The organism is Limnohabitans sp. MMS-10A-192 (genome assembly GCF_003063335.1).
GTDB lineage: Bacteria > Pseudomonadota > Gammaproteobacteria > Burkholderiales > Burkholderiaceae_C > Limnohabitans_A.
Map to the genome: position 1 here is coordinate 899288 of NZ_NERX01000001.1, position 56370 is coordinate 955657.

At 56.0% G+C, this 56370-nt stretch carries 54 protein-coding genes, 1 pseudogene and 1 other annotated feature (1 of these 56 running past the window's edge); of the genes and pseudogenes, 16 read left to right on the plus strand and 39 right to left on the minus strand.

Going from position 1 to position 56370, the window contains the following annotated elements; translation table 11 throughout:
- The first annotated feature begins 116 nt into the window (after nt 1-116).
- On the plus strand, nt 117-755 hold the full coding sequence (locus B9Z43_RS04380; protein ID WP_108322868.1) for a response regulator transcription factor: 639 nt from the start codon (nt 117-119) through the stop codon (nt 753-755).
- Here B9Z43_RS04380 and B9Z43_RS04385 read toward each other — a convergent pair.
- The 5 genes from B9Z43_RS04385 to B9Z43_RS04405 all read right to left on the minus strand — a co-directional run bounded on the left by B9Z43_RS04385 (nt 752) and on the right by B9Z43_RS04405 (nt 5540).
- Nucleotides 752-1549: an ABC transporter substrate-binding protein gene (locus B9Z43_RS04385; RefSeq protein ID WP_158270061.1), complete on the minus strand. Its 798-nt coding sequence runs from the start codon at nt 1547-1549 to the stop codon at nt 752-754. The genes B9Z43_RS04380 and B9Z43_RS04385 overlap by 4 nt on opposite strands.
- 28 nt (nt 1550-1577) lie before the next feature.
- Nucleotides 1578-1955 (minus strand): hypothetical protein, encoded by a 378-nt coding sequence (locus B9Z43_RS04390; RefSeq protein WP_108322870.1) that lies wholly within the window; start codon nt 1953-1955, stop codon nt 1578-1580.
- Nucleotides 1952-2227, minus strand: a complete 276-nt coding sequence (locus B9Z43_RS04395) for a hypothetical protein (RefSeq protein ID WP_146183909.1) — start codon at nt 2225-2227, stop codon at nt 1952-1954. Before B9Z43_RS04395 ends, B9Z43_RS04390 begins: the two co-directional genes overlap by 4 nt.
- Before the next feature lie 75 nt (nt 2228-2302).
- Nucleotides 2303-4501, minus strand: a complete 2199-nt coding sequence (locus tag B9Z43_RS04400) for an Ig-like domain-containing protein (RefSeq protein WP_108322872.1) — start codon at nt 4499-4501, stop codon at nt 2303-2305.
- 55 nt (nt 4502-4556) lie between these two features.
- Complete coding sequence (locus B9Z43_RS04405) at nt 4557-5540, minus strand: OmpA family protein (RefSeq protein WP_233250009.1); 984 nt, start codon at nt 5538-5540, stop codon at nt 4557-4559.
- 179 nt (nt 5541-5719) lie between these two features.
- Here B9Z43_RS04405 and B9Z43_RS04410 point away from each other — a divergent pair, with 179 nt between their 5' ends.
- Entirely contained in the window at nt 5720-6931 is a 1212-nt protein-coding gene (locus B9Z43_RS04410; protein ID WP_108322874.1) for a CaiB/BaiF CoA-transferase family protein, read from the plus strand.
- On the opposite strand, the gene B9Z43_RS04415 is transcribed toward B9Z43_RS04410, so the two are convergent.
- From B9Z43_RS04415 to B9Z43_RS17250, 7 genes and pseudogenes are all read right to left on the minus strand, one after another.
- Nucleotides 6932-7945: an ABC transporter substrate-binding protein gene (locus tag B9Z43_RS04415; RefSeq protein WP_108322875.1), complete on the minus strand. Its 1014-nt coding sequence runs from the start codon at nt 7943-7945 to the stop codon at nt 6932-6934.
- Nucleotides 7946-8148: 203 nt separating this feature from the next.
- The gene (locus tag B9Z43_RS04420) at nt 8149-8865 is read right to left on the minus strand and encodes an SDR family NAD(P)-dependent oxidoreductase (protein WP_108322876.1); all 717 of its coding nucleotides are present in this window, start codon (nt 8863-8865) and stop codon (nt 8149-8151) included.
- Between the two features lie 137 nt (nt 8866-9002).
- Nucleotides 9003-9596 (minus strand): annotated as a pseudogene (cysC, locus tag B9Z43_RS04425) (adenylyl-sulfate kinase); the annotation flags it as partial.
- A gap of 49 nt (nt 9597-9645) precedes the next feature.
- Entirely contained in the window at nt 9646-10461 is an 816-nt protein-coding gene (locus B9Z43_RS04430) for a sulfotransferase (RefSeq protein ID WP_233250011.1), read from the minus strand.
- Between the two features lie 111 nt (nt 10462-10572).
- Entirely contained in the window at nt 10573-12363 is a 1791-nt protein-coding gene (locus tag B9Z43_RS04435) for a ShlB/FhaC/HecB family hemolysin secretion/activation protein (protein WP_108322879.1), read from the minus strand.
- The gene (locus tag B9Z43_RS04440; protein WP_108322880.1) at nt 12360-20663 is read right to left on the minus strand and encodes a YDG domain-containing protein; all 8304 of its coding nucleotides are present in this window, start codon (nt 20661-20663) and stop codon (nt 12360-12362) included. Before B9Z43_RS04440 ends, B9Z43_RS04435 begins: the two co-directional genes overlap by 4 nt.
- Nucleotides 20660-21085, minus strand: a complete 426-nt coding sequence (locus B9Z43_RS17250; protein ID WP_199222251.1) for a hypothetical protein — start codon at nt 21083-21085, stop codon at nt 20660-20662. The genes B9Z43_RS04440 and B9Z43_RS17250 overlap by 4 nt, the downstream gene beginning before the upstream one ends.
- Between B9Z43_RS17250 and B9Z43_RS04445 the strand changes: the two genes are divergently transcribed.
- The 7 genes from B9Z43_RS04445 to B9Z43_RS04480 all read left to right on the plus strand — a co-directional run bounded on the left by B9Z43_RS04445 (nt 21058) and on the right by B9Z43_RS04480 (nt 28603).
- Nucleotides 21058-21636 carry a response regulator transcription factor gene (locus B9Z43_RS04445; RefSeq protein ID WP_233250020.1) on the plus strand — a complete coding sequence of 193 codons (579 nt, stop codon included), beginning with the start codon at nt 21058-21060 and terminating at the stop codon, nt 21634-21636. The genes B9Z43_RS17250 and B9Z43_RS04445 overlap by 28 nt on opposite strands.
- A gap of 2 nt (nt 21637-21638) precedes the next feature.
- On the plus strand, nt 21639-23474 hold the full coding sequence (locus B9Z43_RS04450) for a sensor histidine kinase (RefSeq protein ID WP_108322882.1): 1836 nt from the start codon (nt 21639-21641) through the stop codon (nt 23472-23474).
- Between the two features lie 497 nt (nt 23475-23971).
- On the plus strand, nt 23972-24916 hold the full coding sequence (locus tag B9Z43_RS04460; protein ID WP_019428481.1) for a chromate resistance protein ChrB domain-containing protein: 945 nt from the start codon (nt 23972-23974) through the stop codon (nt 24914-24916).
- Nucleotides 24913-26292, plus strand: a complete 1380-nt coding sequence (gene chrA / locus B9Z43_RS04465; RefSeq protein ID WP_019428482.1) for a chromate efflux transporter — start codon at nt 24913-24915, stop codon at nt 26290-26292. The genes B9Z43_RS04460 and chrA overlap by 4 nt, the downstream gene beginning before the upstream one ends.
- 40 nt (nt 26293-26332) lie before the next feature.
- The gene (locus tag B9Z43_RS04470) at nt 26333-27271 is read left to right on the plus strand and encodes an MBL fold metallo-hydrolase (protein ID WP_019428483.1); all 939 of its coding nucleotides are present in this window, start codon (nt 26333-26335) and stop codon (nt 27269-27271) included.
- A 112-nt stretch (nt 27272-27383) separates the two neighbouring features.
- Entirely contained in the window at nt 27384-28235 is an 852-nt protein-coding gene (locus B9Z43_RS04475; RefSeq protein WP_019428484.1) for a hypothetical protein, read from the plus strand.
- A 146-nt stretch (nt 28236-28381) separates the two neighbouring features.
- Nucleotides 28382-28603 (plus strand): hypothetical protein, encoded by a 222-nt coding sequence (locus B9Z43_RS04480; protein ID WP_233250012.1) that lies wholly within the window; start codon nt 28382-28384, stop codon nt 28601-28603.
- A gap of 274 nt (nt 28604-28877) precedes the next feature.
- Here the strand turns inward: B9Z43_RS04480 and B9Z43_RS04485 are convergent, their stop codons facing one another.
- The 4 genes from B9Z43_RS04485 to B9Z43_RS04500 are packed head-to-tail and all read right to left on the minus strand — an operon-like array spanning nt 28878 to nt 31898.
- Entirely contained in the window at nt 28878-29570 is a 693-nt protein-coding gene (locus B9Z43_RS04485) for a haloacid dehalogenase type II (protein ID WP_108322884.1), read from the minus strand.
- A gap of 20 nt (nt 29571-29590) precedes the next feature.
- Nucleotides 29591-30289, minus strand: a complete 699-nt coding sequence (locus tag B9Z43_RS04490) for a glutathione S-transferase N-terminal domain-containing protein (protein ID WP_108322885.1) — start codon at nt 30287-30289, stop codon at nt 29591-29593.
- A gap of 3 nt (nt 30290-30292) precedes the next feature.
- A complete protein-coding gene (locus tag B9Z43_RS04495) occupies nt 30293-30988 on the minus strand; it encodes a glutathione S-transferase family protein (protein ID WP_108322886.1) in 696 nt (231 codons plus the stop codon).
- 34 nt (nt 30989-31022) lie between these two features.
- Nucleotides 31023-31898 carry an AEC family transporter gene (locus tag B9Z43_RS04500; RefSeq protein WP_108322887.1) on the minus strand — a complete coding sequence of 292 codons (876 nt, stop codon included), beginning with the start codon at nt 31896-31898 and terminating at the stop codon, nt 31023-31025.
- A 53-nt stretch (nt 31899-31951) separates the two neighbouring features.
- Here B9Z43_RS04500 and B9Z43_RS04505 point away from each other — a divergent pair, with 53 nt between their 5' ends.
- Together B9Z43_RS04505 and B9Z43_RS04510 are read left to right on the plus strand one after the other, a co-directional pair.
- Entirely contained in the window at nt 31952-32764 is an 813-nt protein-coding gene (locus B9Z43_RS04505) for a helix-turn-helix domain-containing protein (RefSeq protein WP_108322888.1), read from the plus strand.
- Nucleotides 32765-32848: 84 nt separating this feature from the next.
- Nucleotides 32849-33181: an AlpA family transcriptional regulator gene (locus tag B9Z43_RS04510; protein ID WP_233250013.1), complete on the plus strand. Its 333-nt coding sequence runs from the start codon at nt 32849-32851 to the stop codon at nt 33179-33181.
- A 175-nt stretch (nt 33182-33356) separates the two neighbouring features.
- Here the strand turns inward: B9Z43_RS04510 and B9Z43_RS04515 are convergent, their stop codons facing one another.
- The 3 genes from B9Z43_RS04515 to B9Z43_RS04525 form a co-directional block, all read right to left on the minus strand.
- Nucleotides 33357-33539 (minus strand): DUF2970 domain-containing protein, encoded by a 183-nt coding sequence (locus B9Z43_RS04515; protein WP_158270065.1) that lies wholly within the window; start codon nt 33537-33539, stop codon nt 33357-33359.
- An 11-nt stretch (nt 33540-33550) separates the two neighbouring features.
- Nucleotides 33551-34726 carry a cytochrome c gene (locus B9Z43_RS04520; RefSeq protein ID WP_158270066.1) on the minus strand — a complete coding sequence of 392 codons (1176 nt, stop codon included), beginning with the start codon at nt 34724-34726 and terminating at the stop codon, nt 33551-33553.
- A gap of 71 nt (nt 34727-34797) precedes the next feature.
- Nucleotides 34798-35927 (minus strand): IS3 family transposase gene (locus tag B9Z43_RS04525; RefSeq protein ID WP_369910052.1). Its coding sequence is split into 2 segments (ribosomal slippage): nt 34798-35666 and nt 35666-35927, totalling 1131 coding nucleotides; the frame shifts between segments, so codons are not numbered across the junction.
- A gap of 764 nt (nt 35928-36691) precedes the next feature.
- Between B9Z43_RS04525 and B9Z43_RS04540 the strand changes: the two genes are divergently transcribed.
- Complete coding sequence (locus B9Z43_RS04540) at nt 36692-37042, plus strand: hypothetical protein (protein WP_108322895.1); 351 nt, start codon at nt 36692-36694, stop codon at nt 37040-37042.
- 908 nt (nt 37043-37950) lie between these two features.
- Nucleotides 37951-38517 carry a site-specific integrase gene (locus B9Z43_RS04545; RefSeq protein ID WP_108322896.1) on the plus strand — a complete coding sequence of 189 codons (567 nt, stop codon included), beginning with the start codon at nt 37951-37953 and terminating at the stop codon, nt 38515-38517.
- A 62-nt stretch (nt 38518-38579) separates the two neighbouring features.
- Here the strand turns inward: B9Z43_RS04545 and B9Z43_RS04550 are convergent, their stop codons facing one another.
- Together B9Z43_RS04550 and B9Z43_RS04555 are read right to left on the minus strand one after the other, a co-directional pair.
- On the minus strand, nt 38580-39260 hold the full coding sequence (locus B9Z43_RS04550) for an AAA family ATPase (protein WP_108322897.1): 681 nt from the start codon (nt 39258-39260) through the stop codon (nt 38580-38582).
- Nucleotides 39261-39319: 59 nt separating this feature from the next.
- Complete coding sequence (locus B9Z43_RS04555) at nt 39320-40183, minus strand: hypothetical protein (protein ID WP_146183897.1); 864 nt, start codon at nt 40181-40183, stop codon at nt 39320-39322.
- Nucleotides 40184-40328: 145 nt separating this feature from the next.
- On the opposite strand from B9Z43_RS04555, the gene B9Z43_RS04565 reads away from it, so the two are divergent.
- Nucleotides 40329-41207, plus strand: a complete 879-nt coding sequence (locus tag B9Z43_RS04565; RefSeq protein WP_108322900.1) for a hypothetical protein — start codon at nt 40329-40331, stop codon at nt 41205-41207.
- 117 nt (nt 41208-41324) lie between these two features.
- Here the strand turns inward: B9Z43_RS04565 and B9Z43_RS04570 are convergent, their stop codons facing one another.
- Nucleotides 41325-42329, minus strand: a complete 1005-nt coding sequence (locus tag B9Z43_RS04570; RefSeq protein WP_158270067.1) for a porin — start codon at nt 42327-42329, stop codon at nt 41325-41327.
- Nucleotides 42330-42589: 260 nt separating this feature from the next.
- Between B9Z43_RS04570 and B9Z43_RS04575 the strand changes: the two genes are divergently transcribed.
- Nucleotides 42590-43939 carry a hypothetical protein gene (locus B9Z43_RS04575; protein ID WP_233253947.1) on the plus strand — a complete coding sequence of 450 codons (1350 nt, stop codon included), beginning with the start codon at nt 42590-42592 and terminating at the stop codon, nt 43937-43939.
- A gap of 5 nt (nt 43940-43944) precedes the next feature.
- Here B9Z43_RS04575 and B9Z43_RS04580 read toward each other — a convergent pair whose 3' ends face one another.
- From B9Z43_RS04580 to B9Z43_RS04595, 4 genes are all read right to left on the minus strand, one after another.
- Nucleotides 43945-44388 (minus strand): DUF6641 family protein, encoded by a 444-nt coding sequence (locus B9Z43_RS04580; protein ID WP_108322902.1) that lies wholly within the window; start codon nt 44386-44388, stop codon nt 43945-43947.
- 212 nt (nt 44389-44600) lie between these two features.
- Complete coding sequence (locus B9Z43_RS04585) at nt 44601-44780, minus strand: hypothetical protein (protein WP_108322903.1); 180 nt, start codon at nt 44778-44780, stop codon at nt 44601-44603.
- Between the two features lie 365 nt (nt 44781-45145).
- The gene (locus tag B9Z43_RS04590) at nt 45146-45325 is read right to left on the minus strand and encodes a hypothetical protein (RefSeq protein WP_108322904.1); all 180 of its coding nucleotides are present in this window, start codon (nt 45323-45325) and stop codon (nt 45146-45148) included.
- Between the two features lie 36 nt (nt 45326-45361).
- The gene (locus B9Z43_RS04595; protein ID WP_108322905.1) at nt 45362-45688 is read right to left on the minus strand and encodes a hypothetical protein; all 327 of its coding nucleotides are present in this window, start codon (nt 45686-45688) and stop codon (nt 45362-45364) included.
- On the opposite strand from B9Z43_RS04595, the gene B9Z43_RS04600 reads away from it, so the two are divergent.
- Nucleotides 45687-46924, plus strand: a protein-coding gene (locus tag B9Z43_RS04600; RefSeq protein WP_108322906.1) for an IS3 family transposase whose coding sequence is annotated in 2 segments (ribosomal slippage) — nt 45687-45978 and nt 45978-46924 — 1239 coding nt in all. Because the reading frame shifts where the segments join, the coding sequence is not laid out codon by codon here. The two genes, B9Z43_RS04595 and B9Z43_RS04600, sit on opposite strands and share 2 nt — an antisense overlap.
- Nucleotides 45968-46084, plus strand: a sequence feature (AL1L pseudoknot). Its footprint overlaps the gene before it by 117 nt.
- A gap of 183 nt (nt 46925-47107) precedes the next feature.
- On the opposite strand, the gene B9Z43_RS04605 is transcribed toward B9Z43_RS04600, so the two are convergent.
- The 13 genes from B9Z43_RS04605 to B9Z43_RS04665 form a co-directional block, all read right to left on the minus strand.
- A complete protein-coding gene (locus tag B9Z43_RS04605; protein WP_146183957.1) occupies nt 47108-47683 on the minus strand; it encodes a hypothetical protein in 576 nt (191 codons plus the stop codon).
- Nucleotides 47684-47709: 26 nt separating this feature from the next.
- Nucleotides 47710-48045, minus strand: coding sequence for a hypothetical protein (locus B9Z43_RS17010; protein WP_146183958.1), 336 nt, complete (start codon nt 48043-48045; stop codon nt 47710-47712).
- 504 nt (nt 48046-48549) lie between these two features.
- On the minus strand, nt 48550-48804 hold the full coding sequence (locus B9Z43_RS04615; RefSeq protein WP_108322909.1) for a hypothetical protein: 255 nt from the start codon (nt 48802-48804) through the stop codon (nt 48550-48552).
- A 562-nt stretch (nt 48805-49366) separates the two neighbouring features.
- Nucleotides 49367-49714: a cytochrome c gene (locus B9Z43_RS04620; RefSeq protein ID WP_008904214.1), complete on the minus strand. Its 348-nt coding sequence runs from the start codon at nt 49712-49714 to the stop codon at nt 49367-49369.
- A complete protein-coding gene (locus B9Z43_RS04625; RefSeq protein ID WP_041484972.1) occupies nt 49711-50943 on the minus strand; it encodes a sulfite oxidase in 1233 nt (410 codons plus the stop codon). Before B9Z43_RS04625 ends, B9Z43_RS04620 begins: the two co-directional genes overlap by 4 nt.
- A gap of 85 nt (nt 50944-51028) precedes the next feature.
- Nucleotides 51029-51631, minus strand: coding sequence for a hypothetical protein (locus tag B9Z43_RS04630; RefSeq protein WP_108322910.1), 603 nt, complete (start codon nt 51629-51631; stop codon nt 51029-51031).
- A complete protein-coding gene (locus B9Z43_RS04635; RefSeq protein WP_050813810.1) occupies nt 51628-52161 on the minus strand; it encodes an RNA polymerase sigma factor in 534 nt (177 codons plus the stop codon). Before B9Z43_RS04635 ends, B9Z43_RS04630 begins: the two co-directional genes overlap by 4 nt.
- Before the next feature lie 70 nt (nt 52162-52231).
- Nucleotides 52232-52591, minus strand: a complete 360-nt coding sequence (locus tag B9Z43_RS04640) for a DUF305 domain-containing protein (RefSeq protein WP_008904210.1) — start codon at nt 52589-52591, stop codon at nt 52232-52234.
- Nucleotides 52588-53982, minus strand: coding sequence for a YncE family protein (locus B9Z43_RS04645; RefSeq protein ID WP_062405660.1), 1395 nt, complete (start codon nt 53980-53982; stop codon nt 52588-52590). Before B9Z43_RS04645 ends, B9Z43_RS04640 begins: the two co-directional genes overlap by 4 nt.
- A gap of 161 nt (nt 53983-54143) precedes the next feature.
- A complete protein-coding gene (locus B9Z43_RS04650) occupies nt 54144-55043 on the minus strand; it encodes an anti-sigma factor (RefSeq protein ID WP_108322911.1) in 900 nt (299 codons plus the stop codon).
- Between the two features lie 19 nt (nt 55044-55062).
- Nucleotides 55063-55566 (minus strand): RNA polymerase sigma factor, encoded by a 504-nt coding sequence (locus B9Z43_RS04655; RefSeq protein WP_008904230.1) that lies wholly within the window; start codon nt 55564-55566, stop codon nt 55063-55065.
- A gap of 46 nt (nt 55567-55612) precedes the next feature.
- On the minus strand, nt 55613-55930 hold the full coding sequence (locus tag B9Z43_RS04660; RefSeq protein ID WP_231624607.1) for a hypothetical protein: 318 nt from the start codon (nt 55928-55930) through the stop codon (nt 55613-55615).
- Nucleotides 55931-56050: 120 nt separating this feature from the next.
- On the minus strand, nt 56051-56370 hold the 3' portion of the coding sequence (locus B9Z43_RS04665; protein ID WP_008904227.1) for a nuclear transport factor 2 family protein. 112 nt of this gene lie beyond the right edge of the window; 320 of the gene's 432 nt are visible here — the last part of the coding sequence; the start codon falls outside the window, past its right edge — the gene reads right to left on this strand; it ends in the stop codon at nt 56051-56053.

The window sequence follows — 56370 nt, forward strand, 5'->3', positions numbered from 1 at the left end:
AGCGAACGCACTTGACCATAAAAGTACTTCTTTAAGGTTAAATTAAATAAACCTGACGGCTACCGATACGCCAACTGGCGTATTCCATTGCGCAAAAAAGAAATTATTATCAATTTATGAATTTTGACGATTTCCGAGGCCACATCTATCTGATCGATGATGATCCATCGATTTGCCGCAGCCTTTCCTTCACGCTCAGCTCATCGAACTATTCGGTGCAGACGTTTGACAACCCACGCGCATTTTTAAAGGACTCCCTGCCCATCTCTCCTGCCGTGATTTTGCTGGACATGCGGATGCCCCAGATGACGGGGACAGAGTTGCAGATCATCCTGCGGAAAAACGGGCGTGAAACGCCAATCATCTTCATCAGCGGAGAGAGCCAACCCACAGAAATCATTGAGGCCATGAAACTGGGCGCCATCGACTTCTTGCTCAAACCCTTCAGCATGGAATCCTTGATGACGGCCATTGAAAACGGGCTCAACAAGGATCGTGCACGACACAATGCATTGGTGCAAGACATGGACATCCGTCAACGCTTTGGACGCCTGACCGAAAAAGAACAAGAAATATGCCGCTTGATGATCAAAGGCTACGGCAACAAGGAAATCGCAGAACTCAACGGTTCAGCACCCGCGACCGTCAAACTCCATCGCAGTCGTGTACTCGACAAAATGGGCGCTGAAACCCTGCCAGAGTTGATCGAAATGACTTTCGACGACAAACGCCGAATGTTCGAAGTCTTCAGCTAGACCTCACCGGACATTGCATGCCCCATGCGGGGGCGGCTCACATCGTAGCCAAACCACTTTTCCGAAATCGACTTGAAAGAGCCATCCTTGAGCATGGTTCTCACAGCGGTGGCCAGTTTGTCCTGCGTCTCACGATGCCCCTTGCGCACCGGCAACCCAACCGCCAAGGGAGAGGCAAAGGGCGCAGCCACCTTCAGCGGTAAATCATCACGCTCGATGTAGTACTCGGCGATCAAATTCTCTTCCAGCACCGCATCAATCTTCTTGGCGGCCAAATCCTTCAAAGCGTCCTCAATGCGCGGATAAGCCACAACCGACTTGCCCAAGGCGCCACGGGCTTGGTCTTCAATACCGGTTTGCGCCAACACGCCCAGTTTCCTACCCACCAGATCATCCAGACTCAAAAAGTCGCGCTGGTCATCCTCATGCTGAACACTGGTCAGCTGGATCGATGCATAGGATGGCCGGACAAAATCAAACTCGCGGCGATTCTCTGGTGTGGTGAGCAACTGATTGCCAATCCAGGCAATCTCGCCCGAGCGCAACTTGTTTGAAAGCGTGGCCATGCCCTCGGGCACATGAACCAAGTGCAGCCCAAGGATCGTGCACAAACGCTGCATCACATCCAGATCAAAACCCTTCAAGCTGCCATCGCGGTCACGGAAGCTGAAAGGGGGATAGTGGCTCAAGAAGCCCACCGCCACAGAATTGACTGGCTGAGCCATTGCCTGAGACAAGGATGCAGACGAAACCACAGCGGCCACGGCTTGCGCAAGCAAGGAACGCCTGGTCATCTGCAAATTCATAGGATTGGTCTCCTGATCAATCATGAAAAGCCCCATCAAAGCAATGCCTCAATTCGTGCCCCAAATAGTTGTAACCCGTCTCCACAGGCGTCACGATCGTGCACTCCTTGCGGCGAACGTTCCAGAAAGCACAAGCCATGGCCCGAGATGTGGGCGTCACCGGAATCCCCGTGATGCGCGCGCAGTACTCATAACCATCTTGCCTGACCAAGTATTTGATTTTAGGTTGATCAATCACCCTTTTCGATACCGTTAAAGGGGTAAAGCGCACCAGATCCACCGCGGGCGGCTGCATCGTCTGGCAAGCGGTCAAAACCGACAAAACAAGCAGCACAAACAAAGACCGCAGCCAACGGCCCAAAGCAGGTGAAAGTGATGCGACAGAGATCATCATTGCGCCTGCAAGCAATGCACAAACAGATGGCCCAGCTGGGAGTGCGTGGTGCTGCTCGTCGTCACGATCGTGCACGTGGACGCGCGCACCTGCCAATACACACAGCCCTCAGGCCGAATGAACATGCCGTCCTTGGGAGAAGCCTTCTCACAATACGCCTTGGGGTCCGCCTGCTGCAGCCAGGTCACGACCGGCTCAGCGATCTTGCGCTGCGCTGCGGTAGGAGGATTGAAGAGGGTGAAGTCGAGCAGGGAATCAGCACGAGTACTCATGACCACAAGCAAGCTAATGCTTGCTGCAAGTCTCATGAGAAACACATGGCTCGACATTCTTTATCCTATTTAGAATTAGGCGATGAAGTGAACATTATCAATGACAGTGGTTCCTGGAAACTTGCTGTCTTCAGTAAGCCAATTACCTGCTATGTCCCAAAGTACATAAGTATTCGATGCCGGTGCTCCTGACAAAGTTTTCTCAAAAAGTACACCAGAAATCACAGCAGTCTTGCTTGAGTATACATATGAGCTAGATGCCGCATCCCAATTTCCACTTTTAAATGTCAAATCCTCCATAGGATTAACGGAGAACTTGGTACTCCCCGCGCTATTGACTTCAGTTGCACCAACATTAAATAAAATGTGCTTATCAATAGTAAATGCTACTCCATCTTTCTCACTGGAGTTTTGAGATCCATCAGTCACTTTAATAATAGGAAAATAAACTGTACCATGCCCGTTGCTTGAATTGTCTGGCAGGATTTTTGTTACATCAATTGAATAACGACCATTTGAATCGGCCGTAGTCACATAAGACAATTTTGAACTTCCATCCATCACAAACTGTCCTGTAGCAACATCTTTCAAAAACACTTCGATTTTGGCATTACTCTCAGCTGCCCCCTCAATAGTGGGCGTGTCATCGTACGTAATTGAATCCGAATCTAAAATACCGGTATCGCTCTTTTGGGCTAACCAGCCTGTTTGTCCAGACGGGACAAGGGTATCAATCTTGGCACTGTCTGTAGCAAGTTGCTGCGGAACAGGGTTACCTGCTGCGTCCGAAAGAATCGCATTAACCTTTAATGTGGAACCTTCAGGAGGCAATGGCCAGTCTGTGGTGATCTGACCATCAGTAATAGCTTTTGATGTCAATGTCACTGGCTTCGTAGTCGAGCCATCACTGAATGTAATGATGTCGCCGGCAATCAGGTTCGTAGTGTCAAATTTTGCTGTGAGGACAGTGCTTTTACTCCCACCCATTTCAGCAGCGTTAATACTGGCATCATTGTTGGTATCCAAGTCAATGGTCAGGCTGACAATACCTTTGTTATTGAGCGGAGCGGTTAGATCCAATTTGGCTACATCAGAAGCAACCGCAGACACATTCCCAGCCAAATCTTGAGCGGTCGCCATCACAGTAAGTTGTTTGCCTTCATCAGGCAACTCCCACCCCTTCGAGACAATCTGACCGGCTTTGATATCTGCATCCGTCAAGGTCACGGTCTCAGTCTTTGTATTTGTTGCGTTGGTCAAGGCAATGACATCACCTGCGACCATTTTGGATTTATCCAAAATCACCGTCACGCTTGTGGTGATTGCAGTTCCTTTTTCAGCAGCATTGATGTAGCCATCGTTGTTCGCATCTGCATCTATTTGTACCGCCACAGACGGTGCTTGTGTATCCACCACAAAAGACGTGCCGTCTGCTGTGCTGCTGTTGCCAGCTGCATCCGTAGCTTTAATCACGGGAGTGTATTGGGTGCCTTTGGTGTCTGTCGAAGCATCGACCAAACTATTGGGCACTTGCAAGCTGTAATTGCCATTGGCATCGGCTGTGGTTTTATAGGGACCTGTCAGCTTGCCTGCCGGATCACGGAAGGACACCTCCACAGTTGAACCCGCCTCGGCTTTGCCGGTGATGACGGGCTTCGTGATCCCAGTCAAGTTGTCCCCCAACTTGCCGGAGTCGCTGGTTGAAACTTGCGATAAAGCGCCTGTTTGTCCCGTTGGCGCTGTTGTGTCTGTGGTCGCAGCAGCCCCGCCGCCGCCACCGCCGCCCGCAGCAGCCAAACCCAACGCACCAGCGCCCAGCAACCAGGGACTGAACAAGCCTGCGGCCAGCACGCCCACAGCCGCGCCGGCAGGGGCCACTTCTGCGCCGCCCAGGGCCATGCCTACCACCTGACCCGCGTCCGCCAGCATGGGCACGCTGGCCATGCCTGAGGCGTTTTCCGGGATGTATTCATAAAACTTGCCCGACTCCGCTTCACCGATCAGACCATTGAAGTTGTCAGCGGTGACCGTGTAATAGTCTTCAATCACCAGGTCGGTGGTTTTGCTGCCTTCAAAGCTGACTTTGAGGTCTTTGCCTTGGCGGCTTGCTCGGATGTTTTCAGGCCCAAAGCCGGTCTCTGGATCAATCAGTTGATAGCGGGCACCGCTGACTGCCTTGACAGTCACGGCTTGGCCCTTGGAGCCCGCTTGTGGAATGTCCAGAGCTTTGGCGTCTTTACCCTGGTTGATTTTGATTTGGTATGTCTTGGTCATTGCAGTGGCCTTTTAACAAGTGGCTTGAAAATGAAAATGCTTTGAATGTGAAATGTCAGTTGCGAACGCCGAACACGGACACCTCAACACGGCGGTTTGGGGCGTGGCATTGCTTGTTGTTGGGGGTGGGCTCGTTACCGCATTCGGTTTTCACAAGCTCAGCCGCGCCACGGCCATCGGTTTGAATTCCTTTTGTCGGGTTGATACCGCCCGCCCGAATTTGCTCCGCCACGGTGATGGCGCGGTCTTCAGACAGCTTTCGGTTGAGCTTCTTGGGGCCAATGGCATCCGTGAAACCGATGACCCGAATGCTGTCGACCGAGCGGTATTCGCTCTTGACTTTTTGGACCAGCAATTCAATGGCGTTGTAGCCTGCGGGGCGAAGTTCTGCTTTGCCAAACTCAAACAAGGCATCGGCTTGTAATGCAAATTTTTGATCGCCCAAGGGCATGGCCATGGGGGCTGCTACTTCTACGCCATCCACACATTCCCTGACGGCCTTCACACGCGAAACTGTGTGGATTTGGCGGCGGATATTTCTCAACTCGGTTTGAGCCGTCGACGCGTTGACCAGTTGCAAACTTGGCGGTGCATAAGCGCTCTCTTGCAAACGCAGATAGACAGTCTTGCCGGCGTCGAACTGGATGCGCTGCCCTGCTTCTTGTTTGCCGGTGTGCTGGCGACTGGCATCGTCAAGCACTGACTGAACGGCCATGGCACCCGGGACGATGCAGGTTTCGGCAAAGCCACCGCGCAGCAAGGAGGTGTGGTAACGGCCATCCAGGTAGATGTTGACTGGCTGCGGCGCAAGCACCGACGTAGGGCGATAAAAGAAGACTTTGCTCAGTTGGTTGCCAACGGGCCTGCTGCCGGCATACAACTCGCCATACGCCTCAATGTTCACAGAGCCGGCGGTAGCAGCGGCGCTGTCCTTGCCAACTTGCGCATGTGTTGTTGCTGTGCACGCGAGCAACAACACGGATGCGAGCGCTGCGTGCTGTACGCCGCACATGGGAAGCTTGAAAAACCTATTCATCATGACTCTATCCCTCATCCTTTGTTTGTTCACAAAGACTTAAATAGCTTTGTTAAAAATTGAATGAGGTATCTTCGTTGAATTATTTAGTTTTAAAATCAGCCAATTGGCGTATTCTTAAATGACAAAAAACACATTTTCAACCGCCTAAAGCACGATTCAGATCTTTTATAGTCATCGGCATGCAACCGAAAAACACGCCAAAACTGGGCCCCTTGCAGGGTTTGAAGGTCATTGAACTCGGGCAACTGATTGCCGGGCCCTTTGCCGCCAAAACCCTGGCGGACTTCGGCGCCGAAGTGATCAAGATTGAGCCGCCGGGTGCTGGAGATCCTTTGCGCAAGTGGCGTTTGCTCAAAGATGGCACGTCGGTTTGGTGGCAGATCCAGTCGCGCAACAAGCGCTCGGTGGCGCTCGACCTGAAAGAGCCCGAAGCCCAAGACATCGTGCGTCAGCTGGCCCAGGATGCGGATGTGTTGATTGAGAACTTCCGCCCCGGCGCCATGGAAGCCTGGGGCTTGGGCCCCGATGCACTGCAAGCGCTGAACCCGCGCCTGATCATGCTGCGCATCAGTGGCTACGGTCAGACCGGCCCTTACCGCGACAAACCCGGCTTTGGCGTGGTGGCCGAAGCCATGAGCGGTCTGCGCCACCTGACGGCAGAGCCTGGCCGCGTGCCCGTGCGTGTGGGCGTCAGCATTGGCGATACGCTGGCTTCATTGCATGGCGTGATCGGCATTTTGATGGCGCTGCATGAACGCCAGCGCAGCGGGCTGGGCCAGGTGATCGATGTGGCGCTTTACGAAGCTGTCTTCAATTGCATGGAGAGCTTGTTGCCCGAATACAGCGCTTTTGGCGCTGTGCGCCAAGCTGCGGGCAGTGCCCTGCCCGGCATTGCACCCAGCAATGCTTACCGCTGCCTGGGAGACGCCTATGTGCTGATCGCCGGCAATGGCGACAGCATCTTCAAACGCTTGATGCACACCATTGGGCGCGATGACTTAGGCCAGGATCCGGAACTCAAGGACAACAGTGGACGTGTCAAGCGCGTTGAAGAGATCGATGCAGCCATTGGCGCATGGACCGCCGAGCGCGACATTGTCGATGTGCTGCATTCACTGGATGCGGCCGGTGTCCCAGGGGGCAGGATCTACAACGTGGCGGACATCGCGGCTGATCCGCATTACCAAGCCCGCGGCATGATCGAGCAAATCCAACTGGACGATGGGTCTTCGCTGAGCTTGCCAGGCATCGTGCCCAAACTGTCACGCACCCCGGGTGGCCATGTGCGCAATGCGCCGGACATTGGCCAAGACACCGAGGCGGTATTGCAAGAAATCGGTTTGAGCGCAGAACAAATTCAAGCGCTCAAGGCCAGAGGCATCGTGGCCTGATCAACGGCCTACAAAGTGCATGGCACGCTCGAAGTAGCCGAGGTCCAAGTACCGATCAGGCGCGGGCGCCACTCCTCCCCACTGCCCCTCGATCTCTGCGCGCAGGGCCAGTGCGTTGCGAAAACCGGCCATGTCAAGCCGGCAGTCGCGTGACAGACCGTATCCAGGCTCGATCAGGCCTTCATAGCTTCGACTGGCGACATCGGCTGTCAAGTTCAAGCGTTTGCGAAGTACGGCAATCACCAGCTCGCGATTCCCAGGATCGGTGGTCAAACGGCAGCCCTCGATGTAGGCCGCAAGATAGCGCTCAAGCGCCCCGCCGTTGGCCTGTGCCCATGAGCGCGTGGCAACCATCGAAATGCCTTGGTAGGGTCCCAAAAGATCCTTGGCCTTGCCAAAACTGCGGGCACCTCGACTTTCTGCGACAAAAGTCCATGGCGGGTTGAGCATGCCTACCGCGTTGTCAGAACTTTGTGAGAACGCATTGACACGGCTCTCGGTGCCGCCGATGGGCACCAGACGGTAATCGCGACCGTCGACCAAACCTGCATTCTTCAAAATTTTGCGAGCCACCAAGGCATAAGCCGTGTTGGGCGCATCCACCACCATCGCTTTGCCGCGCACATCCGACAGGATCTTGATTTCGGGTCGAACAAAGAGCTCCAACAGCCCGCTGTCGCCGCCGCCAACGATCACGGCATCCACTTTCGCCACCTCGACCATGGCCACCGCATTGTCAGCGGCCGTGTGCGCGATGTCGCTGCGGCCTGCAGCAAGCCCAGCACGTTGCTCAGAAGAGTTCGGTGTGAACTGCAGATCAATGCGCAGGTTGCGCTTGGCGAAGGCGCCCTTCTCTTCAGCCATGTAGATTGGGATATTCGTTGCGCTGCGAAAGACATTCACGCGAAGCGTCGCAGGGTCATTCGCAGGGGGCTTCGAAGCGGTCCCGGCACAACCGGTCAGCCATGCAGAAGTCGCGAGGATCAGAAAAGATGTGTACTTGATGGGAATCATGTCGCCTCTGAGTGATGAGTTGCGCGCAATGTGTGTGGAACACACCCAAAAAATTATTGTTCAATCGCGCCTTAGATGCATTCGGAGATACCCGACTCGTCCACGAACGCAATTTGCCATCTGGGCCTGGGACCTTGAACTTGAGATCAGGCGCACCTTGAAAACCCGCGTGACAACTCACCTCACTCGGGCTTGTTAGAGCTTCAAGCAATCAAGTAACCGCCATCCACAGGCAAAACAACGCCCGTCACGAACTTGGCCTGCGGGCTGGCCAAGAACATCACCGGCCCGACCAGATCATCAGGCGTCCCCCACCGCTTCATGGGCGTTCTGGCGATGATCGGGGCTGAACGCCCTGGATCATCTTGAAGTGCCTGAGTCAACGGTGTGGCGATCCACCCCGGCGCGATCGCATTGACGCGAATGCCCTGCTCTGCATAAGCGATGGCCAGGGATTTGGTCAGCTGGGCGATACCGCCTTTGCTGGCACTGTAAGCGGGCACCAGCCCTCCTCCAAAGAAGGACAACATCGAGGCCGTATTGATGATGCAACCGCCCCTTTGGGCCAGGCTGCTGCGCGCCGCCGCGCAAAGGCGCATGGTGCCCACAAGGTTGATGTCCAGAACCTGCTCAAAGACATCCGGGTCATGCTCTTGACCTCTGCGGATGATGCCCGCGCAATTGACCAGCACGTCCAGCTCGCCAAGCGCCGAAACCAATTGCGCCACGGCTTGTCCGTCACGCACATCCAGTTGGACAAAACGCACCGTTGTGGGCTGACGTTCATGGGCCGCCTTGACCTCAGCCTCGGTTGCCCCAGTTGCCGTCACATGATCGCCTTGCTCGGCAAACGCGTGCGCGATGGCCTCACCGATGCCGCTGCTTGCACCAACCACCAACACATTGCGGGGAGTCTTCATGATGAACCTCTGTAAGTTGCGCTGATGCGTAATTTACGCGAGGCGCAACTCGGCGGGTGTCACCGACAGTAGAAAAGCAAAAAACCCGTGAGATGGGCTAAGGACGCTACCCACAGGTTTCCCTCAAAGAGACCCCACTAAGCGTCCTTAGGATTGGGCGCATTCATCACCAAATATGCAAGCCGCCCAGCCAGCTCCGCAGCATCAGTTGTGCCGGTTTGCAAGTGAACATCCGGCTGTTGTGGCGGCTCATACGGGCTGTCTATGCCGGTGAAGTTTTTCAACTCGCCACGCCTTGCCTTGGCATACAAACCCTTGGGGTCTCGCCGCTCGCACTGCTCAAGCGAGGTGTCCACGAACACCTCTACGAACTCGCCGTCTTTGAACAAGCTGCGCGCGATGCTGCGGTCAGCCCTGAATGGTGAAATAAATGACACCAACACCACAAGACCCGCATCCAGCATGAGTTTGGCGACTTCTGCCACGCGGCGGATGTTTTCTTGCCTGTCGGCCTCGGCAAAGCCCAGATCGCGATTAAGACCATGTCGAACGTTGTCACCATCCAAAATATAGGTGTGCAGACCCTGCGCATGCAGTTGCTTTTCCAGAAGATTGGCGATGGTCGTTTTGCCCGAACCCGACAAACCGGTGAACCAAATACAGCGCGGCGTTTGCTGCTTGATGGCAGCGCGTGCCGCCTGATTCACATCCAATGCCTGCCAATGAATGTTGGCCTCGCCAACTGTGTCAGCCATACTGTTCTCGCTCGCTGCAGTCTGCCTAGGGTTTTTTAGGGTAGTAGGTCTGGTAGAACCAGGCATAAACGTTTTCGATGTTCGCTTGGATGCGCGGAGAAATCTCGTGGCGCTTGGGCGGGGTAATCTTCTTTGACTGGGTATGGCGGTATTTCATCCGATAGTGGCTGTCACTCTCAGGGATACCGATCTCAAGTGCGTTGGTGTCAATTTGCAGTGCAGACACGCCCAGCCACTTGAAGATGCTGCTCATGCAAGCTGCGGGCTGGGCCATCAGGTCCTCGTAACGCACAAAGTAAAGTCGCTCCTGCACGGCTCTGGGCAGGTCGGGAACGGCATGCAAGGAAATCAACGGCGCGCCGATGGTCTTGTCCTTGGCAAACAAAATATCTGCCCTTCCGAAGCGGTCAAAGTCGCCCAGATGATCGAGAAAGTCAAGCAAGATGGTCTTTTGATGCTGCGACTCTATTGAGCCGTAGATCTGCCCCAGCTCTCGCACACACACAATCAGCTTGGCCTCCGGTGCCAGAGTCAGCAGCAGCTCGATGCAGTGCAGCCAGGCGCGGTTCTTGTCCACTGTAAAGGTCTCGCCCGATTCCCCGGCTTGTCCACACCAGCCTCGCAAAAACCCCGTCATCGCCGATTGCAGCTGCGCGTAGCTGGCATCAAATCGATTGTCCAGCTGTGAAAGAAAGAATTGGTCATCGCTGGCCATGCGCCGGATGCCGAGGAGGACATTGCACAAAGGCGAACTCTGGTTATCGCAGCGTATCTCCGGGTGCATGGCCAGCATCTGGCACAAAAGGGTCGAGCCAGAGCGTGGCAAGCCGGTCACGCCCACAAAATTTGGTGTCATCTTTATCGCCTTTGGTCCATCGTTTTGTACCGTGTTTTAAACGGTTTCATCGTCAGCTGCTCCATGATTTAAGCATGTAGGCGTTGACACTAAAAATTAAAAACCTTTGCTGACCACTGCCCAAGCACGAACCTTGGGACTGCTGGTGATCAGGGCTGGCAGGCTGCCGATTCGTTCAGCCAAGGTGAGCTGGACTGTGAGCTGCTTCGCACCTGCCCAGAGCAAGCCGATCCCCCCCCCGCTAAGCGTCGCTTGATTGATGCCGCTGACCCGAGGTATTTTGTTGATACTGACGTGTGCGCTGTCCACAAAAGCCATCACCTGCCAAAGCCCCTCAGTCCCAAATAATGCGCCATCGAGCAAGTGACGCAGCTCGACGGTCAGCAAGGTACCGTTGTCACCAGAAATGGCACCCGTGGCATAGGCACGCACCGAGTTGGGTCCACCCAATGTCATCTTCTGCGATGGATCCAAATTGGTGTTGGCGGTCTGACCTGAAAACGCAAGGTACAAGGAGTCCTTGGCCGTCAAGGGCTGCTGGTGATTGCCCCAGATGCTGTACTTGACGAAGTTGCCTTGGGTCTGGACCGTCTGTGCATCGTAGAGCTGGGCCGCCTGGTTCGAAAAACTGACATGACCTGCAGTCAAGGCGGCCTTCCAGCTGGTCAACCCTTGCGGCAAAAGATCACGAACGTCACCATTGAGGCTGATCGAGGTGTTGAGCAGCTTACGGTCTTTTTGGCTTTTGTCAGTGTCAACGAGGTCGTTAAGCCGCAAACTATCGACTTGGAGCTGTGCGTACACGTTATGACTCTGGCTGCGCACCAAAGGCTGCTTGACCCACAGGCTGGCCACATCAGCGGTGCCATGACCGATGGAATTCAGTACGTAGTGCAATCCCGAGCCTGAGCCTCCGACGCGGGTCCCACGTCCATTGAGCAGGGTTTCATAAGACAACTGGCCATAAGTCATGCCCCGACCGGAACTGAGCGCTGTGGCGCTCAGCACATCGCCGTGATGCAGTGGGTTGCTGATGTTCACGTTGGCACCAACCCGGTCTTGGCCTGTGTAGCGGCTCCCGCTGTTGTCCACGAAGGCGCTGCCTGTCACCATGGGCAGGGGTGCCACATTCAGAACCAGGTCAGAGGTGCCGACCGTCTGGCCAGGTTGTGCGATCACCTCAACGGTCATCCCAGGGATATCGGAGAGCAGCAAGAGGGCCTGGTTCAGCTTGTCCTTGGAGATCAGGTCATTGGGCTGCAGGGTCGAGAGCGTGGCGCTCAGCAGGGTGTCCCCGACCCCACTCTTGTTGTCCAGGACGACTTTGCCGTAGCGTGCTTCGATGACTTGGAAGGTGACAGCGCCCTCCTGAATGGTCTGCGCCGGGACAATGGCGCGTGCCAGCGGGTAGCCGTGGCCTTGGTAGTAATCGGTGATGCGATCTGCCAGCTCACCGACTTGCTCCAAGGTGAGTGCCTTCCCCTCAGCATCCTTGACCAGTTCGCGCAACAGATCAGCGGTAAACACCGTGTTGCCAATGAACCGGATTGACTTGACCATGAAAGGCGCGCTTGGCGGTAGCTGAGTGTTGGCCTTGCTCTGTAGCGACAGTCCGGTTTCGATGGAGGACGGCTGCGGCAAACTCGGCGGCTGCACGCTTTGCAAAATGGCCCCTGCACCGGGGATGAAAGGCGTAACAGCCAAGTCCGGCCCGGCTGCCCACGCTGCACTGCCTGTAAGCATCAGCAAGGCGGCCAACGCGTCAAGCCGAGCCATCTCAGAGCGGGATATTATTTTTTTCAAGGGCAATCTCACGGCTAAAAAATAGGAGCTAGCGATGGTGTTTGCCGAAGCAACTTGCCGCTTTGCTAAGGTGAATGTTTTCATGGCAGTTTCACGCCGCCTCCCATCACTGCCACACCAGATGACCCACCAATTGCCAACTGGTAATTGACAGGGCGAGCAGACTTTTTGCCAGCACCTGTGCCGCTGAGCTGAGCTGTCGTTGCGCCAGCATCTTCGCCAGTGTTGGCAACAACGCCTGGATTGCTTTCAGCACTGACCGCTGGGGAATCTACCGGTGATGTGATCAGCAGGATTGGGGCACCAGAAGCAATTTGCACGGGGAAAGGAACTGCAGACTGGACTGCCGTGATGTCGGCGGTCAACGCCTGCTGCACCAGCGTGTAGTTGCCAGCGTCCGCACCACTCAGGCTCACACCTGTTGTGGCAACCGTTTTAGCGGTTCCGACGTTCTTGTCAGCGAAGGTGCCCGAGGCCGTGCCGGTCAAGGACACAGCGTCAGAGCCCAGCGCCGTCACGCTGGGTGTGCCGCTCAGCGTGGCTGCTGTGCCCGCGTCGTACGCCTTGTTCGCAGCACTCAAACCCGTCACTGGCAGCGTCGCTGGCGTGATGTTGGCCGTCAACGCTTGCTGCACCAGCGTGTAGTTGCCAGCGTCCGTGCCACTCAAGCCAACACCTGTTGTGGCAACGGTTTTAGCGGTGCCGACGTTCTTGTCCGAGAAGGTGCCCGAGGCTGTGCCGGTCAATGAGACAACGTCAGAGCCCAGCGCCGTCACGCTGGGTGTGCCGCTCAGCGTGGCTGCGGTGCCCGCGTCGTACGCCTTGTTCGCAGCGCTCAGGCCCGTCACCGGCAGCGTCGCTGGCGTGATGTTGGCCGTCAACGCTTGCTGCACCAGTGTGTAGTTACCCGCGTCCGCACCACTCAGGCCCACACCTGCCGTGGCAACGGTTTTAGCGGTTCCGACGTTCTTGTCAGCGAAGGTGCCCGAGGCCGTGCCGGTCAATGAGACAACGTCAGAGCCCAGCGCGGTCACGCTGGGCGTGCCGCTCAGCGTGGCTGCTGTGCCCGCGTCGTACACCTTGTTCGCAGCGCTCAGGCCCGTCACCGGCAGCGTCGCTGGCGTGATGTTGGCGGTCAACGACTGCTGCACCAGCGTGTAGTTGCCAGCGTCCGCGCCACTCAGGCTCACACCTGTTGTGGCAACGGTTTTAGCGGTCCCGACGTTCTTGTCAGCGAAGGTGCCCGAGGCCGTGCCGGTCAATGAGACAACGTCAGAGCCCAGGGCCGTCACGCTGGGCGTGCCGCTCAGCGTGGCCGCTGTGCTCGCGTCGTAGGCCTTGTTCGCAGCGCTCAGGCCTGTCACCGGCAGCGTCGCTGGCGTGATGTTGGCCGTCAACGATTGCTGCACCAGTGTGTAGTTACCCGCGTCCGCGCCACTCAAGCCAACACCTGTTGTGGCTACCGTTTTAGCGGTTCCGACGTTCTTGTCCGAGAAGGTGCCCGAGGCTGTGCCAGTCAAGGACACAGCGTCTGAGCCCAGGGCCGTCACGCTGGGCGTGCCGCTCAGCGTGGCTGCTGTGTTCGCGTCGTACGCCTTGTTCGCAGCACTCAGGCCCGTCACCGGCAGCGTCGCTGGCGTGATGTTGGCGGTCAACGACTGCTGCACCAGCGTGTAGTTGCCCGCGTCTGCGCCGCTCAAGCCAACACCTGTTGTGGCTACCGTTTTAGCGGTTCCGACGTTCTTGTCAGCGAAGGTGCCCGATGCCGTGCCGGTCAAGGACACAGCATCTGAGCCCAGTGCCGTCACGCTGGGCGTGCCGCTCAGCGTGGCCGCGGTGCCCGCGTCGTAGGCCTTGTTCGCAGCACTCAAACCCGCCACCGGCAGCGTCGCTGGCGTGATGTTGGCGGTCAACGCTTGCTGCACCAGCGTGTAGTTGCCAGCGTCCGCACCACTCAAGCCAACACCTGTTGTGGCTACCGTTTTAGCGGTCCCGACGTTCTTGTCAGCGAAGGTGCCCGAGGCCGTACCGATCAAGGACACAGCGTCTGAGCCCAGTGCCGTCACGCTGGGCGTGCCGCTCAGCGTGGCCGCTGTGCTCGCGTCGTAGGCCTTGTTCGCAGCGCTCAGGCCTGTCACTGGCAGCGTCGCTGGCGTGATGTTGGCGGTCAACGATTGCTGCACCAGTGTGTAGTTGCCCGCGTCCGCACCACCCAGGCTCACACCTGTTGTGGCCACGGGTTTAGCGGTTCCGACATTCTTGTCCGAGAAGCTCCCCGAAGCCGTGCCGGTCAAGGACACCACGTCAGAGCCCAGGGCCGTCACGCTGGGCGTGCCGCTCAGCGTGGCCGCTGTGCCCGCGTCGTAGGCCTTGTTCGCAGCACTCAGGCCCGTCACCGGCAGCGTCGCTGGCGTGATGTTGGCGGTCAACGACTGCTGCACCAGCGTGTAGTTACCAGCGTCCGCACCGCTCAAGCCCACACCTGTTGTGGCTACCGTTTTAGCGGTTCCGACGTTCTTGTCCGAGAAGGTGCCCGTTGCCGTGCCGGTCAAGGACACAGCATCTGAGCCCAGGGCCGTCACGCTGGGCGTGCCGCTCAGCGTGGCCGCTGTGCCCGCGTCGTAGGCCTTGTTCGCAGCGCTCAGGCCCGTCACCGGCAGCGTCGCTGGCGTGATGTTGGCGGTCAACGCTTGCTGCACCAGCTTGTAGTTGCCCGCGTCTGCACCACTCAGGCTCACACCTGCCGTGGCAACGGTTTTAGCGGTGCCGACGTTCTTGTCCGAGAAGGTGCCCGAGGCTGTGCCAGTCAAGGACACCACGTCAGAGCCCAAGGCCGTCACGCTGGGCGTGCCGCTCAGCGTGGCCGCGGTGCTCGCGTCGTAGGCCTTGTTCGCAGCACTCAAACCCGTCACTGGCAACGTCGCTGGCGTGATGTTGGCGGTCAACGACTGCTGCACCAGCGTGTAGTTGCCAGCGTCCGCACCGCTCAGGCTCACCCCTGCCGTGGCTACCGTTTTAGCGGTCCCGACGTTCTTGTCTGAGAAGGTGCCCGAGGCTGTGCCGGTCAAGGACACTACGTCAGAGCCCAGGGCCGCCACGCTGGGCGTGCCGCTCAGCGTGGCTGCTGTGTTCGCGTCGTAGGCCTTGTTCGCAGCGCTCAGGCCCGTCACTGGCAGCGTCGCTGGCGTGATGATGAGATTGCCGCCGGTGATGTCATAACCTTGCTGGGTCGAATAGTAACCGTTGTAAAAACCCGCATTTTTACCCGTGGCTGCCGCACCCAAAACCAGAGGGTTGACAGTCGTGAGTCCGCTCTGGGCAAGGCCGTTGTAGCTCACGCTGACATCAGGCGCATCTGCCAGCGTCAGTGGGGTGAGGAAACTGGTGAGCAAAGGTGACGTATGACCTTCATAGATGCGCCAAATGGCGCCGCTACCGCCTGTGTTGGCAATGTTCCATCCTGCAAAGCTGGATGCTTGCATCATCTGGGAGGTGGTCAGGCCAGCCGCGCCAATCGTATCGCCAACATTGTCATTGCTGCCGATACCTACCAAATGAATATCGCTGTTCCAGTAGCTGTTGTTGATAGCGCCAAAAGAGTGATGACCGACCAAACCGCCGACAGAACCGATGCCGTTGACGATTCCCGTCGCATAGCTGTTGCCGATCGTGGCACCGTAGTTGTACCCGACCAAACCGCCAACAGAATCGTTGCCTGTGACGCTACCCGTTGCATAGCTGTTACTGATCACTAGAGAGTTGTAACCTACCAAGCCACCGACACTGTTGCCAGTGCCAGTGACGTTGCCCGTTGCATAGCTGTTGTTGATCGTGCCGGATGGGGCATAACCTACCAAGCCGCCGACACTACTGCCAGTGCCAGTGACGTTGCCCGTTGCATAGACGTTACTGATCGTGGTGGAACTGCTGTTACCGACCAAGCCGCCGACACTGCCGCCGCCGGTGACGTTGCCCGTTGCATGGCTGTTGTTGATCTCGCTGAATGGGCTGTAACCGACCAAGCCGCCGACATTGTTGCCGCCGGTGACGTTGCCTGTTGCATAGCTGTTGCTGATCGCGCCGTTTTCGGCGTAACCCACCAAGCCGCCCACATAATTGCCGCTGGAGACGCTGCCGACGACGCTGCCGGTGGCATAGCTGCTGCTGATCTCACCAGACAGGGCATAGCCCACCAAGCCGCCGACATCATTGCTGCCGGAGACGCTGCCCGTCGCATAGCTGTTGCCGATCGTGGCACCGTAGTTGTACCCGACCAAGCCACCCACATAACTGTCGCTACCACTGACGCTGCCCGTTGCATAGCTGTCATTGACCGCGCCGTAATAGTAATAACCTACCAATCCGCCGACGTTGTTGTTGCCGTTGACGCTTCCGGTCGCATAGCTGCTGCTGATCGTGCCGCCGTTGTTAATCCCTGCCAGCCCGCCGACATTATTGACGCCTGTGACGCTACCCGTTGCATAGCTGTTAGTGATCGTGGCATAGCTGTTGGTCCCGACCAAGCCACCGACATAGTAAGAGCTGCCTGTGACGCTACCCGTTGCATGGCTGTCACTGATCGCTCCAGAGTTGTAACCTGCCAAGCCGCCGACACTGTTGCCGCCGGTGACGTTGCCTGTTGCATAGCTGTCACTGAGCGCTCCAGAGTTATAACCCACCAAGCCGCCGACACTGCTGCCGCCGGTGACGTTGCCTGTTGCATAGCTGTCACTGAGCGCTCCAGAGTTATAACCCACCAAGCCGCCGACACTGCTGCCGCCGGTGACGTTGCCTGTTGCATAGCTGTTGCTGATCGTTGAGGATATGTTGTTACCGGCCAAACCGCCTACATCATTCTGGCCACTGACGCTCCCGGTCGCATAGCTGTGACTGATATACCCGGAGTTGAAGCCCACCAAGCCTCCAACCAATTGGGTGCCGCTGATGCTGCCGGTTGCATAGCTGTTGGTGATCGTGCCGTAATTGCTTCCTACCAAGCCACCGACATTTGTACCAATACCAGTGCCAGTCACGCTGCCCGTCGCATAGCTGTTGCTGATCGTGCCGCCGTAGTTGAAGCCCACCAAACTACCAACATCATTGCTGCCGGTGACGCTACCACCCACCAGACCAACGTTTTGAATCAGCTTACCACTGGTTATCCCAAACAGCCCAACACTGGGTTGATCGGGAAGGTTGATCATCAGGTTGGAAATTGTGTGCCCCAAGCCGTCGAAAGTTCCAGTGAAGCGGTTTAGCCAGTTTTTACCCACAGGAACAAAACCTGCGCTACCCCACACATCACCGCCTGCTGTGGCTGCTGCATTGATGTTTTTGCTGAGGGTGTAGCTGGCCGAGGTGTCCATGGCCATCAATTGCAATTGGTGAGCATTGTTGATGCGGGTCGAGTATTCGGACGCGAGCATGGGGGTCGTTGCGCCGAGCACACCGCCCGCATTGTTCAACGAGCCATCGGCATTGACCATGACCCAGTTGTTGCCAGTTGCCCCGGGGGTGCTGGTGAAGTTAAAGCCCCCGAAATTTGCTGAGTTCTGCATCTGCGCATTGCTCAGGCCGGTCGCGCCGATCGGATCTCCAAAGCCAATACCTATCGGATGGGTATCGCTGTTCCAGTAGCTGTTGTTGATCGTGGTGCCGTAGTTGTGCCCGACCAAACCGCCGACATGGTCGCTGCCAGTGACGACACCCGTCGCATAGCTGTTGTAGATGGCGCCGTATTGGGCGTAACCCACCAAGCCACCGGTGCTATTGATGCCGGTGACGCTGCCCGTCGCATAGCTGTTGTTGATCGTGGCACCGTAGTTGTAGCCGACCAAACCGCCGACTTTGTTGCTGCCAGTGACGACACCTGTCACATAACTGTTGTTGATCCCGCCGGAATAGGCTTGACCCACCAAGCCACCGACATCCATGCTGCCGTTGACGCTGCCTGTCGCATAGCTGTTGTGAATCGTGGCGTTCTCATTGAACCCAACCAATCCGCCGACTTGGTTGCCGCCGTTGACGCTGCCTGTCGCATAGCTGTTGTTGATCGTGGCGTAGTCGTTGAACCCTACCAATCCGCCTACTCTAGCGCTGCCGTTGACGCTGCCTGTCGCATAGCTGTCAGTTATAGTGGCAAAGTTGTGGCGCCCTACCAAACCGCCGACATAATTACCAGTGGCAGTGACGCTTCCGATTGCATAGCTGTTGTTGATCGATCCGGACTGGTTGTAGCCTACCAGGCCGCCGACAAAATCACCCGTACCACTGACGCTTCCAGTTGCAAAGCTGTTGTTGATCGCGCCGTCCTGGATGAAACCGACCAAGCCGCCGACACGCTCGCTGCCAGTCACGCTGCCCGTCGCGTGGCTGTTGACGATATTCCCGGAGTTAGTGCCCACCAGGCCGCCGACAAATCGGTCGCCAATGACGCTGCCCGTTGCATAGCTGTTCGTGATCGGGCCCCAGCTGCCCCCTAGTAAGCCACCGACATTATCACCAGTGCCAGTGACGCTGCCGGTCGCATAGCTGTTGCTGATCGCACCGATGTTGTAACCCGCCAAGCCACCGACATAATTGCTTCCGGTCACGCTGCCGCCAACCAGCCCAACGTTTTGTATCACCGCATAATTGCTTGCGCCAAACAGGCCGACATTGGATTGATTGGGCCGGTTGATCGTCAGATTGGCAATCGTGTGCCCCAGGCCGTCGAATTTGCCGGTAAACGCAGTGTCGTAATCAACACCGATCGGCGTAAAGCCAGCACTGACCGCGCCCGCGGTGTTCCAAGCCGCTGTTGCGGCAGCATCAATGTTGCCGCCGAGTGCGTAGTTGCCTGCAAGGTTGGCCGTTAGCGCCATGCCCTGCAAAGTTGCCGTCGCTGGCGCTGTCGCAGCATCAGTCTGCGCGCCCAGTTGGGTGATGACGGTGTAGTTTGTGATGACTCCGTCTGAGCCGAGCAAGGTGCTGAAATGGGGTCCGGCAGGCAGGTTCACCTGTGCGCCATTATTCAAGCTGTAGGTGCTGGTGTTGTTCAGCGCGACGGCACCCTGTCCATACTGAAGCGCCAAGCTGGCCGTACCCGATCCAAACAGACTGGCGTTGATGTTGATGTTGTTTTGCGCGTTGAGCGTCAGCTTGTTGGCGTTCCATGTCACAGGCGCATTGACGTGAATGTCACCCGGGTCGCCGCCGCTCAAGGCGTCCGTGGCAATTGTCACGTTAGACGTACCGAGGCTTGCGCCCAGGGTCAAGGCGCCAATGCCGCTGGTCGTCAGCGCGTCAGCTCCCGCAGAGATGGTGAAGTCGGTCGGGTCAATCAGCCACGTTCCCGCCAAGCCCATGGCTGCAGCGGTGGTGATTTTGGCTGCGTCAGCCACAGTCACACGCGCAGCACTGGTCTCAATGAAACCGCCGTTGCCTCCGTTCGGTGCGCTGGCGTCGAGGGTACCCGCGACGTTCACTGTCCCGTTTTGCATGCCGCCCAGCAGCGTGATGGTGCCGCCTTGCTGGTTCAGCGTGCGCGCCTCAATCACACCGGTGTTGTTGACCACGCTGGCCAAAAGAGATTTCGCCGCACCCGCCGTCATCAATACTTTGCCACCATCGGACTGAATCAAGCCCCCGTTTTCAACCAAGGTATTGAGCACACTTTGATCCACCACCATGCGCACCAAGTTGCTGCCGTTGAAGCTCAGCGTGATGGCGCTGCCCGCACCCAGAGCGACCGTGCCCAGTTGTGCAGAAATAACGCCCTGGTTGCTGACGTGATGGCCCAACAGCGCCACATAGCCACCGTTGGCGGCAGTGATCTTGCCGAGGTTGATGACTTTGCCGTTGCCGGTGCCGGCAAAGCTGGTTGTACTTCCCGTGCCGCTGGTGATGTCAAGCGTTGAGGCCACCAAGCCGCCGACGTTGACTTGCGCCTCAGCACCAAAAATCACCCCGTTCGGGTTGATCAAAAAAACCTGACCATTGGCCTTCAAGTTCCCCAAGATTTGACTGCCGTTGGTGTCGAAAATTTTGTTGACGGCAATGGCTGTGGCGCCAGGCTGAACAAAGTTCACCTTCTCATTGGTGCCGACGTTGAAACTTTTCCAGTCGATTGACAGGTTTTGCGTCGATTGGTGGATGGTGGTTGTCTGGCCTGACTGTGCAATGGTGCCAGCGCCAAAAGTCACCTGCCCCCCTGCAGGTGCAGCATGGACCATCTGCAATCCAGCTGATCCGGTCACCAGGCCCGCAACAAGTGCGGCCAGGTTCAGCCTGCGTTTGGCAGAGACGATCGAGCGTGAAGACTTGCTGTGGCCCTTGGCGTTCTCTGCCACCGCCATCCACATTTGGAGGGCTTCATTCCAGACGATCCGATGGACTTTATTCATGTTGGCAGTGCACAGTTACAGTCAGAAACTCCACGCATCAAGACTGTCTCAATGCAACTCGCAGGCAAAGATGCACAGCGTATGTCTACACCAGTAGGATTTTTGGTCTTATCGATTTTCATAAATTGCGCTTCATTGATAATTTGCACTTTATGAGTTAGGCAGTCCTTTGAAAATCGCATGAAAAAGGTATTCACTCGAATTTTTATTTTTTGATGATTTTTTCTACTCACATGGAAATGTGATTTACCAAAAATAAATAAACTTAGACAATCTTTAAAATTATTTTTTACATTTAAGCCGAGCCCTCGTGCAATCCATTGCCATCTCAAACGTCCTGTTGGTTGAAGACGATCTGGTGTTCCAGAAGAACTTTGTGCGGGTCTTTGAGCACATGGCGGGGGACTGGAAAATACAAGCATTCCAAGATGGTGCAAGTGCTTTGGAAGCCTTGGCAAAGCCGAATTTAAAATTCAACTTGGCACTCATTGACATAGGCTTGCCCGATATCTCAGGCATTGATGTGATCGCTGCGGTACGTCAGCGGTTTGCCGAGTTGCCGATTTTGGTCACCACCGCCTTCACGGCCGAAGAAACTTTTTTGTCGGCCATTCGCGCAGGGGCCAACGGTTATTTGCTCAAAGGCGGCACCGACGCGGCCTTGGGTCACTCGATTGAATTGGTGCTGCAAGGCCAATACCCTGTGAGCCCAGCTTTGGCCAGACATTTGTTCAGGTTGGCAGGGGCGCCCAACGCCATGGCCTTGTCAAACAAATTGAACCTCTCACAACGCGAGCTGGAATTGCTCCAGCTCATTGCCAAAGGGTGCAGCTATGCCAGTTGCGCCGATGTCATGAACATTTCACTTTCTACGGTTCAAACGCACATTCGCAACATGTACCGCAAGCTGGAAGTTTGCAACCAACGGCAAGCCATCACCAAGGCGCAGTCTGCAGGGCTGCTGAATATTTGATTGTGTTTTACCGCCTTGCGCTTTGGACTTTTCTGGCCCTGTGTTTGCTGAACGCTGGAGGGGTACAGGCGGCCAAGCCAGAACAGCCCCCGACCGAGCTGAAGCTGGCGTTGATGAAGGGACTGGGTCCTGAGAAAGTTGTGAACTTGCCGCACATGATGGCGGCCACAGACTTTGAACCCAAGGGCAGTCTGGTCAGTTACAAGCTGCAGATAGACCTGCCTACTTTGCCAGAAGAGCCCCTGGCCATTTATGTGCCCAAAATGTCTTTGGCCGGCAATGTCTCTGTGAACGGACAATTTTTTGGTGCCTGTGAGCCTGGGCAACTCCAAGAGGTTCGCTGTTTGCATCTCCCCTATTTGATCGATATTCCCATCTCTTTTTGGAAACTTGGCACCAACGACATTCGGTTTGAAATTTACGCCAATGCGCGTCAAAGCAATGGCTTGTCGAGCGTCTGGGTCGGTCATTTTGAAACGCTGCACAGACGTTTCTTTCTTTGGCAATACTGGCTTCAGGTAGACCTGATGACGGGGCTGAGCTGGTTGTCCGGCTTGCTGGGCGTGATGGCTTTGGCAGTGGGTGTCGTGTTGCGCAAGGATTCTGTGTATTTTTGGTTTGGCCTGACCAGCCTGGCCAACGCCGTTGCAACGAGCAGTGTCGTCATGAGCCGACCGATGATGGATCTGGATGTGTTCAGCTGGATTGTCTTTGCCAGTCGCTTCGCGTCAGGGCACTTGTTGCTCTTGATGTTCGCTTCTTTTTTCGAAAGGCTCAAGCCTCGGATTTACTGGGGTGTGCTGGCCTACACCGTGCTCTCGGTGGCCCTCATCGGCTTGTCTGACAGCAACCGCACACTGCTGACAACGCTTTATCTGCCGCTTTTGCTGGCTATCTTTTTGATGCCCGCATTGATGCTTTACTGGACCTGGAAATCGCGAGAGATCACCCATATTTTTGCAACCACCATGATGGCGCTGATCACGGTGGCCATCAGCTTAGACTGGCCGAGGTTCACGGGTAAATCTGCCTTTGTCGGTATGTATTTCATTCCTTATGCGTACAGCGGAATCTTGTTCATGTTTGGCAGCATGTTGTTCTCCTTGTTGGTTTTTGCTTTGATCAGCTCACAAAACCAGAGTGCAGAGCTGGAGATGAAGGTTAAACAACGCACGGCTGAACTCAATGCGCTGCATGACCAGTTGCTGAATACAGAAATAGACCGATCAAGAATACAAGAGCGTCAGCACATGCTGCAAGACATGCACGATGGCTTTGGCTCACAGTTGGTCATTGCCAAAATGATGGTCGAGCAAAACCAGATGTCTCAAGAAGCTCTGGGGCGCTTGCTTGAAGAGAGCATCGGAGACCTTTACTTGCTTGTGGATACATTGGGCAACAGTGACAATTACTTGCCCAATGCGCTGGTTGATTTCAGATTCAGGACACAACAACGGCTGGCTGGCACGTCCCTGAAACTCCACTGGAATCTGCAAGTGGACCATGCACCTGAAGTCTCACCCAAAGTGGTTTTGCAAATCCTGAGACTGGTCCAAGAAGCGCTAAACAATGCGCTCAAACATGCCAAAGCTACCAACATCCATCTCGACTTTACCTATGACGCAGTGGGATCTCAGTTGACGGTTTCAGTGGCAGACGACGGTGTTGGCATCAGCGAAAAAACGGTTCGTGGGCAAGGTCAAAAAAACATGATGGCACGCGCACGCACGACGGGCGGCAAGCTCAGCGTGACCAACAGCAATCTGTCTTTTTCCAACAGTCAACCGGGTACTCTGGTTCAGCTTGTTGTACCGCTGCATCCGCTTGGTTCTGTGTAAATCGATCAAGGCCATTGCGCCAGGCGCTGGGCATGAAAACACCTGCTGAGGCTTACGCATCAGCAGCCTGACCTGTGCAGTTTCCGCTGGGTCAATACAGTTGCGCTGGTGCGTAATTTACGCGAGGCGCAACTCTGAGGGTGTCACCGACAGAAGGAACGAAAAGTAGAAAAGAAAAAAGCCCGTGAGACGGATCTCACGGGCTTTGCTCTGGCGGGGCAGAACATGCTTCATCACAAACCGCCTAAGTTTCCCAAGGACAAGCCGATTAAGCACTTGGGGTTTAAGTCTGCATTCTAAATGTTGAGACATCTTCTTGTTAAAAGAGTTTTCAGAACATCTGTGTTGAAGTTATCCAGAATTTGAAGCTGATAGGTCGCTCCACTGTGCCCTTTCGACCCAAAGCGGACGTTTGCTCATCCAATAAAAGTTTATTAATTTAACCTCCAGTTTTTTGATGTGTATACCTCGAAGTTTGAGGCATATACTTCAAACTTATGTGGAGCGCTCTTTTTCTCACCCTGCCAACGCAACCGAAGGCAATTCGCCTGCGCATTTGGCGTGCGCTCAAAACTCTTGGGTGCCCTTCATTGCGTGATGGCGTTTATTTGCTGCCTGAGTCTCACGCTGAATTGTTCGATCCGCTAGTTTCTGAGGTACGCGAGAACGGTGGTCAGGCGCATGTGCTGCAACTTTCAACTCATGACGAAGCAATGCGCACCGAAGTGCTAGCCTTGTTTGACCGCACCAAATCTTATGCCGAATGGCATGTTGAAGTGGAGGCGCTGAACGCCTTACTCCCGGGACTTGACGAAACTGAAGCTAGGCGTCGCTGGCGGGGGGTCACAGAATCACTGCAAGTGTTGCGCCGTCTTGATTACTACCCTGGCGCTGCCGCCCAACAGGCACAAGCTGAACTTGATGATTTGCGCCAAACTCTTGACACTCGATTTTCAAAGGGTGAGCCGAAGGCGCAGCCAAGTCATGGCATCGCGCGCCTTGACTCTCTCAAATTCAAGGGAAAGCGCTGGGCGACACGTTCTCGCCCTTGGGTAGATCGCCTGGCTTGCGCTTGGCTAATTCGTCGCTTCATTGACCCAGAAGCATCTTTTATTTGGCTTGCCGACCCTGCGGGTGCGACACCTCCACCGCGCGGCGTTTTGGGATTTGACTTTGACGGTGCCCGATTCACACATATTGGCTCGCGCGTGAGCTTTGAGGTATTGGCGGCGAGCTTCGGATTGGATTCGGATCAGCAGCTGCAGCGAATTGCCCGTGCTGTTCATTTTCTGGACGTTGGCGGAATTCCCGTTGCAGAGGCAGCTGGACTGGAACTCGTTTTGGCAGGACTGCGGGAGGTCCACACCAACGATGATGCTCTGGCTCAAGCAGCTGCCCTGGTCTTTGATGCGCTCTATGCCGCCCCAGGAATATCTGAATGAACCTCGATCCCGTCACATCAAAAATTCCCACCGAACCCGATATGCCACCCGCGCCGGTGAGCTTTGGCGAGGCCTTTCGTTTTTGGCTCAAGCTTGGCTTTGTCAGCTTCGGTGGCCCAGCCGGGCAGATTGCCATCATGCACACTGAGCTGGTGGAGCGCAGGCGCTGGATCAGCGAGCAGCGTTTTTTGCACGCACTGAACTACTGCATGCTTCTCCCAGGCCCGGAGGCGCAGCAACTTGCCACCTATATCGGCTGGCTCATGCACCGTACATGGGGCGGTATCGTCGCTGGCGCACTGTTTGTGTTGCCCTCGCTTTTCATCCTGATCACACTGAGCTGGATTTACCTGCGCTTTGGCGACGTTCCGCTGGTAGCCGGTATCTTCTATGGACTCAAGCCCGCAGTGACTGCGCTGGTACTGCACGCCGCCCATCGCATTGGAACAAGGGCGTTGAAAAATCGTTGGATGTGGGCCATAGCCGCAGCTTCGTTCATCGCGATTTTTGCATTTGACACACCGTTTCCAGCCATCGTTCTCGCAGCTGCTTTGGTCGGTTGGTTGGGCTCGCGACGCTGGCCCGATGTTTTTACTCTCGGCGGCGGACATGGCTCAAACAAAACCAGTTATGGCCCCGCACTGATCGACGACCATACGCCTACACCTTTGCACGCAAAGTTTTCTCGGGCCAGACTTTTGAAAGTTCTCCTTGTAGGTCTCGGGCTGTGGTTGCTGGCGATGGTGACACTGATCGCGGTCAACGGCCTGGAGGGCACTTTGACGCAAATGGGCTGGTTTTTCACCAAAGCAGCACTACTGACTTTCGGCGGAGCCTATGCCGTCTTGCCCTACGTCTATCAAGGGGCAGTCGACACCCACCAGTGGCTTAGCGGTCCGCAAATGATCGATGGCCTGGCCCTGGGCGAAACAACGCCGGGCCCGCTGATCATGGTGGTTGCCTTTGTCGGCTTTCTGGGTGGCTGGTTGAAAGAGGTATCAGGCCCGGACGCCCTGTTTCTGGGTGGGGCGTTGGCCGCTACCGTGGTGACTTTTTTTACCTTCCTGCCCTCATTCATCTTCATTTTGGCCGGTGGTCCGGTGGTCGAGGCCACCCACGGTAAGCTGGGATTCACCGCACCCCTGTCAGCGATCACGGCGGCGGTGGTGGGCGTGATCTTGAATCTGGCCATGTTTTTTGCCCACCATGTCCTCTGGCCCCAAGGATTCGAGGGAAGGTTCGATCTGATGTCGGCTTTAATTGCCGCTGGTGCTGCAGTGGCGCTCTTTCGCTTCAAGGTTGGCGTCATGACGCTGCTGACAGGTAGTGCTCTGGTTGGCTTGGCGGTGTCCTGGCTGTTCCCCCTGCTGGGCTGAGGGATACAGGTCATCGATATTTTGTGATGGAGAGTTAAAGATGTTCATGATGTCGCGCCGGGTTTTGACTCGGCTGTTGGTGAGTTTTTTTGCAGTCCAGACGATGTGGGCATCGGCTGTGGAGGTTCGCTTTGAGCCCGTGGCGGACGGCGTTTACGCTTACGTGGGCGATATCGGCGGTCGAACGGTGGCCAACCAGGGCCTGAATGCTAACCTTGGGCTGGTCCTTACATCAGGCGGTGCCGTACTGATTGACAGTGGTTCGACGTTTCAAACCGCTCGTGCCATCCACGAAGCAGTGCGCCGAGTGACACAGCAGCCCGTACGCTGGGTCATCAACACGGGCGGACAGGATCATCGATGGCTGGGCAATGGCTACTTCAAGGCACAAGGGGCTGAGTTGATTGCCCACGCTGCAGCTGTGCCGGACATGCGCTCGCGCGGCGGCGATCAGTTCGCTGCACTTCGCACCTTACTGGGACCTGCTGCAGATGGAACGGAGCTGAGCTTTCCCAGCAGACTGCTGCAGGGGCCTGAAGCGCGATTGGAGCTCGGCGGTACCGTTTTCGAGTTTCGCCATCGCGGGGGTGGCCACACTCCTGGCGACTTGATGGTGTGGCTGCCCCACGTCCAAGTGGCTTTCTCGGGTGACATTGTTTATGTGGACCGTTTGCTGTCAGTTTTGCCTGTGAGCAGCACGCGGGCATGGGTAGAGGCCCTCAACGCTTTGGCTCAATGGAATCCAAAACGCATTGTTCCAGGGCATGGGCGCATCACTGACAGCAAAACAGCCAAGGCACAAAGCCACGATTATTTGCAAGCCATGCGTTCACACATGCAACGCGCTGTGGAGCAAGGTGTAGACATTAGCGAAGCGGTCAAGTCATTCAACGTCAAGCCTTTCATGAACCTGGCAAACGCAGCTGAGTTGCACCCGGGAAACGCCAGCCGCACCTACCTTGAGGTCGAGCGTGAGTAATGTGGTCGCTGTTGTGGAGCATTCGTCGAAATTGCACTTTACGAGTTAGGGATCTCGTGGGGATGGAAATTTACGAATGGTCTTTTGATCCAGACAGTGTTTTTTGAAACACATGCTGGCAGTTGATCGCCCGAACGTCGTTGCAGTTTTGTTCAGCTTGGCATTGCATGCTGCAGTCTTGGCGTTGGTCAGCGGTTATCAGTTCGGCTTCCGTAGTGCCGACAAAGAATCTTCCCCAAGTCGAATCGTCTTCATGCAGGTGTTGCCACCACCGCAAGATGACCTACCCATGGGGAGCCAGGAACTTTCGCCAGCGATCGATTCACCAAACCCAACAGCACTCGGCATTGCCCCAATCACTGAGTCGACAGACAGGTCACCGCCAGCCAAAGAGCCAGCCACCATGGAAGCGCCTTCAGCGCCAACAGCAGAAGAATGGGCTTTTGCGGGAAGTTACACAAACAAAAACAGCAAAGGCTATCGGTACAACTGGGGCCAACAGGTGCGCAGCATGATGGGTACTGTTGTCGAAGGGCCTGATCAAGGTTACGTTCGTTTCAGGATTGAAATTGCACCCGACGGGACACTGGCCAAGTTGGAAACCATTTGGACGACGTCCGCAGTGGCCGAGCAACTGGCGCGCAAGGCGGTTGAAAACATGCCGTCACTGCCGCCGACCCCAACAGGAAAGCCGCTTATTTTTGAGAAAACAATCTCGTTCACGCCGTTTGCTTCTGACGGTCCACCGAGTTACAAAGATGACTGCTTGCCGGATCCGCCTGTTTTTCGAAACCCGTTTGCGTGGGATGGCAAATCACCACAAACGGTGGCAACTCCACCAAAGGCTGAAAAGCTCGATCCACAAGCCATGGAGGATTGCCTCAGACAGTTGCCAAGAGACTCTATTGAAGCCGAAATGGCACGTGATAGACGTGAGATGGAACGATGGGGTTGGAATAAGTAAATCTGAACTTGTTAGCAATTCAAAACATCGTCAGAAGCTAATGCTTACCCGTGGGATGCACCAATCCACCCCGCTGAGAAAAAAGCACAGCCAACCGGTATGAACCTATATGAAACCACTGCATATAGGCATCAAGGAGCAAGGCCATGGCTACTAACAACACCTCATCTTCGAACCCACGGGCTGAAAAAATGGGTGACGTGCTGGACGCCCTGTCCAGTGGCATCGCCAAAACCGCAGCCTTCGAACCCAAGCTCGAGCCCAAACTGTTGGTTCCAGAGGTCCCGGCCGAACCTACACGCGAGCTACTGACCGAAAAAATGCTCGCTGATCGTGGGGAAAGTGATGTACCGGCTCAAAGACATTGAGGCCTATGAAGAAGCCTGTTCGATCCGGAAAGTGTTCTAGGAGCGCACCCAAATAGGCTCCGAACGGGATGTAAATTGTTCGAATGACTTGGAATCAGTTCGAAATAGTTTTGGCGGGCCAGAAGATACCAGATCAAAAACCGCCTAAGTTTTCCAAGGGCACGTAGATCAAGCTCTTGGGGTTCAATGCATCATTCTAAATGTTGAGACAGCGATTTGGTTCGGGCATGTAACTTGAAAATTTATCAAATCAAAGACATGGTCTCATTGCAATTTAACCCAAAGAATCCAATACAGAATTAAGGTCAGAGCCTGAAAAATGCGGCCGAGGAGATAACGCTTCAAACGGCAAACCTTGTCGATTGACCCAATGCGTAGTAAAGCCAAACCAGGTTGCACCCAAAGCATCCCAAGCATTGCTGGATACAAATAGAACTTCATCTTTGTTGACCGGAATGGCTTGTTGGACCAACCCGTAACTTTCGGGAGAGGTCTTAAACAGTCGAATCGAATCCACTGAAATGAGATGGTCTAAAACATCTTCCATCCCCGCGCTCTTGACTGCCGATGTGAGCATATCCACACTGCCATTGGAGAGGATGGCTGTCGTGAGGCCCATGTCTTTGATCTTTTGAAGCACTGCCAAATTTTCTGTAAATGGCGTGAGGTGTGCATATTGCTGCATCAGTTTTTCAACCTGGCCAGATCCACGTTCCAGTTTGAGTCGGTCTAGCGTGTACTCCAACGACAGGCGCGTTAATTCCCAAAACGGGCGGAAGTATTGGCTACCCGATACGTTGTGCGGATCTGACTGTGTGATCAACCGTGTGTATTCAATTTGCTTGTCGCGCCACTTCACTGCAATATCGGTCCCTTGTCCAGGGTAGAAATTTTCAGCCAGAACTTGGATGGAGTAAACATCAAACAATGTGCCGTAGGCATCGAAAACAACCGCTTTTATTTTCATGAAATTTTTCTTGGTATGAATCAAACAACGGATTTGGCATCTTGGCCAAACAAAATAGACTTAGCGTTCTGGTCAACGGTGGGCGCTGTATTGATGGACTTGGCAATCTCATAGGCTTGCTGTGTTGCTGGACGGTTTTTAATCCGTTCAAACCATGACGCTAGCGATGGAAACTGACTCATGTCCTGGCGCTGACGCTCATGCGGCACGACCCAAGGATAGGCGGCCATGTCGGCGATCGAGTAGTCGCCGCAAATGTACTCACGGCCATCTGACAGATGCTTATTCAAGACGCCATACAAGCGTGAAGTCTCTTTGACGTACCGATCGATGGCGTACGGCATTTGCTCTGGCGCGTACTGCACAAAGTGGTGGTTTTGGCCCGCCATAGGGCCTAAGCCGCCCATTTGCCAAAACAGCCATTGAAGGCATTCATTTCTTCCACGTAAATCTTGAGGAATAAACTTTTGTGTCTTGTCTGCCAAGTACAAAAGAATGGCACCTGACTCAAAAATCGCAATGGGTTCACCGCCACCTAGTGGCGAGTGGTCCACGATGGCCGGGATGCGATTGTTGGGGGCAATCTTCAAAAAATCAGCGGAAAATTGTTCACCCTTGCTGATGTTGATCGGTTTGATGTTGTAGTCAAGGCCTGACTCTTCCAGGAACATCGTGACCTTGTGACCGTTCGGCGTGGTCCAGTAATAAAAGTCAATCATGCGTCATACCCCAGCGGTTTTAAGACGCTCGTTAGATGGAAAAAGTTTCTTTCGTGCGTCCTCATCCATTTCGGTTTTGAAGGCAAATTTCGTCTTCAAAGCTTCCGCGCGCTGCGCCGCAGGTCGCGCGTTGATTTCATCGAGCAAGCGTTTGACATGGGGCAGTTTTTCCCAAGCATCTGCACCCAAAACAAAGGGTGCGACACGAGCCCAGCCCCAAACCGACATGTCCACGATGGTGTACTCATTGCCCATCATGTAGGGCTGATTGGCCAAATGGTCATTGATAAGTTGCCAGTGCCGCCATGCTTCAAAGTCATAGCGATTCACCGCATAGTCATTGGGCTTGGGTGCAAAGTGTTTGAAGTGAACTGCTTGACCGCAGTAAGGGCCAATACCCGTGGCCACAAACATCAGCCATGAGTACATCTCGGCTTTGTTTTTGGGCGTGTCAGCGGGAACAAACTTAGCAATCTTTTCAGCCAAATAAAGCAACATGGCGTTGCTATCAAAAACTCGAACGTCATCGTCCAGCATGGCCGGCGTCTTGGCATTGGGGTTGATGGCCTTGAAAGCATCGGAGTGCTGCTCACCTTTGCGCGTATCCACTGGAATGAGCTCGTAGGGCTCACCAGTCTCTTCCAGGTACAGCGCGATCTTCAATGGATTGGGTGACGGATGAAAATAGAACTTGATCATGCGAAATGCTCCTTGTGGGTTTGGATTGAAAGGATTAAAGGAATGCGAGCCAAATACCGAGAGGCAGAAATGCCAGGCTCAGCAAGTGGCCGACGATGACTGTGGACGCCACCTTGTTGGGCTCAACCTGAAATTTATCAGCGAGCATGAAATTGAAAACTGCGGGTGGCAAACATGCAAACAAAATCAACGCTCCGCGCTCCAAGCCTTGCAAAGGGATGAGCCAGAGGGTCAAAAATACAGCCGCAATTCTGACGACCAAAATCAGCACGCCTGACTGAACCCCCACCCAAGCATCTGCGACTTGACTGCTGGCAAGCCTTGCCCCAAGGGACATCAACATCATCGGAACCAACACGCTGCCAATCATGGTGCAGGAGGTTTGAACCCAATCGGATAGAGTCAACTGCAATTGAGAACTTGCCACACCCAGCACAGTTGCCCACACCAGTGGGTTTGCATAGACCATGCGCCAGTCAACTTTGCCGCTCATCACGCCAGCACCCAGCGTGAAATGCAGAATGTTGGAGATCACCAACAAAACCACCGCTGTTGCCATCCCCGCTGGTCCATAGGCCAATGCAATCAAAGGGATACCAATCGGGCCCACGTTGGTGAACATGGCACAAGGTAAAAATGCCTGCAGAGTTGCGCCTGAAAATTTTGCCAACGGCCAAGCGATCAATCCGCTCAGAAAAATCAATACGACGGATGCCCCAGTGAATGACAGGGCGGAAATCGGGTCAAACGATTTTGCAGACAGCGAAATAAAGATCAAGACGGGCAGTGCGACGTCCACGACCAGTTTGTTGGCACCGCCCAGATCCGGTTTGACCCGGCGACTGTACAGAAAGCCAACCAGCACCAGAGTAAAAATGGGTAGCGTGATGGATGCAATTTTTGAGAACATGAATCCTGACTCGGTTAGATGCACACGCAAGACTTTGCATTATCTTGTACTTGATGCAACAATACGTACATATAAATTTGCAATTCGTACAAATGGATGCTCCTCGCTTAGATCGACTCACCGCATTGCTGGAAGGACTCAGTCCAAAAGTTACGCTGACTTCAAAGGCGGACGGTTTTTCGCTACACATCATCAAGGCGGGAACATCTGAACTCCCCTCGGATAGCTTTTCGGCCACTCAACTGGACGCCCTGTCCTTATTGGTTTGTCCTGCGGAGCACGCGCTACAAAACAGCCTTGAAGCCGATCAGCGATGCTTGATGAGTTTTGACGTTGTTTTTGATGGTCCCATGGGGCCCAGCTTTTTAGCTGAGCTATCTCGGCCAATCTCAATTGGTATGAGGGACGCTGATCCATCGCTCGTGCAAGTCATGACGCTGATTGCCAATGAAATGCAGGCCACTCGTTGTGGTCAGCCGCTATTTATCAATCATGCAGGCGATATCTTGCTGATCAGTTTGATGCGGCACATGACATCTCAACCGCAACAAGAATCAGGGCTGTTTTTTGCGTTGTCAGATCCGCGAATTGCCAAAAGTTTGGTTGCCATGCACGCCAAGCCCGCTCACCCTTGGACCCTGGAAACTTTGGCTAACTTGGCAGGCATGTCACGGACATCATTTGCGAATTACTTTAAAGATGTGATGCAGGTGTCACCTGGAAAGTATTTAGAAAATTTGCGACTGGCGATTGCACGGCAACTGGTGCAGACCGGTATTGGGTTGAAGCAAATAGCTGCGCGAACTGGCTATGCCAGCCCTTCTACGCTGTCTAGAGCCTTGGGTCGTAGCGTTTTGGAGGCATAAATCCCACCCCACTGAGAAAAAAGCCCAGCCAAACGGTATGAACCTATATGAAACCACTGCATATAGGCATCAAGGAGCAAGGCCATGGCTACTAACAACACCTCATCTTCGAACCCACGGGCTGCCAAAATGTGTGACGTGCTGGACGCCCTGTCCAGTGGCATCGCCAAAACCGCAGCCAACGAACCCAAGCTCGAGCCCCTACTCCTGGTTCCAGAGGTCCCGGCCGAACCTGCCCGCCAACTCCTGACCGAAAAAATGCTCGCCGAGCGCTGGGTGTGTTCAGTCGCTCGCCTTCAACGCTGGCGCACAGTCGGCGAGGGCCCGCAGTACTTGAAGATCGTGGGGAAAGTTTTGTACCGGCTCAAAGACATTGAGGCCTATGAAGAAGCCTGTCTGATCCGGAAAGTGTTCTAGCGGCGCACCCAAGGAGGCCCCGAACGGGTTGTAAATTGTTCGAACGACTTGGAATCAGTTCGAAATAGTCTTGGCGGGGCAGAACATACGTCATGACAAACTACCTAAGTTTTTAATGGGTAAGCAAATCAAGCACTTGGGGTCCAGTTCATCTTTCTAAATGTTGGGGCAACAATTAGTTGGCTGCCACCATGGCTTTTGCAATGATGACGAGTATTCCCACAAAGATTAGAAGCAAAGTCAACCCGATTGCAATCAATACCAGTGGGTTGGTCTGGAAGTCTTCTCCTTGTTTTCGGCCACCTCCGATGCCAATGAAGCTCCAAAGCACTGTCTTTAGCGTGTGCAAAATTTGCATACGGCTCCTTTTCATCGGGTTTTCTGCACGTCAAGTGGCATGACGGCTCCGGCCTTATGACCCCAAGCATTTCGAACATAAGTCGCTACGGCAGTGACCTCTGAGTCCGAGAGGGTATGACCAAAGGGCGGCATTCCATAGGGGCGCGGGTTACCTTCAGTGGTGGGTGCGAAACCACCGCTGAGAATGATCCGGACCAGGTTAACGCTTGAATTCATGATGACCGTGCGGTTGCCCGCCAAGGCCGGATAGTCACCACGCCCCTCGCCATGGTCTCCATGGCATTGAGCGCATTGGTTGAGATAGAGACTTTGACCGATTTGCTGGCCCTCCGTGGTGGAGAGCTTCCGGTCTTCTTTTGCATTTTCCTGTCGCGGTAGCTCTTTCAAAAAATGAGCTATGGCTCTCAAGTCCTTTTGATTCAGGTGCTGTGTGCTGCTGAAAACAACCTCTGCCATCGGTCCTAAAGTTGAACTGTGGGCAGTCTTGCCTGTTTTGAACAATTGCATGATGTCCTCCATGGGCCAGTCTTGAAGGCCCGCCTCGACAGGCGAGGAAAGAGACGGGGCATACCAGTTCTGCATCGGAATCAAACCGCCACTCAACCCGAGCTTGGATTGGGTGGCACCGAACACGTTGCGTGGCGCGTGACAGGCTTGGCAGTGCCCTAGGCCTTTCACCAAATATGAACCTCGATTCCATTCATCGCTCTGCTGCTTCAGCGGCTCGAATGGCTCTGGCGAAAAGAACAGTGCTCGCCATACCGCCAAAGCCGCTTGGGTGTTGTATGGAAATTTCAAAGCATGAGGCCGATTGGTCTGTTGGACTGGCTGCACACTGAGCAAATAAGCAAACATCGCGTCCGTGTCGTCTCTGGTGATTCGGGTGTACTCCGTATAAGGAAAGGCGGGATAAAGAAGCCTGCCATCTCTTGAGCGGCCATGGTGCATCGCTTGCCAGAAGTCGGCTGCGGACCAAGCGCCTATTCCTGTCAGTTTGTCTGAGGTGATATTGGAGGTGAAAACTGTGCCAAAGGATGTGTCAATACCTTTTCCACCGGCAAACGGAAAGCCTCCTCGCGCGGTATGGCAAGCAGCACAGTTTCCAACCTGGACCAAATAGGCACCACGCTGAGCCACCTGTGGTGCCAGAGCCTCGTTAAATGGTCGGTCATCGATGGAAGGCACTTCCTGGTCCTTTATCTGACCTGCCCCCTCTGGCCGTACCAATCAATCGGAAGTAGTCCAAGGGTTCAAGGTTAATCCAAAACTTGAGGGTTGAGATTTGCAGCGGCATTGGTTTGAATCCTTTGCTGCTGCGCGAACTGAGCCGGTGGAATCCGGCCCAGGCTGCTGTGGGGCCTGACTTCGTTGTAGTCCTGGCGCCAATCGGCAATGCACTGCCTGGCTTGGGGCAAGCTCAAGAACCACTGCTCGTTCAAGCATTCATCTCGAAACTTGCCGTTGAAACTCTCGATGTAGCCGTTTTGCATCGGCCTGCCCGGCTGGGTCAAGATGTGCCGCACGCCATGTGCTGTGGCCCAAGCCATAAAGGCCCGGCTTGTGAACTCTGGACCGTTGTCCGTTCTCACGGCCAGTGGGTAGCCTCTGAAGGTGGCCGCTTGGTCGAGCAAGCGTGTCACGTATTGCCCCGAGATCCCGTAGTCCACGGCAATGTCCACGCACTCGTGGCTGAAGTCATCGGCCACAGTCAGGCACTTGATGCGCCTGCCATTGGACAAGCTGTCCGAGACGAAATCCATGCTCCAAACATCGTTGACCTTTTGCGCCAGTTGCAAGGGCACCCGCTCACACGGTGGGCGCTTGGCCTTCTTGCGCCTTCTTACGGCCAAGTTGGCATCTTTGTACAAGCGGTAGATCCGCTTGTGGTTGACGCCCGGAAACTCCGGGCGCAGCAGATCGTGGATGCGGCGGTAGCCAAATCTTCGGCGTACGTGGGCAATGTCCACGATACGTTCGCCCAGCGCCTGCGTGAGCGCATCACGCTTAGGCGGGTGGCGAAAACTGTCTCGGCTTAGCCCCACAAGGCAGCACGCGTGGCGCTCAGACAGAAGATGGGTCTGGATCATCTGGGTGATGGCCTCGCGTTTGACCTGCGGGGCTAGCGCTTTACGCCGAAGACGCTTTTGAGCGCATGGATGTCCAGGTGCGCTTCGGCCAGCAGTTTCTTGAGCTTGTTGTTCTCAGCTTCCAGGTCGCGCAGCTTGGCCGCATCGGAGGCTTCCATGCCGCCAAAGCGCGAGCGCCACTTGTAAAAGGTCGGCTGGCTAAAGCCGCCAGAGCGGCAAATGTCCTTGATGGACATGCCTGCTTCAGCTTGCTTGAGGAATCCGATGATCTGCTCGTCGGTAAATCGTGTGGTCTTCATATCCGCCATTCTCCAAAATTAGCGAACTTAGTTCCATCGATTTGGTACGGCTCAGAGGGGGCAGGTCACTGTCTGTCCTGCTTTCAAAGAGGCATTGCCCAGTGAAGCGCAAAAAGCATTGACCAGCGTTGTCGTCTATCCTGATGCGACGCATGGCTGGGATCAAGGACGCACGTTCTCATTTCATGAGCCTGCTGCATGCAAGAGCACGGGGTGCACCAATACGAATGCGTCCAACCCGAACGTCACGGCTCAAGCCAAAAATGAACTGTTGGTCTTCTTGCAAAAGGACTAACGAGCTAGGCAACCGCGAGCACGTTCCCCGCGCCGTACAAGTGCAGCAGCAATGCGCGAGCTTGGGTCATGCCGTCAGCATGTACCTGCGTTCGCACTAGCAAGGCACCTCCCCCCACGTTCACACGCACAGTTGCCGTATATGTGTGCAAGGTACTGATGACTTCGGCAATAAGCATGACGTGATCGTCTAGCTACTGGACGTTGGCGAAACAGGCTTTGGCGGTTGCTTGACCGCAGTAAGCGCTCTTTCCGCTTTTGCTATTTGCTGGCGCTGTCTTTCGGCTTTAACGGCTTGTGCAGCACGATTTTTAGCGGCCTTCAGACTGTCTAGGCGAAGTTGTTCGGGTGTCTTGGTTTGAGTGGCGAATTCTCTGTGTCTCATGTATGTATTTAGTTGGCTCCACTCAACTCAGCCTAATTTCGGTGCATTTATTTGCGGTTTTATTTGCCGCGAGATAAATACTTGCATGGACACATTCAAAAACCAAAAAGACACAGAGCGCACCAATGCATGGCTTAAGAGCAATGGCATCAGCGTGAACCAAATTTACGCAGGTACAGCTGAGCTATTTCAAGCACAAAAGCTGGCATCGACAACGCTACGTGATCATGGTGACTTGCTTGAACAGAATCAAGCGCATGTCCTGCACAACTTCCTACGTGCTGCAAATAGCGGTCAAAAACGCTTGAGGATCACACAAGCACAATGCTTCAAGGTGCTCAACATTACCAAGCAAGTCCAGCGCAAGCACGCGAAGTTGACGAAACGAAAAAACACAGGCATTCATCAAGGCACCACACAAGCAAATCCCGAGTAAGTCTCTCGGTAACAAATGGCAAAAGCGCGGGTTGGAATATGACGGCTAATGACCCCGCACTGCACATGTCGCTGCATTGACATGTGATCAACAGTGGATGCCGCGGAGTAGATCGCTTGGCGATCTGGGAGTTTCAATGCATCCGTCTCCCAACAAACTCTAATGCAGCGTGTGCGAAGGGCTTTTTACCGTAAAACCTATTAGCACAAGCGACGTATGTATGCGTTTCTTAAAACGCTATAGCCGTCGCTTGCTCCAAACATTCTCCGTAAACCCAATACATCTCACACAACGCAAGCGTTGCGTTCGACTTCTACCATTTCAAAGAAATTCAAACTCATGTGCTGATTGAAATGCAGAGCGACAGCGAAAGCATTTCATGAAAGCACAGCGAACGCCAGTTCGCTCATAGCGGTGAATTGACCTTGGCAACCAACTGCAGATATGGGGTATTACGGGAAAAATTTCTGCAAAACTGATTGCTGCGCCAGCAGATCAGCGCAAATCATCTGGTGCCATCTGTAGGTTCATTAGGTGACTTGGCAAAGCTGACAGCAGCGCCAGCAGCAGCACCATTTTTGCTGGCGCTGCTGTCGGCGGCAACGGCACACACCTCAAATCAGCCCTACAAGCTGTCAAAACACGGGGCCAGCTACTCGAGTAGCGAGAGGGCCAGAAAAACGCTGCTGCGCTGCTTTACGCAAACGCTGCCATATGTCGTCTTGTTCCCACAGATCAGCTGCGCACAGAGCTAAATAACTGAGCATAAGAAAACAGCGCTTTTATTAACCGCGTTGATTTCATTGATGTTTTTTGTCCCGATGCTTTGTCGGGGTTCTGGTCGTGCAATTCGACAAAAGAAAACACACTGCATGCAGCACAAACATTTACCAAAGGGGCACAACATCATGGGACAAGCAAAAACACTCACTCTTGCAGAACTCGATCAAGCACTTGCATGCATTGCACAGCGCAACTTCGCCCTACGTAACCGCGTCATGTTGCTGACGGGCACATGGTCAGGTATGCGTGTTGGGGAAATCGCCAGCCTGATCATCAGCGACGTCATGAATGTCGATGGCAGCGTGAAAGCTGAAGTACGCTTGACCGCAGAACAAACGAAAGGACGTCATCCACGCATAGTGTTCCTGCCGCAAAAGCTACGCGATGAACTGGCCACATATTTGCAGATGAGACAGGGCGCAAAACCCACTCACCCACTATTCATTACTGCTGGCCGCAAAGGCTTCACAGCAAATGGCATGACCCAGCATTTTTACTGGCTGTTTAAACGGGCTGGCATTGCAGGGGCCACATCACACTCTATGCGCCGCACATTCATCACCAACTTGGCAACCAAAGGAATTGGGGTGCGTGTGCTCGCATCGCTTGCTGGTCATCGCAGCATTGCCGTGACGCAGCGCTACATCGACGTGAACGACGACATGAAACGCAATGCGGTGGAGTTAATTTGACATCAAAAAGCCCTGCAGATTTCCTTGCAGGGCTTGTGTATCGTCCAGTTAATAGACGTTACTTAAACAGATTTCAGCGTGGGCGCTGCCCCATTCCATGGAGGATATGGCAAACCATTGCGCTGCAAATAGAGCAATTCGTCAGCCACTTTGAAATACTTACGCAAGTCCATAAGCCGCTCCTGTACTTTCAGGTAATGCAGAACTTGCTGGTTAGGCAGATGCAAACCCTCCGATTCCAGTGCAAACTGCACACGCGGCAGAACCGCTACAGCGCTGAGGCCAGGCATATCAATGACATCACATCGAGAGCGGACACTGATGTGTACGCCCAATGGCTCATTGGTCGTGATAATTGCCATCACACCATCCGCGCAGTCATCCAACGCCGTCCACAATTTATTGACCCCCTTTTTGGCGTTATCAAACTCATTCAAAAGCAAAAAATATTTCCCACTGCTAGACAACCTTGCCAGCGCCGCAGCTTGCAGCAAATGTCCACGCAAGTCTTGCTTGGCCAGCAATTCATCAAAGCCAAGTGACTCCAACATTGCACTATCGCCGCCGATTTCCTGCACCAACAGCTTTGCCACAGTGGTCTTGCCTGTTCCGTTAGGACCATGCAGCATGACGTGTCCCTCCAGCTCGCCTTTGCCATAACCCTTAATGCGCCGCTCAACAGCCACATTGGGATAAATCACCTCGTTCAAGTTCGTAGGTGCGTATTTGATTTCGCATTTCATATTCGTGCTCCTATAGAGATAGATAGACAAAGGCAGGGGCAGCGCCCCCGCCCATGCACTTAGCCATTAGCAGCCAAACGCTGCTGTTCGTCGTTTGCCGCTGCCAGCATGTCGCCATGCTCCTTTGCAATTTGACGACCCATAGCGGCATCAGCGTCAGCTTTCGTCACCTGCCGCTTTGCCATACGCAAGATCAGTGCATTGACCAGTGCATCGTTGACTTCGCTGAGAGAACCCACAATGTCCACGCCACCCTGCACATTGGGCTTCGCCAAAAGCACCGCATAGCTGCCAGTCACCCCTTCAATGTCGACATGCGCCAGAGGCTCCAGCGTGTTCAACTCAACCCACCCCTTCACACTCAAAGTTGCAGCCTTCACCGCTTCCTGCTTTGCCTTGGCGCCTTCAGACTTGACCATCCTGCGTTTGAGCTCTTCAATCCCGCCCTGCTCCACCACCCAAGCAGGAAATTCTGCCGCGGTTTTCTCATGCGACACGGCAGCCGCCAACACATAGCCGTAGCCCTGTGCACGTTTACGATCGCTGTTAAACACGTAGCGTGCCAACATGGTCAGCGTGGTAGAGGTTTTCACAACGCGAATGCCATCAGCCTTCAAACGCTGCATCAAGCTTTCACGCAATGCTTTCTTCTCTTGCTCGGTTCCTTTCACAAACCGAGCCTGAAACACGTCCAGACATTCAGCCAGAAGGGTATACAGCCCGTCATTAGCCTTTTTGTAGTCAGTCTTCTCCCACTGCTCGCGACGAACAGACAGATCGTCCAGTTGCTGGACGATGGAACCAGCAAAGTGCGCTGCGTTACTCTCCTTCACAGCAGCAGTGAACAAACTCCTCTGATCGCGTTTCATTTTCGCGTTAACAGCGTTGATAGCCTTTTCAGTTGCGTTCAGTTTCTTACTCATATCAATCTCCTTTAAGTAGATGAGCTGTCGACGGAGCTTTCAGGCGACTTGCTTTTTGTTTGCTCGTTGCCGACAGACGAATAGTCCCACCGATATCAGATAACATACCTTCGCATGATTTATGTGTTAACGGTAATATGTCTGCATGGATCAAAACAACGAGCAACTGGTCTTCAAAGGCATGCGCCGCCTCCGCTACAGGCGCGATGATTTGCTACTTAATGACGCACAACGTAGCCCCTACTACTGGTGGTGGGCGCATTTGAGACTGAGCAAAGACTATTGGTGGGTGTGTCAGCGCAGAGGCGTGGCCGATGACTTGCGGCTGCGGGAGATGTATGCCGACTTCGGGAAGGTCTACGAAATGACCTTTGACGATTGGTGGGACAGGCGTGGCGTGAGCCTGTTTCGGGAACAGGTGGCACTGCCTACTGTGCGTGAACTTGATCCAAACAACTTGGAACTGACCAAGCCTATCGGTGGCCATCTGTTGCTGGAAATTCCTATCAACATGACCGAGCGCACGATCATTAGCCAGATTCGCAGGCTTATTCGGCTGCATCCCGATCGGGAGGTTGAGCGGGTCAGTACGGCAAATCGCAAGCTGGCCAAACTCATAGGCATCAAGCAAGATGTGATTGAGTCTGCCTACGCTGTGTGGCAACTGCACCATGCCAGCCGCGACGGTCGTGTCGTGGACAAGATTGGACAGGCACAGGGCAGTAAAAGCCTTTACCAAATCGGCAAGGAACTGCGGCTGGTTCGGACCTGTATGCCGCAAGCCACTGATGACAAGGAACGAGCAGCAAAGCGGATTAACGGCATGAAGGTCGCCGTTTCACGTATGTTGAGCCGTGCCAACAACCTGATTGATAACGCTGCGGTGGGCACATTCCCGTCCGTGCAGCCACTAAAAAAGCCGATAGCCTGGCGGCCAGTTCAACAGCAACGATTGAACGAGGCGGTTGCAGCTGGGCAATGGCGTCCGTTGTTTGATGCAAATGAAACACTCATCGTCCCTTAACTGGACGATGGCTGGATTGATGACAGCGCCAGCAGCGCAGACGTAAAAAAACCCACCGTGTTGCCACGGTGGGTTTTTGACTTTTAAATCATCAACTGGCTTGCGCCAGCGGAGTGATTAGAAAGCGTGACGCACGCCAACAGCAGCGATGTTGGTTTTGTTAGCGGTAGCGGCACCAGAGTCATAAGCCTCATAGCCAAAGTAAGCAGCTGTGCGCTTGCTCAGAGCGTAGTCAGCACGCAGACCTGTTGTCTTACGCTTAGCAGCAGTGCCGATTTCGGTGGTTGCATATTGACCGATCAGAGTCACAGCACCCATTGTGTAGGATGCGCCAACGCGAGAAACTTTGGTATCCAGGCCAGTTGTGGTGGACTTGTCGCCGTCACCGTAACCCACAAACACTTTAGCGTTACCCAAAGCGTAGTTGGCAGCCAGGTAGTTGAAGGTGCCTTTGACTCGAGCGTCAACAGCAGCCGTACCGATTGCAGTAGCTGTTGTTGCAACCGCAACTTGTGCGCCAGTTGCAGAGGTCTGCAGGCTAGAGAACACCACGTTCAGAGGGCCGTTGCTGTAAGTCAAACCCAAGTTGGTGATGGCAGGAGCAGCACCGCCTTTAGTAGCGTCATCATTGCCAGGAGCGTGAGTCACGCTAGCACCAAAGCCGCTGAAGCTGGGTGTGTCATAACGGACGGAGTTACTGTAACGAACAGTGTTGACGGTAACAGCGCTGTTATCAGACAAGCTGAAAGCAGAACCGATACCAGTACCCAAAGGCGAGCTGGCCAAGAAAGCTTGCAACGATGCTGCGTTAGGTGCGCCCAACTTCACAGCACCAAAGCCGCCGCTCGCGCCGACAAACACTTGGTGACGGCCAAATGCTGCACCGCCGTTGGCGTTAGCACGTGGATCGATTTCATAGCGCATTTCACCCTTCAAACCGCCACCCAAATCTTCAACTGCATGCAGGTTGATAGAGCTGATTGCAGATGTTTGACCAGTGCTGGAAACAGTGTTCAGCTTTGTGTCAGCAGTTGTGCCGTTGCCGCTGATGGTCGCGTAAGAGAAGTCCAACACGCCAGACAAAGTCACGGAAGATTGAGCGAAAGCACCGGTGGCAGCCAAAGCAGCCAGAGCGAACAGTGTTTGATTTTTCCACTAAGTTGCTTGAAGGTGCCAACAGGGTGCCAAGATTTTTCCAACATCAAAGTGAGCAAAGTTGTTGGCCTGCAACTGCACAACTGATCACGCATTCACAGCACTATTTTTCTGTACGGCACGCACTGGAACAGCACGGCAGCGGCACGGCAAAACTGTCCCCGTCAATCGTGCCAAGCGTTCCTGCACGCGGTTGCATTTGCGATGCACAACAGTAAGCTCAAGTGATGTTGGACCGTTTTACCGCAAGCACTCACGCAAGTGCAAATGACAGCCATTACAAGACGCACGAACGCGAACGCACCGTGCCAATCCCATCAACTATCACGCCAGTGCCAGGCTATCCGCTAAAGCTTGTGATCTACAAAATCGCAGCCAGCAAGTTTTGGCAAGTGCGCTGTTGGATTGCAGGCAAGACGCACCGCAGCAGCACCCGCACACAAAGCCAGCGTGTGGCACAAAGTTATGCACGCACTTTTTATGAACAGCGGCTAGCGCTGTCGGCCAGTTTTCACCAACAGACGCCATCAAGCATTGGCGTTTTAAGCGTCACGCCAGCAGTCAAGCCGCAGCACACCTTTGCAGCATTGGCAGCACAGATGACTGCAAACGAACAAGCACGGGTTGATCGCGGTGAGTTTGCACTTGGCAGCTTGAAGGTCTTGCGCAACCGACTGGATGCACACATCTTGCCGAGATGGGGCAAGCAGTCACCTGCCAACATCGATTACGCCGCCTTGCTGTCCTTCACTCAATATCTCAGCAAGTGCTTTTCATCCACAACCGTCAGCCAATACCTGATCATTGTGCGCAAGGTGCTGACTTTGGCTGTGGCAGTGGGCGCACTGGACAAGCTGCCAGAGTTCCCCAAAGTCCGTGTGCAAACGACTCCACGAGGTGCTTTTACGCCAACTGAATACTGGCGCATCATCCGCACTGCACGCAAGCTGCAAGGCTCGCGGCACCCAGACAGCGACAGCACTTTGCGCAAGAACTATCGCCTGCGTGCCGCAGAAAACACAATGCCACCAGATGTTGCTTGGGCGATCGGTTTTATGGTCAATAGCTTCATACGGCCAAGTGACCTCAAATCATTGAAGCACAGGCACATCGAAGTGGTGCGCAATGACAACACCTACCTGCGCCTGACGCTGCCAGAAACCAAAAGCCACGGTCGTCCCATTGTCACGCTGCAGCCAGCTGTGCGCATCTATCAACAGATGTCAAAGCACTATGCAGCCAAGAAGCTTGCAGCGCCGGATGACTACTTGTTCCTGCCACACCTGCGTGACCGTCAATATGCACATTGGGTCTTGGCGTTCTACTTCAACTGGGTTCTTGCAAGGCTTGGCTTGAAGCTGGGACCACACGGCCAAGAACGCAGCTTGTACAGCTTGCGTCACTCCAGCATCACCTTCCGCTTGCTGTATGGCCAAGGCATCGACTTGCTAACTCTGGCACGCAATGCACGCACCAGCGTAGAAGTCATCAACAATCACTATGCCAGCACGGTGACTGGGGAGCAGAACATTGCATTGCTGCAAAGTCGCCGCACTCGCCAGTCATCTAATACTTGAGTGCGTTATTTCTTGAAGCCATCGCGCAACTTGACGCTGGCACTTTCGATCTGCGCATCCAGCTCACCATTGCGTGTCGCAGCGATCACCGTGTCCAACACAGCTATCAAGTTGGCCTGTTCGCCAACATCAATTGCCGTCTTGCCTCTCAGCAGCTCAAGTTGTTTGCTTCCATATGAAATCGCCAGCAGCACTTCGCCTTTTTCTCCAGTCCAAAACCAAGGCTTGATGCGCACGGGAACTTCTTTGACCACTCGCGCACCCGTGTCCGCATCAGCAAATGAACGGTAGCGTGTGGGTGCATAGTGCCGGCCTTCGTTCAGTGCCTCTGCCAACAGTCGCTGTTCCCCCAGCTTCATCAGCAACTTGTTGCGGCGTTTGACTAACTCAGGCAATGCACGGGTCTTGCGTGCAGCTGTGAGTTTCAAGGTGTTCAAAATGGCTGTCATTGCCTTCTCCTTTGTGTGCGTTTTACAGCCACAACTTTATGATCGTGTAGCGCTATGGACAACCGAACGACAATGCACCGAAACTTTGGCGGGACATTGGCTGCTGCTTGAGGATAAGTATTTTTGCTATGCCTGCCTTGCGTCTTCAAGTGATCTGCACACACTGCATAGATCTTGCTGAGAACCCAAGCTTTTAAGCCGATTTGGCGATTTCAACGCCCCAGTCGTTGCTTGCGTTGGCGTTCCACTTCGGCTTGGCGTTGCTGCAAGTCCTTCTCAGCTTTTAGAGCACGCTTGCTGTGATCGATGTTGGCCTTGATGTTGTGGATGCGTGCTTGTGGCGGCGTCAGTGGCTTGATGTGTTTGATGGGTTTGAACTCGAAGAATCGCATACAACTATTTAGCTGCCAGCTTGCTTGCGTGCTGCCTCAAGCCAAGTCCATATCGATCTGCGCCGCGATCTGCAGACCCCAAAAAAATAGCCAGTTTTAGCCGCCTTTTATTTGGTGAGTGATAAATATTTGCGAGTGGCGAAGTGAGTTGCATTGGTGGCTATGTAGAAGTAGTTGACAGCCACAACTTTATGATCGTGCAGCGCTATGGACAACCGAGGTGCAATGCACCGAAACTTTGGCGGGACATTGGGTGCTGCTTGGAGAAAAGTATTTTTGCTATGCCTGCCTTGCGTCTTCAAGTGATCTGCACACAGTGCATAGATCTTGCTGAGAACCCAAGCTTTTAAGCCGATTTGGCGATTTCAACGCCCCAGTCGTTGCTTGCGTTGGCGTTCCGCTTCGGCTTGGCGTTGCTGCAAGTCCTTCTCTGCTTTCAGAGCACGCTTGCTGTGATCGATGTTGGCCTTGATGTTGTGGATGCGGGCTTGTGGCGGCGTCAGTGGCTTGATGTGTTTGATGGGTTTGAACTCGAAGAATCGCATACAACTATTTAGCTGCCAGCTTGCTTGCGTGGCGCATCACACAACCTTGTCATCGACCGTAGCAAACTTTGGCTCATAGCCCTGTGCTTTCGCTTCAAGTTGCGCCATACGCTGCCGGTGTAGCTGTTCTTCATCCAACACTTCTTTAGGTGTTGAGTTGAAGCGTTCGTATTGCGTTTGACCTAAGCGCCAATAGGGATTGCCAGTTTCCTCTTGCATCAACAACTCGATCTTCGCCTTCAACTCAGCACCCAAGCGTTTGTCGATCACCACAGCGTCGTGGATGTTCGCAAGGACCTTGCGATCACTTGTGAATCGCCCCGGATTTTGAGGAGGCTCCACACTTTGAGAAGATGGAGCCATGAGCAAGAAATCAAACCGTTTTTCACCCGAGGTGCGCGAACGCGCTGTTCGTATGGTGCTCGAACACCGAGGCGAGTACCCATCCCTGTGGGCCACCATTGAGTCCATTGCCCCCAAGATCGGCTGCGTTCCGCAAACCCTCAACGACTGGGTTCGACAGCACGAAGTTGACGAAGGCATGCGCGATGGCATCAGCTCTGATGAGCGAGCCCGCATCAAAGACCTGGAGCGTGAAGTCAAGGAACTGCGCAAAGCCAACGAAATCCTCAAACTGGCGAGCGCTTTTTTTGCCCAGGCGGAGCTCGACCGCCGACTCAAGTCCTGAGGGATTTTGTTGATCAAAACCGCGAGGCCTATGGGGTCGAGCCGATTTGCAAAGTGCTGCAAATCGCCCCGTCTGGCTACAGGTGCCACGCTGCCCGCAAACGCAAGCCCGAACTGCTTTGCGCCCGAGCCAAACGTGATGAAGCCCTGATGCCACAGATCCAAGCCGTCTGGCAGGCCAATATGCAGGTCTATGGTGCCGACAAAGTCTGGCACCAGATGAATCGTGAGGGCACCAAGGTGGCGCGCTGTACGGTCGAGCGGCTGATGAAACGTCTGGGGTTGCACGGCGTTCGCCGGGGCAAGGTCATTCGCACCACGGTGCCGGACAAAGCGACTCCTTGTCCGCTTGACCGGGTTAACCGCCAGTTCAAGGCCGATCGGCCCAACCAGCTGTGGGTGTCGGACTTCACCTATGTCAGCACCTGGCAGGGCTGGCAATACGTGGCCTTTGTGATCGATGTGTTTGCCAGGCGCATCGTGGGCTGGCGTGTCAGCAGTTCCATGCGAACGGACTTTGTACTCGATGCGCTGGAGCAGGCCTTGTTTGACAGGCAACCAGAACGCTCGGATGCCTTGATTCACCATTCGGACAGGGGGTCTCAATATGTTTCCATTCTTTATACCGAACGCCTGGCTGAGGCTGGCATAGAGCCATCAGTGGGCAGCCGTGGCGACAGCTACGACAACGCCCTGGCCGAGACGATCAATGGTCTGTACAAGGCCGAATTGATCCACCGCCGTGCGCCTTGGAAAACCAAGGAGGCACTGGAGCTGGCAACCCTGGAATGGGTAGCTTGGTTCAACAATCACCGACTGCTCAGCTCGATTGGGTATATTCCACCGGCTGAAGCTGAGGTGAACTACTACCGGCAACTAGCCGAGAGCAACGAGACCGAGGTCTCAACTTAAACCAACCAGCCTCCACGATACCCGGGGCGATTCACTCCTGCCGCAATGAGTGAGTTCTGTGGGTGGCACGCACTGGCAGCTCCCGTTACCAACTAAGGTTAGAACCCGTTGGGCCGAGAGACTCCAACCTCGGTTGAACGCGACATCCAACCCGAGTTTCCGATACCAAGAGAATTGTGCCCTTCAACCAACGTCGGAAGTATTATCTAAATTAGCAGCTTCTTCGGCCGGCAATTCAGCGTCCACATCTACATCTTCACTTTGGTCGTCCAAGTTTATTGTCAGGGGGGCCAAGGATTGGGTAGGCGACGTAGGCGCTGGCTGCCGACTCTCAACCCACACGATGGCGTTTTTGTAGGTCTCAATATCCAACCGAAGGCCGACCTCCTTCGGGGTCAGACCGATCACATAGTCAGTAACAACTTGGTCTTCAATCCGAATTTCTTCGATTTTTGCGGCGAGACACTGGTACGTGCCCGAAATATAGATACTGTCACCCTGCCGGATTCGACAACTTTGAAGAGGCGCCACGCATATCCTCTTGTTTCCCGTGACAACCGACTCAATCCTTCCAGCTTTGGTCCAATTTCCGTGTTCGGAATGCCATTGAAGTGAAGAAAGTAGCATCGCCTCGACTATTGCTTCGCACAGCGCACGAATGAATCTTACGTATGCAACTAAGGTATCGTCGCCAATAACTTCGCCGACACGTCGAGTCGCGTGCGAGGCTTCATTCCGTAGATCGATGAATGAGGCCAACCCCTTGTCGACGGAGGTGTGACTAATCAGAGGCAGGGAGTCGTGAGCCACCATCCTCCCAGTTCCGTGCTTCTGGGCCAGAGCCAAGAAGTCACAAGCAGCCCTATGCCAAACAGAGCAATGCACGTTCCTGCCAGCGCTTGCGGAAGTACGCTCATTGCTCCAAGAAAACGAAGAGGCTTGGTGCCAGTTGAAAATCGCGCAGCTATGGCTGATCCAACATCGAATACATAAAGAAAAAATGCGGGCACGATCAGCACGGCTACCAGCGACAGTGCAGGACTGAGGGCGTAAATCACCGGCAGCGCCGCAATAAGCACCGTGCAAATCGCTAAACCGAATAATGCATTTCGCATCGTCATCCCCCAATTCATGGCCAGTTTGGGTGACTGCTACTGGTCGATGATCGCCATGCTAGCGCGAACCGAACAGGGCTCAAAGCCAGCGCGCGCGCACTTCAACCCGGACACGTCCGTCCCTACGCCCGATTTTGCGCTCGGTAATGGGACCACTTCAGGCAACCTGCGGCTACTAGGATTGCGCCGAGGCCCATGTACACAATCGCAGGCCCTTGGTGCCCCATCGCGTTGAATGCCATCGTCTTGATCCAGCTCCAGCGACCGCTGAACGGTGCCTGCGAAGGGTCAAACCATTCTTGAAGACCGAGCACGATAGAGCACGCGCCGAGACCCCACCAGGCTGCGGCCATCTCTTTGTGCGAGAACGGCTTCTTCCAATATGCGTGGTCCGGTTCACCACGATTAAGTTTCATGCTGTAAACGCCTTGATCAATGCCCGCTATTGGACGCCGTGCGGCATGTTAGCGGGGGCGGTGGTGGTCCCTGAGCGAACGAAACCGTAGGACCTTACCTCGACTGGTCTTTCAGTACTCGCAGCGCAAGGTAGGCCACGCAAGCGCCGATGGCCGTCCAAAACAGGTGGTATGCAACATGGCCGGCTGGCTCACCAAGTGCTGTCTTTAAGACTTGCGCCAGACCGTTGCGGAGCGACGAGATGGTTGGCGACGGAGGTGCCAATGTGAAGGCCGCCCATGCGCTGAGCAGACTCAAACCGACTCCCAAAACGAAAAAGAACCAACCAGCAATCTTCGCTTCGCGCATGTTGCCCCTCCTAGAACGTCCACCTCTGGCCGATGTGCGTCATGGTAGCTGGGGCGGTGGTGGGCCCACTGCGGAAGTTCGGCAAGTCCTCGTGAATGCCGGGAGTGCAGCGGTTGCTGCCGTTCGAGTTTTCAACGTGAATGCCCTTGGCGTGCCGGATTGCGATCACTCCTATTCATGCATCGTGGTAATGCGCAGAGACAGGTTTCAGGCGCGCAGTTGACATTGCTAGAGAGTTGACAACAGCGTGCAGAGATCTGCAAGCTCGACGAGCAAGACTGCAGCAGCATCAAGCATGGTGCGATCAATCACCTGGGCGTGTCGCCAGCGTTGATGGCTTACCGCGAGCACAAGGCCATGCTGGGCAAGACTTAGGCCGGCGAGAAGTTCCCGGCGGTTGTGATGATGGGGGCTGGCTGGATGGTGGTCCCCGACATCAAACCAGGCAAGTGATGGTGAGTGGCTGACCCGCCCTGGGTCAGCCACTCAGTCGGGATCGCTGTTTGCAGGTGATCCCGTCCTTTTTGTCAGTTGGCGCAACAGCGCTGTGGCCAACCAGCCATCACTTTGATCCACCCGAAGCCTTGGCCACGTAGGCCGCCAGGGCGGCAATTTGCGCATCACTGAGTTTGCCGTTGTAGGACGGCATCTGCCCAATGCCGTTGCGCAGCGCGGTGGCCACGCGCTTGGCATCGGGCTTGAGCTCGTCCAGGCTGGGGCCCACGGCGCCTTCGGCTCCCGCGTCCTTGAGCGCATGGCACAGGGCGCAGGCAGGCACCGCGCCTTGGCCGAACAACACCTTGCCTTGTTGAAGTTGCGCGGCATCGTCGGCGGCGTGCACGGGCAGCACTGTGAATGCCAACGACCACAGGGCAGCGACCAACGCGTGTTTTTGGATTGTGCGCTTCATGCCACGCTCACTTTCACGGCGTGGTCGGCCCAGCTGGTGTTGTTGTAGCCGCCCGCGTTTTCCATGCGTTGTTCGGGCTGCACGTTGCCTGCGGTGTCGGTGGCTCGGCTCGCCAGGGTGAACTGGCCCGCCGGCAGGCGCGCCGCAAAAACAAACTGCCGCCACGCAAAGCGGCCGAGGTCGGGCCCCACCATGCGCGCGAGCTGCCAGGTTTTTCCGCCGTCCAGAGAAACCTCGACCTTGGCCACCGCGTTCATGCCGCCAAACGCCACGCCATGGATCTGTGTGTCACCCGCTTTAAGCGGGGCGCCGTCCGTGCCGGGACCGTTGATCCACGACTTCACCGTCATTTCCTGCACCGATGGCTGCGACGGGTCGCCCTTCGCGCCGGGCGGTGAAATGCGGTAGCCGTGCGACATGATGCGTGCGTCGGTCTCCTGAGCGGTGAAGGCCAGGCGTTTGACGTACTTGATGTTGTTCACGCCCGTGTAACCCGGCACGATCAAGCGCAGTGGGCCGCCGTGGGCCAGCGAAATCGGCACACCGTTCATTTCCCAGGCCAGCAGGGCATCGGCGAGTGCGGCAGCAGGCACCGAGCGTTCCACGATCACGCTCTTGGGGTCCAGTCCATCGGGGAGTTTTTCGCCGCCTGTGCCGGTGAGGTAGGCCATGCCGGCCTCCACGCCGCCCAGGGCATCCACCACCCAGCGCACCGGCACACCGCTCCACACCACACAGCCTGCTGCGCCCACTTGCCAAGGCGTTCCACTGGGCTTGTTGGGGAAGTAGCCGCGTCCGTTGCCAGAGCATTGCAACACCATCGCCGTGGTCTCGATGCCTATGCGCTTGAGGTCGCCCAGCGTGAGTTTGCGCGGGTTCTTCACCCCCTCGATGTTGATCTCCCAGGCATCGCGGTTGCCCAGGATCGAGGCGTCGGGCGCGGGCAGGTTGTTGCGGATGTAGAGCTGCTCGGACGGCGTGATTACGCTGGTGCCGAACACACTGCGCTTGGTCTCAATGGTGGTGCTGCTGTGCACGATCAGGCTGGCCGGGTCCTTCCAGCCCACGTACGCTGGCAGAGGCTTGGCAGCACCGGCCAAGGCGACGGGCGCGGTCTCACCAGCAGCGGCTGCGGTGCGGCCAAAGCTGGCCAGACCAACGGCAGCCAAAGCAGCGCCGCTGCCGGCCAGCAGGTGGCGCCGGGGGAGCGAGGTGGGTTGTTGGTTCATTTCTGGGGTCTCCGGTGGTTGGGCGTCGTGCGCCGGTTGGGGTGAAAGGGGTGAGCGGTTGATTCGTTGACAGGGACGCGGTGCCTCAGCCTGGCCCGGACACGGGAGGTGCCTGCAGTGCCGTCTGCGCGACCGCCAGTGCCTTCTTTTTCTGGGCCACCAGCAACAAGGGCTTGCCCTCGCGCGAGCGGATCACCTTCCAGCGCACGTTGCTCCACCAGCCGCTGGCCTCGCGCAGGTCCACAGACTGGTCAAAGGCATACACCGTCACCATGCCGCCCTTCTCGAAGAACGTGGTGAGGTGGTAAGCGAGGTGACCTTCGATATCGCATGGCCGCATGAGTTGGGGAAACCCGGGCACCACGTTGGCGTCCCGCATGCCCAGGTGCATGAGCAACTGGCGCTGCTCCATGAAACTGCCCCGCAAGCTGCGCTCGTGGTATTCGTGGTCGATCGCGTCGCGCACCATCGCTGGCGGTCGCACGGCGAGCACCCCGCCGCTGGTGCCACCGGCCAGCAAAAGCGCAGCCAGAAAACGCTGCAAGCCGCGTCGCGCCAGCAGCGGCTGCGGCTTTCGGTACAGGTGTGCCGGTGCGTCGCTGGCCTCGAAGGCGATCGCCAACTCGGCGCGCGCGCGCAAATCGAATTCGCTGTCGGGCAGGAAAGGCGCGTCGGTATCGGGGCTCATGTCTTGGTCCTGCGAAACGGGGTAACGTTGACATCGGCCTTGGGTGTCGCAGGTACCCCCATGGCCAGCTTCAAAGCGTCGCGCGCACGGGCTAGGCGCGACAACACCGTGCCGGGCGCGATCTCCAGCGCCTCGGCCATCTGGGCGGTGGGCATGTCGTCGAAATAAAACAGCACCAGCACCTCGCGGTGGATGGGCGCCAGGCGCGCGAGCGCCTTGACGACATCGAGTTTGTCGTCCAGCCCCGCGTCGGGCGCCGCTTGCTCGGGCTGCTCTTCATCGTCCAGCGACTGCATGCTGGGTGCGGCCTGGCGAAAGGCGGCGCGGCGCATGATCTGAAAGAGCCAAGCCCGTGCCAGCGCAGCGTCGCGCAGTTGCTCCCGGTGCTTCCAGGCGTTGGCAAAACAGTCTTGCACCACGTCTTCGGCAATGGCGCGCGAACCAGTGAGCGCCCACGCACTGCGCAGCAAAAAACGGTAGTGCTCACGCACCCATTGGTTATAGCGGGACTCGGCAGACTGGAACAGCATGGTGATCAAGAGCGCTGCATGGCTTGGTTCATTCCGTGGCGCTCATTGGTACTTTCCCTAGGGCTGTCGATCAAGGCCCCCGCGTCCCACCCAGCGACGGAAATTCCGCTTCCGCACCTTTGGCTGTGCGCTGCTGCAGGGTGTGCAGTCGGCGTTGCATGCTCTGGATCTCCACCGTCTGCCCGGCAATGATTTCCTCGGCCAACTGCCGGGTGACAGGATCGCGCCCATGCTGCAACACCAGCCGCGCCATGTCCACAGCGCCGGCGTGGTGCGGAATCATCATCGCCAGAAAGTCCTGGTCGGCCTGGCCTGCGTAGCCCGGGCTGTGCATGGCCTGCATCATGCGGGCCATCGATTCGTCCATATCCCGCTGGAATGCGCTGGTGTGCGCGGCGCTGGCGCCGTGGCTGGTGTGCGCGCCGCTCATGCCGTCTGGCCCTTCTCGCCCACACGCACGTAGACGAGGTTGATGCTCTTTTTGTTGCGCAGCGCGCCAGAGGGCAGCGTCAGATTGCCCAGGGGGATCTGCGCAATGAAGGTCGGGCGCAGCGGGTCGCTCACATCAAATGCACTGCACACGGTCTGGCCCGCGTTGGGCGTGCCGGGCAGCTCGTCCTGTTCGTGGGCCACATACAGCAGCGTGTTCTCGGGGTTGGTCCACAACCCGTGCGACTCGCGGCCACGGCTGGAGAAGGTGCCCACCACCTTGCGCTGTCCGCCCGGAGCGCTGCGGTCGATGATGGCGATCGGGCTCGACGCCACGCCGCCGGGGCCACCATCGTCGATGCGCGCCAGGCTGGCATAGACCACGCTGCCGCGCGCATTGCGCACGAACTCAACGTGGTTGGGCCGAGCGCCCATGCCGAGTGGCACGGTGTCGATCAGGTCGAAGCCACCCTGCGTCGAGCGGCAAGACACCGCATCAGCCAGCTTGTGCGAGAACCACACCTCGGCACCGTCGGGTGTGGTCTTCATGAAGGGCGTGAAGCCGGGTTTGTCCTGTGCGCTGATGTCCAGCGTGGTCAGCCGCTGCGGTTGGCTGTGGCCATCCGCGCCGGGGTTGACGCGGAACACGTCGATCTTCGACACCTTCTGGCTGGCCACAAAGGCCAACGTACCCTCACGGTTGAACCACACCTGCGCCGGGCCGCTCAGTGTGGGCAGGTATTGGCGAACCGCGCTGGAGCCCGGGCTGTCGGCCCCCTTGAGCTGGCGAACGGCACGATCGACGCCGACGATGGCAATACGGTCTTCACCGCGCAGCGTGACCCACAGCTCGCGGCCGTTGCGCGTGAAAGTGGGCTCGTGCGGTTCGCGGCCCAGCAGCAGGCCACTACTCAGGCGCTCGGGGTTGGTGGTGGGCCCAGACGCAGGGTTGGGTGTGTTGCCGATCACGCGGCGCTGCTCGGCGTCGATCAGATAAATGTTGCTGGAGCCGCGCCCGCTGGTGGCCAGCAGCCGGCCGTCGGGCGACGGCACCGCGCCGTGGGCGTCGATGCAGCCGTGGTACAGCGGCTTGTGGATCATCGCCGCGTGTGTCGGCGCCACGCCGGCGGTGACGTAGCGAAATGGAGGCCGCGGGTCTTCGTCGAAGCTGGTCAGGTTGATCGTGCTCTCGACGGTGTTCGTCTTCGGATCGATGACGACCAGCGTGTTGGAGTCTTCATTGGTGATGAAGACGCGGTCGCGCGGGTCGATGCCGGTGGCTGCGGCTCCCGCTGAAGCGCCGGACGGGGCCTGGGCATGTGCTGCGGGCAGCGCGCTGGCTGCCGCGGCGGCCAGGGTGTACTTGAGAATGTCGCGGCGTTGGGTGGTCATGTGTGCTTTCTGAGTTGGTGTGGAGAGTGATCGCTTGGGTCGTGGGCCGGGAGCCGCCGATGAACCACTGCCCAGCGCTTGCTTCAGGTCAAGAGCGCGGCTCGGGCCGTTTCATTCCCTGGGCATGCCGACAGCGCGTCGCGCCGACGCCGCCCTGGCCTTCAGCGCGGGGTGCCAAGTTGCCGATAGACCTCGGCCGACACCTGCGCCAGCACGCTGCGGTCGGCGTCGGACGACAGGGCGTAGCCGAAGGGACCGTCGACCCAGTAGAAGACATTGACCACACCTTCGCGTGCGAAGCGGAAGGCCGTGTCTGTGTTCTTCACGCTGGCCTGCAGTGCCTTGTCCGGCCCCGCGGCACTGCCCACGTCGGCGACATCGTTGGATACGTACAGCGTCAGTTTGCTGCCGAGCTCGTTGCGGTACATGAACTGCGCCACCGGCCCCTGGCCGCCCGGCAACAGGCGCCCGCCTTCCAGCGTATAGCCCTGGGCCTGCAGGTACGGCGGCTTCATCGGCGCGCCCATGCGCTTGGACAGCCAGGCCACGAGCTGGTCTTCGTGCGCCGCGTCCACCTCGACCGGGCGGCGCGGGTCGGGACTGTATACCGCGTGAGCCACCGCCGCGCGCTGCGCGAAGCCGCCCGCTGACGCCAGCGTCAGGCCGCGCTCGGCGGGTGCCGCGGCGGCCATGCGGCCGGCATCGTCGCCCCCCGCGGGCAGGCCGCCCCGCAAGCCCCAGCCTGTGGCGCCGCTGATGACGGCGATGGCGATCCCAGCGGCCAGGCGCTGGAGGTACCAAGGCGTCTGCGGCACGGCGCGCGGGCGCGCCGATTTCAGCAGGCGCTGCGGCGGCTGTTCATCCAGCACGGGATCGAACAAGGCGTGCAGTTCGCGCTTATGCGCCCGGTAGGCCTCCAAGCGCTGCGCGTCTTCAGGGCGTGCGGCCAGATAAGCGGCGATCTCGACCTGGCGCTCAGCGGGCAGGCGGCCATCAACGAACGCATGCAGGTCGGCCTCGGTGACCGGGGGAATGGACGGTGGCGGACGGTCGGTATTCATGGGTTGCTTCGCAATACATTCATTTGACGACTTTCAGCCGCACCGGTTCTGCGCGGCCTTCCATCAGGCCGCGCAGGCGCTCACGGCCTCGCGACAGGCGCGACATCACGGTGCCGATGGGGATACCCAGGGCCTGCGCCACATCGGCATAGGCCATGTCTTCCAGCGTCACCAGAAGAAGCACTTCCTTCTGCTCGACGGGCAGCAAGTCCAGTGCAGCCTGCAGATCCAGTACAGCCAGCCTGTCGGTTTGTGTCGGCGCCACCGGCACTTCGGGCGTGTCGTCGTCCATGGTCACGGTGTGCAGCCTGGGACGGCGCACGCCATCGACGTGCAGGTTGTGCATGATGCTGAAGAGCCAGGCGCGCATGTCGGCCACGCCGCCCCACAGGTTCGACTTGGCCCAGGCCCGCTCCAGCGTGTCCTGCACCAAATCGTCGGCGTCGTCACGGTTGTTCACCAGTGCGCGCGAATAGCGGCGCAGGCGCGGCACCCAGCTCAGCAGGCTTGCGTCGTCTTGCATCGGGGGGTCGTGGCCTGAGGGTCTGGACGGAAGTCGACAGCAAATGTCATTCCTTGATGATGTGCCAGACGTCTTTGAAGTTGTCGCCGGCGCGGTCGCCGGGCTTCTGGTCGGCCTGGTAGGTGTACACCGGCTTGCCCTTGTAGGCCCACTGGCGCGCACCGTCGTCGCGCATGACGATCGTGTATGCACCGGCGGGTTGGTCGCTGGCGGCGGCCATCGCGGGCGGCCACAGCGCGGCGCAGCCGCCGTTGCAGGTGCTCTTGCCGCTGCCTGCCACGTCCTTGTCGAAGGTGTAGAGCGTCATGCCCTTGGCGTCGACCAGCGCGCCGTTGGCGAGCTTGGCCGGCGCGTCGGCAGCCATAGCGCCGGTGAGTGGTGCCGCGAAGGAAGCCGCTGTGATCAGCAGCGCGGCCAGAGTCGAAAGGTGCTTCATGGGGTTGTCCTTTAGGGTCTGGTGGAGAGTAGCCACGCTGCGTGCCGTTCAGTAAGCCGCAGCCACCGCCAGCTTGGGGTCGATCTGCCAGGTTTCACTGACGATCTTGCCTTCACGGAACGTCAGCACGTAGCGCACCTTGATGGGCATCTTACCTTCGAAGACGACGTTGGCCGAGACGGTGGCGCCCTTGGGGTTGGCCGATTCTTCAATCTGGCCGACTGTGAGCTTCAGTGGGCCGACGGCCTTGCCGAACTTCTCCCAGGTGCCGCGAATGGCATCGGTGGTGGCATAGGTGCCGTCGAGTGGGCCGCCTACCCAGTTCAGCTGGGCCTGGTCGGCATAGGCACGCATGACGATCTGGGTGT

What these genes read in the sequence shown, in the direction of transcription:
- B9Z43_RS04380 (WP_108322868.1), top strand. Translation starts at nt 117, where the DNA reads ATGAATTTTGACGATTTCCGAGGCCACATCTATCTGATCGATGATGAT.
- B9Z43_RS04385 (WP_158270061.1), bottom strand. Translation starts at nt 1,549, where the DNA reads ATGACCAGGCGTTCCTTGCTTGCGCAAGCCGTGGCCGCTGTGGTTTCG.
- B9Z43_RS04390 (WP_108322870.1), bottom strand. Translation starts at nt 1,955, where the DNA reads ATGATGATCTCTGTCGCATCACTTTCACCTGCTTTGGGCCGTTGGCTG.
- B9Z43_RS04395 (WP_146183909.1), bottom strand. Translation starts at nt 2,227, where the DNA reads ATGAGTACTCGTGCTGATTCCCTGCTCGACTTCACCCTCTTCAATCCT.
- B9Z43_RS04400 (WP_108322872.1), bottom strand. Translation starts at nt 4,501, where the DNA reads ATGACCAAGACATACCAAATCAAAATCAACCAGGGTAAAGACGCCAAA.
- B9Z43_RS04405 (WP_233250009.1), bottom strand. Translation starts at nt 5,540, where the DNA reads ATGATGAATAGGTTTTTCAAGCTTCCCATGTGCGGCGTACAGCACGCA.
- B9Z43_RS04410 (WP_108322874.1), top strand. Translation starts at nt 5,720, where the DNA reads ATGCAACCGAAAAACACGCCAAAACTGGGCCCCTTGCAGGGTTTGAAG.
- B9Z43_RS04415 (WP_108322875.1), bottom strand. Translation starts at nt 7,945, where the DNA reads ATGATTCCCATCAAGTACACATCTTTTCTGATCCTCGCGACTTCTGCA.
- B9Z43_RS04420 (WP_108322876.1), bottom strand. Translation starts at nt 8,865, where the DNA reads ATGAAGACTCCCCGCAATGTGTTGGTGGTTGGTGCAAGCAGCGGCATC.
- B9Z43_RS04435 (WP_108322879.1), bottom strand. Translation starts at nt 12,363, where the DNA reads ATGAAAACATTCACCTTAGCAAAGCGGCAAGTTGCTTCGGCAAACACC.
- B9Z43_RS04440 (WP_108322880.1), bottom strand. Translation starts at nt 20,663, where the DNA reads ATGAATAAAGTCCATCGGATCGTCTGGAATGAAGCCCTCCAAATGTGG.
- B9Z43_RS04445 (WP_233250020.1), top strand. Translation starts at nt 21,058, where the DNA reads ATGGCGGGGGACTGGAAAATACAAGCATTCCAAGATGGTGCAAGTGCT.
- B9Z43_RS17250 (WP_199222251.1), bottom strand. Translation starts at nt 21,085, where the DNA reads ATGCTTGTATTTTCCAGTCCCCCGCCATGTGCTCAAAGACCCGCACAA.
- B9Z43_RS04460 (WP_019428481.1), top strand. Translation starts at nt 23,972, where the DNA reads ATGTGGAGCGCTCTTTTTCTCACCCTGCCAACGCAACCGAAGGCAATT.
- chrA (WP_019428482.1), top strand. Translation starts at nt 24,913, where the DNA reads ATGAACCTCGATCCCGTCACATCAAAAATTCCCACCGAACCCGATATG.
- B9Z43_RS04470 (WP_019428483.1), top strand. Translation starts at nt 26,333, where the DNA reads ATGTTCATGATGTCGCGCCGGGTTTTGACTCGGCTGTTGGTGAGTTTT.
- B9Z43_RS04475 (WP_019428484.1), top strand. Translation starts at nt 27,384, where the DNA reads ATGCTGGCAGTTGATCGCCCGAACGTCGTTGCAGTTTTGTTCAGCTTG.
- B9Z43_RS04480 (WP_233250012.1), top strand. Translation starts at nt 28,382, where the DNA reads ATGGCTACTAACAACACCTCATCTTCGAACCCACGGGCTGAAAAAATG.
- B9Z43_RS04485 (WP_108322884.1), bottom strand. Translation starts at nt 29,570, where the DNA reads ATGAAAATAAAAGCGGTTGTTTTCGATGCCTACGGCACATTGTTTGAT.
- B9Z43_RS04490 (WP_108322885.1), bottom strand. Translation starts at nt 30,289, where the DNA reads ATGATTGACTTTTATTACTGGACCACGCCGAACGGTCACAAGGTCACG.
- B9Z43_RS04495 (WP_108322886.1), bottom strand. Translation starts at nt 30,988, where the DNA reads ATGATCAAGTTCTATTTTCATCCGTCACCCAATCCATTGAAGATCGCG.
- B9Z43_RS04500 (WP_108322887.1), bottom strand. Translation starts at nt 31,898, where the DNA reads ATGTTCTCAAAAATTGCATCCATCACGCTACCCATTTTTACTCTGGTG.
- B9Z43_RS04505 (WP_108322888.1), top strand. Translation starts at nt 31,952, where the DNA reads ATGCAACAATACGTACATATAAATTTGCAATTCGTACAAATGGATGCT.
- B9Z43_RS04510 (WP_233250013.1), top strand. Translation starts at nt 32,849, where the DNA reads ATGGCTACTAACAACACCTCATCTTCGAACCCACGGGCTGCCAAAATG.
- B9Z43_RS04515 (WP_158270065.1), bottom strand. Translation starts at nt 33,539, where the DNA reads ATGCAAATTTTGCACACGCTAAAGACAGTGCTTTGGAGCTTCATTGGC.
- B9Z43_RS04540 (WP_108322895.1), top strand. Translation starts at nt 36,692, where the DNA reads ATGGACACATTCAAAAACCAAAAAGACACAGAGCGCACCAATGCATGG.
- B9Z43_RS04545 (WP_108322896.1), top strand. Translation starts at nt 37,951, where the DNA reads ATGGGACAAGCAAAAACACTCACTCTTGCAGAACTCGATCAAGCACTT.
- B9Z43_RS04550 (WP_108322897.1), bottom strand. Translation starts at nt 39,260, where the DNA reads ATGAAATGCGAAATCAAATACGCACCTACGAACTTGAACGAGGTGATT.
- B9Z43_RS04555 (WP_146183897.1), bottom strand. Translation starts at nt 40,183, where the DNA reads ATGAGTAAGAAACTGAACGCAACTGAAAAGGCTATCAACGCTGTTAAC.
- B9Z43_RS04565 (WP_108322900.1), top strand. Translation starts at nt 40,329, where the DNA reads ATGGATCAAAACAACGAGCAACTGGTCTTCAAAGGCATGCGCCGCCTC.
- B9Z43_RS04575 (WP_233253947.1), top strand. Translation starts at nt 42,590, where the DNA reads ATGTTGGACCGTTTTACCGCAAGCACTCACGCAAGTGCAAATGACAGC.
- B9Z43_RS04580 (WP_108322902.1), bottom strand. Translation starts at nt 44,388, where the DNA reads ATGACAGCCATTTTGAACACCTTGAAACTCACAGCTGCACGCAAGACC.
- B9Z43_RS04585 (WP_108322903.1), bottom strand. Translation starts at nt 44,780, where the DNA reads ATGCGATTCTTCGAGTTCAAACCCATCAAACACATCAAGCCACTGACG.
- B9Z43_RS04590 (WP_108322904.1), bottom strand. Translation starts at nt 45,325, where the DNA reads ATGCGATTCTTCGAGTTCAAACCCATCAAACACATCAAGCCACTGACG.
- B9Z43_RS04595 (WP_108322905.1), bottom strand. Translation starts at nt 45,688, where the DNA reads ATGGCTCCATCTTCTCAAAGTGTGGAGCCTCCTCAAAATCCGGGGCGA.
- B9Z43_RS17010 (WP_146183958.1), bottom strand. Translation starts at nt 48,045, where the DNA reads ATGACGATGCGAAATGCATTATTCGGTTTAGCGATTTGCACGGTGCTT.
- B9Z43_RS04615 (WP_108322909.1), bottom strand. Translation starts at nt 48,804, where the DNA reads ATGCGCGAAGCGAAGATTGCTGGTTGGTTCTTTTTCGTTTTGGGAGTC.
- B9Z43_RS04620 (WP_008904214.1), bottom strand. Translation starts at nt 49,714, where the DNA reads ATGAAGCGCACAATCCAAAAACACGCGTTGGTCGCTGCCCTGTGGTCG.
- B9Z43_RS04625 (WP_041484972.1), bottom strand. Translation starts at nt 50,943, where the DNA reads ATGAACCAACAACCCACCTCGCTCCCCCGGCGCCACCTGCTGGCCGGC.
- B9Z43_RS04630 (WP_108322910.1), bottom strand. Translation starts at nt 51,631, where the DNA reads ATGAGCCCCGATACCGACGCGCCTTTCCTGCCCGACAGCGAATTCGAT.
- B9Z43_RS04635 (WP_050813810.1), bottom strand. Translation starts at nt 52,161, where the DNA reads ATGCTGTTCCAGTCTGCCGAGTCCCGCTATAACCAATGGGTGCGTGAG.
- B9Z43_RS04640 (WP_008904210.1), bottom strand. Translation starts at nt 52,591, where the DNA reads ATGAGCGGCGCGCACACCAGCCACGGCGCCAGCGCCGCGCACACCAGC.
- B9Z43_RS04645 (WP_062405660.1), bottom strand. Translation starts at nt 53,982, where the DNA reads ATGACCACCCAACGCCGCGACATTCTCAAGTACACCCTGGCCGCCGCG.
- B9Z43_RS04650 (WP_108322911.1), bottom strand. Translation starts at nt 55,043, where the DNA reads ATGAATACCGACCGTCCGCCACCGTCCATTCCCCCGGTCACCGAGGCC.
- B9Z43_RS04655 (WP_008904230.1), bottom strand. Translation starts at nt 55,566, where the DNA reads ATGCAAGACGACGCAAGCCTGCTGAGCTGGGTGCCGCGCCTGCGCCGC.
- B9Z43_RS04660 (WP_231624607.1), bottom strand. Translation starts at nt 55,930, where the DNA reads ATGGCTGCCGACGCGCCGGCCAAGCTCGCCAACGGCGCGCTGGTCGAC.